The organism is Nocardia otitidiscaviarum NBRC 14405 (genome assembly GCF_000308635.1).
Classification (GTDB): Bacteria; Actinomycetota; Actinomycetes; order Mycobacteriales; family Mycobacteriaceae; genus Nocardia; species Nocardia otitidiscaviarum.
On sequence record NZ_BAGD01000081.1, the window covers coordinates 226,511 to 283,644 of the forward strand.

Sequence of the window (57,134 nt, forward strand, 5' to 3'; positions counted from 1 at the left end):
GGCACCCGGTCGCGGTGCACCGCGTCGAGGCCGTCCAGGTTCAGCACCTCGGCGGCGGGCACGTAGCCGATGGGCGTGGTCACCGCCTCGGCGGTGCCGTCGAGACGTTCCAGCGCCCACTGCAACACCCGCACGTTGTCGCCGAACCCCGGCCAGAGGAAAGCTCCTTCGTCGCTGCGCCGGAACCAGTTGACCTGGAAGATCTTCGGCAGCCGCGCCCCGTCCCGCTGCGCCAGCGACAGCCAGTGCGCGAAGTAGTCACCCACGTGGTAGCCGAGGAACGGCAGCATGGCCATGGGGTCGCGGCGCACCACGCCGATGGCGCCGGTGGCCGCCGCGGTGGTCTCCGACGACAGCACCGAGGCGAGGAAGACCCCGTGCGTCCAGTCGAACGATTCGGTCACCAGCGGCACGGTGCTCGCGCGCCGCCCGCCGAAGAAGATGGCCGAGATGGGCACCCCCGCCGGATCGTCCCACTCGGGTGCCACCGTGGGGCACTGTTCGATCGGCGTGCAGTAGCGCGAATTGGGATGGGCCGCCGGGGTTTCGCTCTCCGGGGTCCAGTCCCGCCCGCGCCAGTCGACGAGATGGGCGGGCGGCTCGTCGGTCATGCCCTCCCACCACACCTCCCCGTCGTCGGTGCGTGCCACATTGGTGAAGATGGTGTTGCCGCGCGCGATGGTGGCCATGGCGTTGGGATTGGTGCGCGCGCCGGTTCCCGGTGCGACGCCGAAGAATCCGGCCTCGGGATTCACCGCGTACAGCCGGCCGTCGGCCCCGAACCGCAGCCACGCGATGTCGTCGCCGACGGTTTCGGCCCGCCAGCCCGGCAGCGCGGGTTCCAGCATGGCGAGGTTGGTCTTGCCGCAGGAGGACGGGAAGGCCGCCGCGATGTAGTGCGTCTTCCCCTGCGGCGAGGTGAGTTTGAGGATGAGCATGTGTTCGGCGAGCCAGCCCTCGTCGCGACCCAGGACCGAGGCGATGCGCAGCGCGAAGCATTTCTTGCCCAGCAGGGCGTTGCCGCCGTAGCCGGAGCCGTAGCTCCAGATGGTGCGCGTCTCCGGGAAGTGCGCGATGTATTTGGTCCGGTCGCACGGCCACGGCACATCCGGCTCCCCGGCGGCCAGCGGAGCACCGACCGAGTGCAGACATCTCACGAAGTCCCGGGTGTCGGTGAGCCGCTCCCAGACCGGCGTGCCGGAGCGGGTCATGATGCGCATGGAGACCGCGACGTAGGCCGAATCGGTGATCTGCACACCGTATTTCGGCTCGGCGGCGTCGAGCGGCCCCATGCAGAAGGCGATCACGTACAGGGTCCGCCCGGCCATCGCGCCCCGGTAGTGCTCGGTCATGACGGTGCGCATATCCACCGGGTCCATCCAGTTGTTGGTGGGACCGGCATCGGATTCGCGCTCGGAGCAGATGAAGGTGCGATCCTCCACGCGGGCGACGTCCTCGGGGTCGGAGGCGCACCAGAAGGAGTTGGGGGTAGCCGACAGCGGTACGAAGGTGCCGCGCCGCACCAGTTCGGCGGTGAGCCGATCCCATTCCGCCGCGGAGCCGTCACACCAGACCACGTGATCGGGCGCGGTGAGCGCGACGACCTCGCCCACCCAGTCGAGGATGCCGCGGTGCGTGGTCGGCGCGGCCGACACGAAGGCGGGTAGGACGGTCAACGGGATCTCCTTCGAATGTGACTAGGTAAGTAGTTGCGAAACTATGCAACCAATGGATACGGGAGTGCGCATCGGGACGACCGGGACAGCGACTAGGCGGGTGGCTCGAGCAGTTCGGCTTGACCCGCCACCACACCGGTCAGGATGGCCCTGGCGGTGGCGAGGAGTTGGGCGACCTCGGGCGAGGTCAGGGAGTAGGTGACCGACAGGCCCTCACGTCGGGCGGTGACCAGACCGGCCCGGCGCAGGATCGACAACTGCTGGGAGAGGTTGGCGGGTTCCACCCCGACCTCGGGCAGCATTTCGGAGACCGCGTGTTCACGCTCGCTGAGCAGTTCGAGCACGCGGATGCGCACGGGGTGTCCGAGCGTTTTGAAGAAGTCCGCCTTCATCTGGTACAGCGGCCTTTTCAGTCCTGGCACTTCCGAACCAATCCTTCCGCTGGTGGCGGTATCGGCGCGGACGACCGACCTACTGCTTGCAGAGTTTAGCAAACAGCTGAAGCAGCGGATCAGGCGGGCGGCGCGGCCGAGTACTTCGCCCCCAGCTCCCGGAAGCGATCCATGGCCGCGACCGCGCGCTCGCCGTCATTGGCGCGGATGGCGAGAATCGGCACGTAGTCGTCGTCGACCAGCTCCAGGCGCGGCCACGCCTTCTTGTCCGGGAACGACACCCCGCGAATGTCCTGCCACCGGAATTCGCTGTCGCCCACGATATTGCGCACCACCACTCCGCGCGCTCCGACGCGCAGCCGGGGCCGGGTCAGCAGCAGCACACCGCCGCCGAGCAGCAGCCCGATGGCCACGACGGCGACCTGGTCCACCACCCGGAAGTTCACGCCGGTGGAGCCGTTGCGCAGGAAGACGCCCGCGACGCCGAATACGACGACCAGGACGGCCGCCACGATCCGCGCGTTGCGGGTCGACCGGCGGGGCCGCACCTCGAGATCCCACTCGAAGTCGGCAGCGGCGGGGGCGGCGATGTCGGAAGTGGTGGGCACGGGTGCCGACTCCTCGGAACTCGTCTCGGATCGCGGTGACGCGGAGCCGGATTCGGATGGGGCTGCACCGGGGTCGAGCGCGGAACCACCGGCCACCGCCTCGGTGTCGCGTCGCGACGCGGCCGCCGGTTCGCCTGTCGCGGAACGATCCTCGCGCTCGGGTCGGCGCGGCGGCTCCTCGCCGCCCCGCCGCCAGATCCGTACGACAGGCATGGGATTAGACGGTCTGACGCAGGGCGCGCAGGGTGAGCGCGGCGTCGAGGGCCGCGGCCGCGGCCTGTTCGCCCTTGTTCTCGCTGGCCCCGGGCAGCCCCGCCCGGTCGAGGGCCTGCTGTTCGGTGTGCACCGTGAGCACGCCATTGGTGACCGGGGTGCTCTCGTCCAGCGACACCCGGGTCAGCCCGGCGGTCACCGCATCGCACACGTATTCGAAATGCGGTGTCTCCCCACGGATCACGACTCCGAGTGCGACTACCGCGTCATGGGAGCGGGCCAGTGCCTGCGCCACCACCGGCAGTTCCATCGCGCCCGCGCAGCGCACCACGGTGATCTCGGCGGTCCCGGCCTCGCGCGCGGTTCGTTCCGCGTTGGCGACCAGGGCGTCGCAGATCTCGGTGTGCCAGCGCGACGCGACGATGGCCAGCTTCAGGTCCTTGGCGTCCGAGAGTTCGAACGTCGGAACCCCGCCTCCACTCAACGGTTCTCCACCTCTTCTCGTCGAAGCTTCTTGTCGAAGCCGCTGTATCGAAAGGTCGCGCCTACTGCGCGGTTTCGCCGAGATCCAGATCGTCCAGGCCGATCAGGTCGTGGCCCATGCGGTCCCGCTTGGTGCGCAGGTACCGCAGATTGTGCTGATTCGCGCGCACCGGCATGGCCACCCGCTCGGTGATGGACAGACCGTACCCCTCCAGCCCGGCGCGCTTGGTCGGATTGTTGGTCAGCAGCCGCATGGAGCTGATGCCGAGGTCGGCGAGGATCTGCGCGCCGGTGCCGTAGTCGCGGGCGTCGGCGGGTAGGCCCTGGTCCAGGTTGGCGTCGACGGTGTCGAGCTGCTTCTCGTCCTGGATCTGGTACGCCTGCAGCTTGTGCATGAGGCCGATGCCGCGGCCCTCGTGCCCGCGCATGTACAGCACCACGCCACGGCCCTCCTCGGCCACGATCCCGAGGGCGGCATGGAGCTGCGGACCGCAGTCGCAGCGCAGCGAGCCGAACACGTCGCCGGTGAGGCATTCGGAGTGCACGCGCACCAGCACGTCCTCGCCCAGCCCGTTCGCGCCCGGGATATCGCCCATGACCAGCGCGACGTGTTCGGTGTTGTCGTATTCGCTCTTGTACCCGATGGCGCGGAAGTCACCGAACTCGGTGGGAATGCGGGCCTCGGCCACGCGCTCCACATGCTTCTCGTGGCGGCGCCGCCAGGCGATCATGTCGGCGATGGAGATGAGCGCGAGGTCGTGCTCGTCGGCGAAGATGCGCAGTTCCTCGGTGCGGGCCATATCGCCCTCGTTCTTCTGCGAGACGATCTCGCAGATGACGCCGGCGGGGCTCAGCCCGGCCATGCGCGCCAGATCCACGGCGGCCTCGGTGTGGCCGGGGCGGCGCAGTACGCCACCGTCCTTGGCGCGCAGGGGGACCACGTGTCCGGGGCGGGTGAGGTCCTCGGCCCTGGCCTGCGGATCGGCCAGCACCCGCATGGTGGTGGCGCGGTCGGCGGCCGAGATGCCGGTGCTGATGCCCTCGCGCGCGTCCACCGACACGGTGTAGGCGGTGCCGTGCTTGTCCTGGTTGACCGCGTACATGGGCGGCAGGCCCAGGCGGTCGCAGTCCTCGCCGGTGAGGGGGACGCAGATGTAACCGGAGGTGTAGCGGATCATGAAGGCCACGAGTTCGGGGGTGGCCTTCTCCGCGGCGAAAATGAGGTCGCCCTCGTTCTCCCGGCCCTCGTCGTCGACGACGACGACCGCCTTACCGGCGGCGATATCGGCGACTGCGCGCTCGATGGTGTCGAACCTGGTCACGTCTGCTGTGCTCCATCTCGAATTAGGTGCCTCATTACAGTAAGGCAGCGGCTGTGTCCGATTTGCGCCGCCTCTCGATCAGCGGCACGCCGCGCTCAGCCGCGCGCGACGAGACGTTCGACGTACTTGGCGATGATGTCGACCTCGAGGTTCACCGTGGTGCCGACGGGGGCGGTGCCGAGGGTGGTGAGTTCGCGGGTGGTCGGGATCAGTGAGACTTCGAACCAGTCGGTATTTCCATCGGCGGCGGGGGCGGCGGCGACGCCGAGGGCCGACACCGTCAGCGAGATACCGTCCACGGTGATGGAACCCTTCTCCACCACGTAGCGAGCCAGGCTGTCGGGCAGCGAGATTCGCACCACCTCCCAGTTCTCCTGGGGATCGCGGGAGACAACGGTGCCGGTGCCGTCCACATGGCCCTGCACGATATGTCCGCCCAGGCGGCTGTCGACCGCGGCGGCCCGCTCCAGGTTCACCCGCGAGCCCACGGTCAGACCGCCGATACTGGACCGGTTCAGCGTCTCCCCCATGACGTCCACGGTGAAGGTGTCACCCTCGACGACCTTGTCGACGACCGTGAGGCAGACACCGTTGACCGCGATCGAATCACCGTGTCCGGCATCGGAGGTCACCACCGGACCGCGCACCGTGATGCGGGAGGCGTCGCCGCGCTCCTCGACGGCCACGATCTCGCCGAGTTCCTCGACGATGCCTGTGAACATGCCCTTCACTCTCCTCTTGGCCCGATGCCCGCGTGCCGGGTCATCCGCTTGCGCCAACAGCCCGGGCCACCGGGGGATTCCCGGCGGTGGGATGTACCCACTCAGGGTAACGACGCGGAGTCGTAGTCGACACGCGGCCTTGTTCACGGGAGCGTTCGATACCGAAGGTCAGCGATATGACGCGAAATCCGACTGGTCGAGATCGAATTGTCCGAATTACCCAGGCTTTTCCAATTGAAATGCCAGGATTTCCCGCCTTCTCGAATTATCCACCACAAGGCAAACGGAAATTTCTACCCAGTTCGCAACTCGCTTACACCAAAATCTTGCGGAGAACAGAAAATGGACGCAAGATTGTTATGTAGCTGATCCCCAGACTAGACCGAAGGAAGGTTGGACCCCGAGCGGGTCGGATCCAGGTGGACAACAACACATTTGGGAGTGCGGCGTGACCACGTTTCTCGATTCGACACTCGAAGCCCGCTGCGTTCGTTACCGCCGCGAGTTTCACCTGCCGTCATCGATCGATCCCACGTCACGACACATCCTGCTCGAAATAGGCAATCGGTACGGGGCCGTCACCATGCCCGCCGAACTCGGCGAGCGCGTCCAGCGGCGACTGGAACAGGCGGAACTCGCCGGCCCCGTCGTACACCACCCCCGCGCCCGACGCTGGACCTTCATCACCGGTCCCGCCCGGCCGGAATCGATCACCCCCGCGGTATCGGCGACACTGTTCCGCATGTACGCCACCGTCGCGTGCACGGGCGCACAGGTCGTCCTCCCGTCCGCCGACGACGAACGGACGGGATATCGCACCTGGGTGCGAGCGCCCGGGACCGCGCGCACGGTCCCGCCGCTGGAATCGGTGCTCGAGGCGCTGCTCGGGGGCTGACCCGGTATCGCTATTCGGCCGACGCCTCGACCGCGACGACTTTCTGCCGCAGTTTCTCGACGGTCTCGGCCGGATCGGCGGTGCCGTACACCGCCGATCCCGCGACGAAGCAATCCACACCCGCCTCGGCGGCCTGTTCGATGGTGTCCATATTGATGCCGCCGTCGATCTCCACCACCAGACGCAGTTCGCCCGCGTCCACCAGATCACGGACGACGCGCGCCTTGTCCAAGACGTGCGGAATGAACGACTGGCCGCCGAAACCCGGTTCGACACTCATGACGAGCAGCGTGTCGAATTCCTTCAGCACCTCGAGGTAGGGCTCGATCGGGGTGTTCGGCTTCACCGACAGTCCCGCCTTGGCCCCCGCCGCGCGGATATCGCGCGCCACCGCGACCGGATTGTCGGTGGTCTCGGCGTGGAAGGTGACGTTGTAGGCGCCGGCCTCCGCGTACCCCGGGGCCCACCGCTCCGGATTCTCGATCATGAGGTGGCAGTCCACCGGAATGTCGGTCACCTGCAGAATGCTCTGCACCACCGGCAGACCCAGGGTCAGATTGGGCACGAAGTGGTTGTCCATCACATCGACATGCACCCAGTCCGAGCCTTCGATGGCCTTCAGCTCGGCGGCGAGATTCGCGAAATCGGCGGACAGGATGGAGGGGGCGATCATCGGCGCGGGCCGATGGAAGGAAGTGGAGGAGGTGCACACAGGGCGCAGTCTATCGGCCCGGCCCCGACCGCCCCGGCACGCCCGAACAGGGCATTGCGCTGATTGCCGCGCGACGGAATGGGTAGCCTAGTGCAGGTGATCAATATTTCGGCGGAACAAGGGCTGCGCGCGACCCCGGTCGAGATCGGCGTCGCCGCATCGGTCTCCCAGTTGCCCATCGTGCGCGGACTCGCCGAAACACTGGTGCTGCTCAGTGATTTCACCCTGGACGAGGTCGCCGACATCCGGCTGGCCGTGGACGAGGCGGCCTCCACCCTCATCGCGCTCGCCAAACCCGACTCCACCCTGCGCTGCCGGTTCACCGTCGGCGACACCGATCTGGTGGTGGCGGTCGACGGCGTGGCGGAGAAGCAGGGTATGCCGGACGAGAGCGGCTTCGGCTGGCATGTGCTGCGCACGCTGTCGGATTCGGTGACCGCGACGCAGAGCGAGTTCGATCCGGCGCTCGCCGGATACCCGACCACCGTGGAGTTCCGGCGGGTCCGGGGGAAGGCGTAGTGGTCGGCGAGGACACCGTGTTCGAATCCCAGGAATCTCCGCAGCCCGATCCCACCGAGGAGCGGGTCGGCGCCGGCAGCGAGAACAGCGACAGCACCGAGAACGAGGAAACCGCCGAGGATCTCGATGCCGGCGAGGCGGAGGAGGTCGCGCGCAGCGTCTCCGGCTACGACGACGTCTCGGCGCTGTTCGAGGCGATGGCGGCGGCACCCGAGAAGTCCACGCGGCGCGCCGACCTGCGGGCCGAACTCATCAACCGCTGCATCCCGCTGGCCGACCACATCGCCCGCAAATTCAGCGGCCGCGGCGAACCGTTCGACGATCTCACCCAGGTGGCTCGGGTCGGCCTGGTGCACGCGGTGGACCGGTTCGACATCACCCGCGGCTCCAACTTCCTGTCCTTCGCGGTGCCGACCATCATGGGCGAGGTGCGTCGCTATTTCCGCGACAACACCTGGGCCATGCGGGTTCCGCGCCGGATCAAGGAAACCCATCTGCGTATCGGCTCCGCCATCGACGCCCTCTCCCAGCAGCTGGGCCGCTCCCCCACGGCCAAGGAGATCGCCGCCGAACTCGGGATCGACGCCGATGAGGTGACCCAGGCCGTGATCGCCGGAAACGCCTACCAGCCCAGCTCCATCGACGCCGTGTCGGTGGGCCGCGATACCGAGGCATCCCTGCTCGACACCCTGGGTGAGGAGGAGTCGCAGTTCGACCGGGTCGAGGAATACGTCGCCATCCGCCCCCTGCTCGCGGGCCTGCCCGAACGCGAACGCCGCATCCTCACCATGCGCTTCTTCGAATCCATGACCCAGACCCAGATCGCGCAGCAGATGGGCATCTCACAGATGCACGTCTCCCGTATCCTCGCCAAAACCCTTGCCCGCCTGCGGGAACAGTCGGCACGGGAGTGACGGTCCGGATCGACGATCAACCGATGACAGCTCGGCCGTGACGAATCCCGGGCTGATGCCGGCGCATTCGGCGACGCGGGTGCCGTCCGGAGCCCAGATCGCGCTGCCGCCGCAGGCATCGTAGGCACCGGCGGGGCCGAGATGATTGGCCAGCACGACGTACAGGCCGTTCCGCTCGGCCAGGGCGGGCATGATCGCGGCGCGCTCCCGCTGGCCCGGGTCGCTGCCGTAGAGGGAGCTGGCGAGCAGGGCGTGGCAGCCCTCGGCGGCGGCGCGCTCGGCCAGTTCCGGGAAGTGGGCGTCATAGCAGATCGCGATGCCGAAAGCGGTGCCGCCCAGCCTGAATCGGCCGTCGACGGTGCCGGGAACGAAACCGGCGGCCCGCTCGGTCGCGGTGACGTGCCGCTTGTCGTAGCGCGTCAGCGGCTCCCCGTCGGGGCCGTAGACGAAGGCGCTGATGGTGGTGCCCTGTGGCGTGCGGCCCGGACCGCCGACGAGTGCCGCCGCCCGCACGTCCCGGCACGTCTCGCGAATCACCGTCAGCCGCTCGTCGTCCGAGGTGAGCGCGAACCGGTCCGGATCGTCGGCGACCCCCAGTTCGTAGCCGCTCAGCGCGAGTTCGGGAAAGACGACCAGCTCCGCACCGGCACGGCCCGCCGCGCGCACCAGCTCCGCCACGGCCGCCGCGTTCGCCGTGATGTCGAGCGGCCGGGAAGTGAACTGCGCTGCGGCGACGATCATTCCGACATCATGGCTCGCGGCCGACGATGACGCATCCGCTGGCCGAACGGTCCGCAGCCAGCGACCACATACCCACTGGTGGCGGCGCGGTCCGCAACCAACGATCGCATATCCGGGGTCGCGCGGCGCGCCCCCGGCTGCCGGGGGTGCGCCGCGCGACCGGTCAGGGTTTGCGCAGGGCCGCGAGGAACATGGCGTCGGTGCCGTGGCGGTGCGGCCACAGTTGGGCACCCGGTCCGTCGCCGGTGTCGGGGACGCCGGGGAGCAGGTCTCGGGTGTCGAGTTGGGTCGCGCCGGTGCGGCGGGCGATATCGGCCACCACCGAGACTGTCTCCGGTAGGTGCGGGGAGCAGGTGGAGTAGACGACCACGCCGCCCGGACGCAGCAGATCCCATGCGGCGGTGAGCAATTCGCGTTGCAGGGTGACCAGGTCGCGGACGTCGGAGGGGCGGCGACGCCAGCGCGCCTCGGGACGTCTGCGCAGCGCGCCCAGGCCGGTGCAGGGGGCGTCCACCAGGATGCGGTCGTAGCCGGGAGTCAGGCCGGTGTCGCGGCCGTCGGCGACGTGGACGGTGACCGGCATCGAGCGGGTGGCCTGGCGGACCAGGTCGGCACGGTGCTCGGCCGGTTCCACGGCGTCGACGTGGAAGCCGTCGATATCGGCGATGGCGCCGAGCAGGGCGGTCTTGCCACCCGGACCCGCGCACAGGTCCAGCCAGCGGCCGCCGTCGGGGCCGTCGAGCGGGGCCCGGGTCAGCGCGAGCGCCACCAGTTGGCTGCCCTCGTCCTGGACGGCCGCCATACCCTCGCGCACCGGTTCCAGCTTGGCCGGATCGCCGCCGTCGAGGTACACCGCGTACGGCGACCAGCGCCCCTCCTCGCCACCGGTCACCAGTGCCAGTTCCTCGGCGCTGATCTCCCCCGGCCGCGCCACCAGGTGAACCGCCGGGCGGGCGTCGTCCGCGGCGAGCACATCGCGCAGCTCCCCGGCCCGCGCGCCGAGCGCGTCCGCGAACGCCTGCGCGATCCAGGTGGGATGGGCGTACTCGAAGGCCAGATGTCCCAGCGGATCCGCGGGAGCCAGCCGGTCCACCCACTCCTCCGACGTCCGCTCGGCCGCCCGTCGCAGCACGGCATTGACGAATCCGGCCTTGCCGCCGCCGAATTCGGATCGCACCAGCGCCACCGAGGTGTCCACCGCCGCATGCGCCCCGATTCGGGTCCGCAACAGCTGATACACCCCCAACCGCAGCACATCCAGCAGCGCCCCGTCGATCTCGGTCACTGGCCGCCCGGCGCAGTCCGCGATCACCGCGTCCAGCAGCCCCTGCGACCGGCACGCGCCATAGGTCAACTCGGTGGCCAGCGCCGCGTCCCGCCCGGACAGCTTCCGCTCCCGCAACAGCCCCGGCAACACGAGATTCGCGTACGCGTCCCGCTCCCGCACGGCCCGCAGCACATCCCGTGCCACCACCCGCACCGGATCGGCCTGCCCGTACTCACCGCCGCGCCCGGATTTCCGCGCGCCACGATCGCCGTCACCCCGCGACCGGTCCCGGCCGCCACCGCCGCCCGAACCGTCATCGCGACGACGAACACCGCCGCCGCGCCCAGCGCCGCCACTCCGACCGCGCCGATCACGACCGGCCTCGCTACCGGCACTGCCAGAACCACCGTCCCGCGAATCGCCACGCCGGACATCGGCGGAACCGTCCCGCGCGGTCGGCGCGCCCCGGCGGTCCGTCCGCTCACCAGCTCGCGAGCCACCCGCTCCGGTAGCCGCACCGCGCCGTCGGACGTGGCGGTCATCACGCGGCCGGTCGTCATGCGGCCGGTCGCGTGGGTCGTCGGCCCTCCGCGTTCGATCGCCCCCGCCGCGAGCGCCCGCGTCTTGGCCGCGACCGTGACCTTCGTTGCGGGGCATGGTCTTTCGCCGATCCGATGGGCGGTCGTCCGCACCCGCGCCGTGCCGCCCTCCCGGCAAGCCGCTGTCCCGCGAGCCACCGCGCTGATTCGAGGCGCCCACGTCCCGCCTGCCGGTGCGGCGGTCGTCGTCGCGGCCGCGCTGTCCCCGCTCGGGCCGGGTCACTCGGCCACCGCGCCCGGTTGCAGGCGGGCGCCGCGGGCCCAGTCGAGGGCGGCCATCATCTTCTTGCCCTGGGGCTGCACCTGGTCGAGGCGGATCGCGGTGGTGGCGGTGCCGATGTAGACACCGGATTTGCGGACCTCGATGGCGCGCTCGGGCAGGGCCTCCTCCACCATGTCGACGGGGCCGAGTTTGAGGCGTTTGCCGTCGACCACGGTCCACGCGCCGGGGGCCGGGGTGACCGCGCGGATGCGGCGGGAGATGGCGAGAGCCGGTTGGTCCCAACGGATGTGCCCGGCCTCGGCTTCCACCTTGGGGGCGTAGGAGATGCCGTCGGTGGATTGCGGGACCGCGTGCACGCTGCCGTCCTCCACCCCGTCGAGGGTGGTTTCGAGCAGGTGCGCACCACTGTCGGCGAGCCGTTCCAACAGCACGCCCGCGGTATCGGTGACCCGGATCTTCTCGGTCACCATGCCGAAGACGGGGCCGGTGTCCAGGCCCGCCTCGATCTGGAAGGTGGAGGCGCCGGTGATCTCGTCCCCGGCCAGAATGGCCGCCTGCACCGGAGCCGCGCCGCGCCAGGCGGGCAGCAGCGAGAAGTGCAGATTGATCCAGCCGTGGCGCGGAATGTCGAGCACCCGCTGCGGCAGCAACGCCCCGTAGGCCACCACCGGACAGCAGTCGGGCGCCAATTCCCGCAATCGCTCGATGAATTCGGGTTCGGAGGGTTTGCGCGGCGTGAGCACCGGAATCCCGTGCTCGTCGGCCAGCCGCCCGATGGGTGAACGGGTGACCTTGCGCCCGCGCCCGGCGACGGCGTCCGGCCGGGTCACCACCGCGACCACCTCGTGCCGCGACGATGCGATGAGCCGCCGCAGCGACGGCACCGCCGGTTCCGGCGTTCCCGCGAAGACCACGCGCATCAGCGACCCCGTCCCGACGCGTCGGCGCGCTTGCGGCCACCGATCTCGGCGGCGGGCACCACCGTGATGCCCGCTGTGAACCAGGAGGATTCGCGGATGGTCCGCATCGCCTCCTTGCGCAGGGCGGGTTCCAGGCGTTGCAGGAACAGCACGCCGTCCAGATGGTCGGTCTCGTGCTGGACGCAGCGGGCCAGCAGGCCCTCGGCCCGGAATTCCACCGGCGCGCCGGTCATGTCGACCCCGCGGGCGCGCACCGCCATGGCCCGGGTGACGTCCTCGCGCACTCCCGGAATGGACAGGCAGCCCTCCGGCCCGGTCTGGGTCTCGTCGCCGTCGACCTCGAACTCCGGATTGATCAGATGCCCGCGGGCGTCCCCGGTGTCGTAGACGAACACGCGCAGCCCGACCCCGATCTGCGGGGCCGCCATGCCGACGCCGCCACTTTCGTACATGGTGTCGGTGAGGTCGGTGACCAGCTGGCGCACCTGCTGGTCGAACGTCTCCACCTCCGCCGCGCGAGCGCGCAGAATCGGATCGCCGAACAGGCGGACGGGCTGGATGGTCACGGGCGGCTCCCGGTAGCGAATGAATACGGTCGTCTCATTTTACGGATACCGGGAGCCACCCTGATCAGGAATGCGCCGCCAGGACTACTTCGGCGATTCCGGTGCCCATGGCGACCGGTTCGCAGACCGGGGTCCGCGCGGTGGCCGGATCGAGCGCGTTCAACAGCAGCCGATGCACGTACGGTTCGTACACCGTGTGGAAATGGCCGGTCAGATTGTCCGCGCAGAGGTCCTGGACGACCAGGTTCGTCGCCCCCGGACCGCGCAGCGCGATGTTCTCGAAGGGCTGGATCATCTCATCCACCCGGCTGCCGATGGTGGTGTAACGCACACCGGGCACGGTGTCCCCGCCCGCGTTGAGCGCCACGATGAACTCCGATCCGGCGGCCTGCTGCACGGCGGCCTTGGAGCTGGCCAGTTCGAAGACCGGGAACAGCACCGGCATGTACTTCGCCACCGGCACGATGCCGTACATGACACCGCCGTAGCTGGGTGAGGCCAGGCCGATCCAGTGCCCGACCTTCGGCGCTCCCCCGAGCTGATTGACCCAGTAGCGGGTCACGTTGGCGCCCTGGGAGAATCCCACCAGATCCACCTGTTGCGCACCGGTCGCGGCCAGCACCCGGTCGACGAAGACGCCGATCTGCGCGGAGCTCACCCAGATGTCCTCGGTGCCGTAGGTCTCCGCGTCGGGCGCGCCGCCGTAGTTCAGCGCGAACACGCAGTAGCCCGCCGCGGCCAGCAGCGGCGCGATGGCCGCCCAGTCGGAGTACGCCGACGAGTCGGTGCCGTGCGCGAGGATCACCGGGCGCGGGTGCGCGGCGCCGGGTTCACAGTCGAAATCGTTGGCGCCCTGCGGCGCGGCGTTCGGATGATCCTTCAGATAGCGGGCCGCGCCGAGATGGTCCGTCTGCGGCGGTCCCGCCTGGACGGGGACCACGATGCCGTCCCCCGCCGGTTGTGCGGTGGCGGTCGCCGCGCCGATCGGCGTCATACCCGCGGCGACCGCCCACATCATTACCCCCGCCGCGGCGATCCAGCGCCAGCGGCTCCTCTTTTGTCCCATGTCCCAATGCAACACGGGGCCCATTTGTGCCATGCCATGATTTTCCCCGGCGGACGGCCGAAAAGCGCATCGGGCAAGGGCGTTTCGCTGCCATTACTTTTCGGGTGTGTCGTCCTCGGCGAGGATGCGGTAGAGCGATTTGCGCGCCTCGGTGAGCACCTCGGCCGCCTTGGCCGCCTGCGCCGGGGTGCCGACGGCGGCCACCTGGGCGACCGCGCCCATGAGCTGGCCGACCAGCCCGCGCAGGTCCAGGGTCTGATCGCCGACGCCGTCCTTGACCTCCTGCCAGGGGTCGCCGAGGTCGGAGCGGTGCTCCTCCACGTAGGCGGTACCGGCTTCGGTCAGTTTGGCGGTCTTGCGACCCGACACCTTCTCGATGATCACCAGCCCCTCGTCCTCGAGCTGCGCGAGCGCGGGATAGATGGATCCGGGGCTGGGCCGCCAGACGTCCTCGCTGCGTTCGCGAATCTGCTGGATCAGCTCGTAGCCGTGCATGGGCCGCTCCTGCAGCAGCAGGAGGATGGCGGCGCGCACATCACCGCGCCGACCGCGGCCACCGCGGCCACGACCGCGACCGAAGTGCGGACCGGGCCCGAAACCGGGGCCGAAACCACCCGGGCCGAAGCCGGGACCGAAGTCACCGAAGCCGCGGCCGTGACCGTGGCGGTGCGGACCGCCGGGGCCACCGTGCGGACCCCGCCCCATCCGGGGATGGTCGGGACCGCGCTGCTGATCGCGTCGCATGCGACGCCAGGGCCCGCGGGCCCCGTGTGTGTTGTCCATGTGTTCCATGGCGCTGCCTCCTTCAAGGCTTGTCGTTACTCCTTCTGTTATCGACGATATATCGGCAATCTATCCACGACAAGAGTGAGAGGCGACACAAACCGTCCGGTCGCGACCTAGCGTGCGAGGGAGTCGATCCACGCCGCCAGGCGACGCCCCTCGGTCGCCATGAGCTCGGGATCACGAAGGGTATTGGTGAGCAACGAGATTCCCTGATAGGCGGCCAGCAGTGCCACCGCCAGTTCACGCGCGTCGGCGCGACCCATGGCGGCGAACTGCGTTTCGACCCAGTCGATGAGCAGCCCCATGACGGCGGCCAGTTCACGGTCGAGGCCGTCGGCGCGCTTGTCGAGTTCGGTGGCGAGCGTGCCGGTCGGGCAGCCGTACCGGGCGGCGGCATCGCGCTGTTCGACCCAGCCGTGAACCAGGGCTTTCAACCGCTCGGCCGGGGTGTCGAGGGCGTTCAGGTCGGCGATCAGGGCGTCGAGCACGCGCGCATGCGAGCCGATGGCCGCCTGCACGAGTTGATCCTTGGTCTTGAAGTAGTAGTAGACGTTGCCCACGGGAACGTCGGCCGCCTGCGCGATATGGGCGATGGTCGTCTTCTCCACGCCCTGCCGATAGAACACGTCGGCGGCGGCCGCGGCCAACCGCTCGCGTTTGCCCTGCGCCATCTGCCGCCTCCCGACTGAGTTAGTCATGCAACTAACTATAGACACGACCGGCCGCACCGGCTACGGTTTGTACTTAGTCAGTCAACTTACTTAGGAGTTTCGATGATCGTGGTGACCGGTGCGACCGGAAATGTGGGACGGCCGCTGGTGCGCATGCTCGCGGCGGCGGGCGAGGAGGTGACGGCGGTATCCCGCACGGCGGCCGCGGACCTGCCCGAGGGTGTGCGCCACGTGCCCGCGGACCTCACCGATACCGACAGCCTGGCCCCCGCCTTCGCGGGCGCCGACGCGCTCTACCTGCTCTTCGCACCAGGCTCGTTCCACGCGGATGTGCGGGGTCTGCTCGCGTCCGCCGCCGCGGCGGGCGTGCGGCGCGTGGTGCTCCAGTCCTCGCAAGGGGTGGCCACCCGGCCGGAATCCCCCTCGCACGGACAGCTGGGCAAGGCGATCGAGGACGCGGTGCGGGCCTCGGGGCTGTCCTGGACCATCCTGCGTCCCGGCGGGTTCCAGTCCAACGCCCTGGCCTGGGTCGCGCGGGTGCGCACCGAACGCGAGGTCAGCGCACCGTTCGGCGAGGTGGCCATCCCGTTCGTCGATCCGGAGGACATCGCCGCGGTCGCGGCGGCCACCCTGCGCGAGGACGGGCACGACGGGCAGACCTACGTGCTCACCGGCCCGGTCGCGGAATCCCCGCGCGAACGGGTCCGAGCCTTGAGCGAGGCACTCGGGGAGCCGGTGCGCTTCCTGGATCAGTCCCCCGCGCAGGCGCGGACCGAGTTGCTCGCGATCATGCCGCCGGACGTGGCCGATACGACCCTCGCCATCCTGGGTGCGCCCACCGACGCCGAACGGCGCATCAGCCCCGATGTCGAGCGCGTGCTCGGGCGTGCGCCCCGGCCGTTCGCCGCCTGGGCTCAGCGCACGGTCGCGGCCTTCCGCTGAACCTCCGCGATGGCTACGCGCAGCGCGTCGAGGAATTCCGCTGTGCCCGAAGTTGACTTGGCGTTGCTCGAAACCGATCTCACGGTGCCGGATGCCGGTTCCGCGGTGCCCGACGACGGCGTCTTCTCTGTGCCCAACGCCAACTCCACTGCGCCCGAGTGCGGTTCCGCGGCGCTCGAGGCCGCGGTGCCCGGAGGCGACTGCGCTGTACCGGAAGCCAGCTCCGTCGTGCCCGCAGCCGATTCCCGCCGGAGCACGGCCACCGTGGGCCGCACGGCCTCCTCGTGATCGATGCGCAGGGCCGTCACCGCCGCCGGGAGGGCGGTGACGGCCAGGCCGGGAACGACCGTGACACCGAGCCCGGCGGCGACCAGGCCCAGCTTGGCCGACCAGTCCTTGACCACGTACCGGTGCGCGGGCGCGGTCCCCTCCAGCCACGCGCCCAGCAGCGGAGTTCCGGGTTCGAGGCTGCCCACGATCCACCGCTCGTCGCGCAGCATCGCGGCCGATACCGTGGTGCGCCCCGCGAGCCGGTGCGCCGTGGGAACGGCGACGAACAGCGGGTCGTCCAGCAGCGGCACCATCCGCAGCTCCGCGGGAACGGTGGCCGGTGCGGCGACGACCGCCACATCCGTACGACGGCGCGCGACGGAGTTGAGCAGCGCGGGACTGGTCCCCTCGCGCGGCACCAGGGTGATGTGCGGATGCCGCCGGGCGAATTCGGCCATGGCCCGAGGCACCACCGCCGCCATGGCGCTGGCGAAGCCGCCGACGCGCAGCCGACCGCGCGGCCGGGCCTCGAGTTCGAGCAGTTCCTGCCGGGCGGTGTCCAGATCGCCGAGCACGATCTCGGCATGCCGGGCGACGAGGCGGCCCGCCTCGGTGGGACGCACCCCGCGCGCCCGCCGCTCGAACAGCGCCTGCCCCGCCGCGCGCTCCATCAGCTGGATCTGGCGCGACACCGCGGACTGGGTGTAGCCCAGGCGATCCGCGGCGGCCGAGAACGAACCGCCGCGCACCACCTCCCGCAGCACGCGCAGCCCGACGACGGTGAACTCACCCATGCGGAAAGGTGATACCAGATATGCGAAAGCCCCGCTGGTCGCATGGCCGGGTCCGACCTAGCGTGGCCGGTATGACAGCGCAGCAGACCAACCGCGAACTCGTGCAGCGCGTCTTCGCGCGCATGGCGGCGGGCGACACCCGGGCGTTGACCGAGGCCATGGCCGATGATGTCGCCTGGACCTTCCCGGGCGACTGGTTGTGGTCGGGCACCTGGTCACCGAAGACCGTGGTGCTGCGAGAGCTGTTGCGGCCGTTGCTGGCTCAGTTCACCGACTATCGGATGACGGCCGATCTCGTACTCGCCGACGGCGATCGCGTGGTGGTGCAGGCGCGCGGGCACGGCACCACCGTGCGCGGCGACGCCTACGAGCAGACGTACTGCCTCATCCTGCGCCTGGCCGACGGGCTGATCACCGAGATCGTGGAGCACTGCGACACCGCACTGGTGGAGCGGACCCTGGTGCGGCCCTGAGCCCGCTCACTCCTTGCGGATCGTGTACTCCTGCCCGCCCGGCTTCCACACCGCGATCTCCAGCTGTCCGTCGATCAGTTCGACCGCGGACGCGCCGGTGATCTCGACACCGAAGAACGGATCGAACTTCTCGCCGCGCAGATCCATGCCGCTGTCCTGGTAGAGGTGCTCGGCGAAGCGCGCGTGCAGGGCCTCGTCCTGGATGTTCTCCACCGTCCCCCAGAGCTTGGCATCCCCGTCGCCCACCATGGTGTCGACGGTGGCGGTGTGCAGGCAGAACCGCGGATCACGTTGCAGGTCATGGAATTTGGTGGTGTTCGGCATGCCGATCAGCCAGAGCCGGTCCTCGAAGAACAGTGGTTCCATCGGGCTGATGCGCGGTGCGCCGTCCGAGCGCAGCGTCGCGAGCATGCAGAGATTGCCGGTCGCGGTGTGACGCCGCCGGAAGATGGTCGCGATGCGGGGCGCGGCGGCGGCGAATTCGGTCCAGGGTGTCATGGATCAACGGTAAGTCCGCAGGTACGGACCGCGCTTGACCGTTCTTGCCCGATGCGCGGGCGGCAGCTCAGCCGATGTCGACGGGATCGATCTGCACGCGCAGCGGCCCGTCCGAGCGGTGGCTGCTGCGCACCGCCTGGGCGGCGAGCAGCGCCCGCGACAGCGCCGCGCCCTGCGACCGGTCGACCCGCAGGATCATCCGCTCCACCTCGGCGGGAGTATCGCCGCTGAACGGTTTGCGGGCACCGAAGGGCAGCGGCACCGGCCCCAGCACCTCCACCTCGGCGGGCAGCCGCGCATCGCCCAGCAGTTCGGCGATGGTGTCGGTGGTGCCGTCGACGGCGACGAAGCGCACCGCGGGCGGAAACCGCACCTCGGTGCGCCCGGACAGCTCCACATGCGCGTGCCCCACCGGGTCCCAGCGCACCAGCGCCTGCACGGTGGGAATGGACGGTTCGGCCATGACCAGCACCTGACCGTTCGACCGCACCAGCGCGGCGGCGGACATCCAGCGGCGCAACGCGTCCTCGGCGGCCCGCAGATCGGCGCGGCCCAACAGCGCCCAGCCGTCCAGCAGCAGCGCCACCCCGTATCCACCCGGCACGGTCGGCTCGGCCCCGATGGTGGAGACCACCACCTGCGGACCCTCCGGCACCGAGGTCAGCACCGAGGAGCCGCCCGACCCCCGGATCGGCACGCCGGGAAAGGCCCGGCCCAGTTCCTCGGCGGTGCGCATGGCGCCGATGACCACCGCGCGCAGCGCCCGGGAACCGCACGAGCCACACCGGAACGCCGCCTCGGTGATACCGCACCACCGGCAGCTCGGACTGTGCGCGGTCTCGCCGGAAGCGGTGCGCACCGCCGCGATACCGAGTTCCCGCGAACCCGTGCGCGGTCCCTGACCACCGGATGCGCTGTCGGGCAGGGCGAGTGGTCCATTGCAGTGCCGACAGCGCGCGGGCGTGCGGCATTTCGCACAGGCCAGCGCCGGAATGTAGCCCCGGCGCGGCACCTGGACCAGCACCGGATCGCCCGCGGCCAGCGCGCGGCGAGCGGCGGCGAAGGCGGTCGCGGGAATGCGGACGGCGCGGGCGATGGGGTCGCGTTCCATGGCCGTGTCGGTATCGCCGGGCGCGCTGATACGCGGCATGGCCTGGCGCACCGTGGACCGCTCCGCCAGCAGATCGTGTGCCCACCCGGATTCGACCACGGCCTGGATCTCGGCCGTGCGGGCGAAGCCACCGGCCAGGAAGGCCGCGCCGGTCTCGTGCGCACGCAGCATGGCCACCTCGCGGGCATGCGGATACGGCGCGCGCGGTTCGGCGTAGGTGTCGTCGCCGTCGTCCCAGATGGCAATGAGCCCCAACTCCCGGGCGGGCGCGAAGACGGTACTGCGGGTGCCGACCACCACCCGCGCGCTGCCCCGCAGCGCGGCCAGCCACCGCCGGTAGCGGGCGGTGGGACCGAGCCCGGCGGCCAGCCCGACCGCGGCATCGCCGACCAGATCGGTGCATGCGGTGAGCACCCGGTCGAGATCGCGCTGATCGGGGACGAGCAGCACGGCACTGCGGCCCCCGGCCACCACCACGGCGGCGAGTTCGGCCAGCCGGCGCGCCCAATCCTCCCCCGGCAGCGCCTGCCAGGCGGCGCGCGGACCGCGTCCCGCGCGCAGGGCGGCGAGGAAGCTTCCGGCGTGCGCGTAGCGCTCCCAATCCGGAAACGACTCCGGAATCTCGGGCAGTTCAACGGGTTTGGGTTCCTCGGCCTCGGTCCGCGCGTGCCGGGGCGGGATGGCGAGCCGCAGCACGTCGGCGCGGGTGCCCGCGTAGCGCGCGGCCACGGCCTCGACCAGGCGCAGTATCTCGGGCGTCAGCACCCGCTCCCCCGACACCACCCGGTCCAGGGAGACGATCTTGCCGGTGTGCTCGCTGCGTGCCAGCCGTTCCAACACGAACCCGTCGATCAGGCGGCCGGAGAAGCGCACCCGCACCCGCACGCCGGGCTGGGCGAGCGCATCCATCTCGGGCGGGACCCGATAGTCGAAGTCCCGGTCGAGATGCACCGGTTCCAGCAGTGGAAGCACCCGCGCGATGGGGCGTTCCACCGAACCGGCGACGGCGGGAGCGGAGCCCTGCGAGGTACGCGTCGCGTCCTCCGGGCCCGGCGCTCCCGCCGTCGCGTCGGTGTCGGCCAATTACAGTCCGGCGGCCGCGCGCAGTTTCTCCGCGCGATCGGTGCGCTCCCACGGCAGATCGACATCGGTACGGCCGAAGTGGCCGTAGGCGGCGGTCGGCGCGTAGATCGGGCGCAGCAGGTCCAGATCGCGGATGATCGCGCCGGGACGCAGGTCGAAGACCTCGGCGATGGCAGCGGAGATCTTGGCCGGATCGATCTGCTCGGTGCCGAAGGTCTCCACGAACAGGCCCACCGGGGCGGCCTTGCCGATGGCGTAGGCGACCTGCACCTCGACGCGCTCGGACAGGCCGGCCGCGACGACGTTCTTGGCGACCCAACGCATGGCGTAGGCGGCGGAGCGGTCGACCTTCGACGGATCCTTGCCGGAGAAGGCACCGCCGCCGTGGCGGGCCATACCGCCGTAGGTGTCGACGATGATCTTGCGACCGGTCAGGCCCGCGTCGCCCATGGGGCCGCCGAGCACGAACTTACCGGTCGGGTTGACCAGCAGTCGCACCTCGGAGGTGTCCAGGGGGTTCGGCAGCCGCAGTTCGCCCAGCACCGCGTCCACGACCTTCTCGCGGATATCGGGGGCGAGCAGGTTGTCCAGGTCGATATCGGCGGCGTGCTGGGTGGAGATGACCACGGTGTCCAGCCGGACCGGGGTCGCGCCGTCGTATTCGATGGTGACCTGTGTCTTGCCGTCGGGGCGCAGGTACGGCAGCACGCCGGACTTGCGGACCTCGGTGAGACGCCGGGACAGCTTGTGCGCCAAGGAGATCGGCAGCGGCATCAGCTCCGGGGTCTCCCGGGTGGCGTAGCCGAACATCAGGCCCTGGTCGCCCGCACCCTGGCGCGCGATGGCGTCGTCCTCGCCGCCGACGCGGGCCTCGTGCGAAGTGTCCACGCCCTGGGCGATATCGGGCGACTGCGCGCCGATGGCGACGTTCACGCCGCAGGAGGCGCCGTCGAATCCCTTTGCCGACGAGTCGTATCCGATCTCCAGGACCTTCTCGCGGACGATGGTCGGGATGTCGGCGTAGGCCGACGTGGTGACCTCACCGGCCACGTGCACCTGACCGGTGGTCACCATGGTCTCCACCGCGACCCGGCTGCGCGGATCGGCCGCGAGCAATGCGTCGAGGATGGAATCGCTGATGGCGTCACAGATCTTGTCCGGATGACCCTCGGTCACGGACTCACTGGTGAATAGGCGGCTGCCAGACGTGCGCACAGTTCTTCCCTCTCCCTCAACGGGTTTCTCGTTCGGCTTGCGACAGTAGCGGGCTCCCCCGTCTGCACAACCCTGTGTCTGTAGGTTATTCCAAAGCTGCGGGCGCGTGGGCCACGACCGGGTGGCCGGGATGCCGCGCCCAGGTGACGAAACAATACCGACCCAGACAGTTTGCCGCCCGCTTGGTACGTTGCGTCGGCGTGGCGATCGCGATCAGCGCAGCAGCGGGCCGAGCGCGTCCAACACGCGGCTGGCGAGCAGCGCCTTGGACCCGTGGTCCAAGGCGATCTCGGTGCCGTCGGCGCCGAGCAGCCAGCCGTCGTTGTGGTCCACCTCGAACGCCTTGCCCTCGCCGACGGCGTTCACCACCAGCAGGTCGCAGCCCTTGCGGGCCAGTTTGGCGCGGGCGTGGGTGAGCACGTCACCGTGCTCGTCCCCGGTCTCGGCGGCGAAACCGACGATCGCGGTCCCCGGCAGCTGCCCGTCCCGACGGGCTTGCACCAGCCCCGCCAGGATATCGGGAGTCTTGGCGAGTTCGATCGAATTCGGTTCTCCCGCACCCTTTTTGATTTTCGCCGCGGCCACGTTCACCGGCCGGAAGTCGGCCACCGCGGCCGCCATGATCACCGCGTCCGCACCGAGGGCGTGCTTGTCGACCGCGGTCTTCAGCTGTTCGGCGGTGGTGATGTCGACGACCTCGACCGCGGCCGGAGCCGCCATGCCGATGGTGTTGCCCGCGATGAGCGTCACCTGCGCTCCGCGCTGCGCGGCCACCCGGGCCAGCGCGTACCCCTGTTTGCCGGAGCTGCGGTTGCCCAGGAAGCGCACCGGATCCAGGGGTTCCCGGGTGCCACCGGCGGTCACCACGATCCGGCGACCCTCGAGATCACGCGGAATGGCGTCGGCGCGCTCCCGCAGCAGCGAGGCGAGCGCGAAGATCTCCTCGGGTTCGGGCAGGCGGCCCGCACCGGTGTCGGCGCCGGTGAGGCGGCCGTGCGCGGGTTCCATCACGATGGCCCCGTGGCGGCGCAGCGTGGCGACGTTCTCCTGGGTGGCCGGATGCTCCCACATCTCGGTGTGCATGGCCGGGGCGAACAGCACGGGACATCGGGCGGTCAGCAGCGTGGCGGTGAGCAGGTCGTCGGCGCGCCCCTGCGCGGCCCGCGCCATGAGGTCGGCGGTGGCGGGCGCGATGACGACGAGGTCGGCCTCCTGGCCGAGCCGCACGTGCGGCACCTCGGGCACGTCGGCGAACACACCGGTATTGACCGGGTTGCCGGACAGCGCCTCGAAGGTGGCCTTGCCGACGAATTCGAGCGCCGACTGCGTGGGAATGACGCGAACCTCGTGGCCGGTCTCGGTGAACCGGCGCACGAGGGCGCAACTCTTGTAGGCGGCGATGCCGCCGCCGACGCCGACGACGATCCGGGTCACCGCACGCCCCGGACGGTTGGCACGCTCGCGGGCGTGATGGGAGTGGTCACCGTGTGCCTCCAGCGCCGTCGTTGGTTGTCACGCCGGGCGTTCCGCATGCTCGGCGTGTATCCGAATGGCTCGGCCTACTCGCCTTCGGAGTGCTCGAGCAGATCGGCGTGGATCTCACGCATGGCCACCGAGAGCGGCTTCTCCTGCAGACCCGGCTCGACCAGCGGGCCGACGTACTCCAGGATGCCGTCGCCGAGCTGGTTGTAGTAGTCGTTGATCTGCCGCGCCCGCTTGGCCGCGTAGATGACCAGCGCGTACTTGGACGAGGTGCGCTCCAGCAGCTCGTCGATCGGCGGGTTGGTCAGGCCGACCGGAGTGTCGTAGGCGGGGGCGGCCTTCATGTCCGTACTCACTAGGGAGGCTCCTGCGGGGTTGATGGTCAACGGGGTGGGCGTCCGGCTCGGTCGGCCGCGAGGTCCGCGGGCGGACTTCAGGGGGCCGACGAGCCGTGCTTCGAGGCAGACCTCGAATTTGTGCTAACGAACAACGATACCAACCGCTCGCAGGCGGCGGTCACCTCGTCGTTCACTATGACGATGTCGAACTCGTCACAGGCCGCCAATTCGGTTTTCGCGGTCTGCAGGCGCCGCTCGATCACCTCGGGCGATTCGGTGCCCCGGGAGGTGAGCCGGGATACCAGCTCGTCCCAGCTGGGCGGTGCCAGGAAGACCAGCAGGGCCTCCGGCATCGCCCGGCGGACCGAGCGCGCCCCTTCGAGATCGACTTCGAGCAGTACCGAGCGACCGGCCGCCAGGGCCTCCCGCACCGGCGCGGCCGGGGTGCCCGACCGCTGCAACCCGCCGTGGATATCGGCCCATTCCAGGAGTTCGTCCGCCGCGATCATGGCGTCGAACTGTTCCCTGGTGACGAAGCGATAGTCACGACCGTCGACCTCACCGGGCCGGGGAGCCCGGGTGGTGGCCGACACACTGAACACCAGTTCCGGCAACCGTTCGCGCAGACAGCGCACGACGGTTGACTTTCCTACGGCCGAGGGGCCGACCAGGACTACCAGCCGACCCTTCCGAGTGTGTTCGACCACCCTCGGATTATTCGGCGCTGAAGTCGAACCGGGCCAGCAGCGCCTTGCGCTGCCGGTCGCCCAGACCACGCAGGCGGCGGGTCGGAGCGATCTCCAGTTCGCTCATGATCTCAGCAGCCTTGACCTTGCCCACCTTCGGCAGGGCTTCCAGCAGAGCCGAAACCTTCATCTTGCCGAGCACTTCGTCCTTCTCGGCGTCCTGAAGGACCGTCTTCAGGTCGGTGCCGCCACGCTTCAAGCGCTCCTTGAGCTCCGCCCGAGCGCGGCGAGCGGCAGCCGCCTTCTCCAAAGCAGCGGCGCGCTGCTCGTCAGTCAGCTGGGGAAGGGCCACGGTTCCTCCGTCTCATCGTTCATTGCATCTACTCCCGCCGGGGAGAACCCCGGCGGTCTCAGCGACCGTACCCACGTCGCCTGGCGATTGCGAACCCGCCCCCCAGGTCAGCGCGTGATTCCGGGCACGGCCGCGCCGAGCGGGCATCCGCGAGGGGTGACTCCGCCCGGCTGCGACGATACTAACCACAGAATCGCGAACCCCGTTGCAGCCAGGGCGTTTTCACGCTTTCACCAGGTGAGCCGGGGACAGGCCCTACCGCCGGGTCACCTCGTAACCGAGCTGTGATCACGCGACCTGGAATTTTCTCGGATTTCTCGGCGTGTCGCGCAAAAACCGCACCGCGTGTCGCGCATCACACGCTACCACCGCGAGGCGTCCGCCGCCCGGCCCGAGCCCGCCCGAACCCCGCTGAACACGGCCTGAAGGGGTCGTAGACGAGCGAAAACACATCCGTGTAGTTCTCGGGTGCGGCACGGGCGCGACCGCGCGTCAGAACGGCACTGAGAGCCACCCGGCCGGGCACCGTTTCGCTCACAGCGAAACCGGACATATCGGACCGATTCGGCTGGTCACACACATGCGCGCACCCGATCGGACGCGCGATCCAGCGGTCAACTGCTCTCGCGCCCCGATCGGACACGCGGCGACAGCGGTCAGCTGCTCTGCACGGCGATCCGGAGGCCGAGTGCCACCATGAGCGTGCCCATGGCCGCATCGATGGCCCGCCGCACCCGCTGGCGGGTGAAGACGTGACGCAACGCGCCGATCGCCACGGCCAGGGTCACGAACCAGGTCAGGTTCACCACCGTGCAGACCAGGCTCAGCTCCAGGGTGCTCAGCGCCGACGGATCGGCGGGCAGGAACTGCGGCACCAGGGCGATGAAGAACACCGCGGCCTTGGGGTTGAGCAGGTTGTTGAGCAAACCCTGCCGGAAGGCCACGCGCAGGCCGTACCGCCGCGGCCCCACGTCGGCGTCGAGTGCGTAGTCCCCGCGCCGCGCCGCCAGCAGGGCGCGCACCCCGAGGTAGCCGAGGTAGGCCGCGCCGACCAGCTTCACCACGGTGTAGGCCACGGCCGAGGCGGCCAGCAGGCCGGCGATGCCGACGGCGGTGATCAACGACCAGACGAACACGCCCACGGCGACGCCCGCCGCGCTGGCGATTCCGGCGCGGCGACCCGAGACGGCGCTGTTGCGCACGACGATGACGAAATCGGGGCCGGGTGTCATGGATCCGAGCAGAATCACCCCGGCGAGTGCGAGAACCTGTGCCGTCGACATCACCGGCTCAGCGTACGCGGCGGCCACGGTGTCGAACAGCGGTGTCGAACAGCACAGGTTCACCCGGTCGAATCAGTCTCGCAGGAACTCGAATTCGTCGGTGAGCCGATGCACGCGCACCTGCAGCGCGCCCACCGACGGACCGGCCTTCAGCACCTCACGCGAGACATTCGGCACCACCGCGCCGAGATCGCTGTCGCGCACCAGTTTCCGGATGGAGTCCGCTCCCCCGCCCTGCGCGCCCACGCCCGGCATGAGAATCGGGCCGTTGAGCGTGCTCAGGTCGGGCGCCTCGGTGAGGGTCGCGCCGACCACCACACCCACGGAACCGAATTCGGCCCCGGCATTGTGGGCGGCGGCGTCGTCGACCATGCGCTGGGCGATGCTGCGACCGTCCGGGCCGGTGATGCGTTGCAGCTCGGCCGCTTCCGGATTGGAGGTCGCCGCCAGCACGAACACGCCCCGGTCGTTGGCGCGCGCCAACTCCAGAGCCGGTGCGAGCGAACCGAATCCGAGATACGGCGAGACGGTCACCGCGTCACTGCCGAGCGGACCGTCGCCCAGCCAGGCGTGGGCGTAGGCGTCCATGGTGGAACCGATATCGCCGCGCTTGGCGTCGGCGAGCACCAGCGTGCCCGCCTCCCGCAGCTCGCCGATGGCCTCCTCCAGCACCATGATGCCGCCGGAGCCGTACGCCTCGAAGAAGGCCACCTGGGGTTTGACCAGGGCGACGCGACCGGCGAAGGCTTCCACGCAGGCGTCGGTGAATGCCTTGAGCCCGGTCACGTCCTCGCTCAGCCCCCAGGCCCGCAGCAGCGGTGGATGCGGGTCGATGCCCACGCACAGCGGACCGTGCGCACGCATCGCCTCCCGCAACCGCACCCCGAATGTGGTCATCGGGTCAGCCCCGCAGGGTGGTGTGGAGTTCCTGCAGGGACCGCACGCCGATGCCGCCGTTGATGGTGGCCTCGATGCCCTGCACCGCAGCCGCCGCACCCTGCACCGTGGTGATGCACGGGATGTTCGCGCCCACCGCGGCGGTGCGGATCTCGTAGCCGTCCACGCGCGGACCGTTGTTGCCGTACGGGGTGTTGAAGACGATGTCGACGTCCCCGTCCTTGATCATGTCCACGATGCTGGGCGCGAGCGTCGCGGCGTCCGCCGTGCCCGAACGCCCCGGAGCGGGCTCCGGGTCCGAGTGCTTGCGCACCCGCTCGCACGGAATGCCGTTGCGGCGCAGCATCTCCGCGGTGCCGTCGGTGGCCAGGATGCGGAATCCCAGGTCGTGCAGGCGCTTCACCGGGAACACCATGGCCCGCTTGTCGCGGTTGGCGATGGAGACGAACGCGGTGCCCTCGGTCGGCAGCGAACCGTAGGCCGCCGCCTGCGATTTGGCGAAGGCGGTGCCGAAATCGGCGTCGATGCCCATCACCTCACCGGTGGACTTCATCTCCGGCGAGAGCAGCGAGTCGATACCGCTGCCGTCCGGGCGGCGGAAGCGGTGGAACGGCAGCACCGCCTCCTTGACCGCCACCGGGGCGTCGAACGGCGCGTGGCCGCCGTCGCCCTCGGGCGGCAGGATGCCTTCCTTGCGCAGGTCGGCGATGCTGGCCCCGAGCGCGATCCGCGCCGCGGCCTTGGCCAGCGACACCGCGGTGGCCTTGGACACGAACGGCACCGTGCGGCTGGCGCGCGGATTGGCCTCGAGCACGTAGAGCACATCGTCCTTGAGCGCGTACTGCACGTTCAGCAGACCCTTGACGCCGATGCCCTTGGCCAGCGCGGCGGTGGAGCGGCGCACGGCCTCGATATCGCTGCGCCCCAGGGTGATCGGCGGCAGAGCGCACGCGGAGTCGCCGGAGTGGATACCGGCCTCCTCGATGTGCTCCATGACGCCGCCCAGGTACACCTCGTCGCCGTCGCACAGGGCGTCGACGTCGATCTCGATGGCGTCCTCCAGGAACCGGTCGATGAGCACCGGGCGATCCGGGCTGATATCGGTGGCGCGGGAGATGTAGCCCTCGAGCGTCTGCTCGTCGTAGACGATCTCCATACCGCGACCGCCCAGCACGTAGGACGGCCGCACCAGCACCGGGTAGCCGATCTCGGCGGCGATCTTCTTGGCCTGCTCGAAGGTGGTGGCGGTGCCGTACTTCGGAGCCGGGAGCCCGGCCGCGACCAGCACGTCACCGAATTCGGCGCGGTCCTCGGCCAGGTCGATGGCGGCGGCGGAGGTGCCGACCACCGGCACCCCGGCATCGGTCAGCCGCTGTGCCAGGCCCAGCGGCGTCTGACCGCCCAGCTGGCAGATGACGCCCGCGACCGTGCCCGACTCGGTTTCCGCGTGGTACACCTCGAGCACGTCCTCGAAGGTGAGCGGCTCGAAGTACAGCCGGTCGGCGGTGTCGTAGTCGGTGGACACCGTCTCCGGGTTGCAGTTGACCATGACGGTCTCGAACCCGGCCTCCGACAGCGTCTGCGCGGCATGCACGCAGCTGTAGTCGAATTCGATGCCCTGGCCGATGCGGTTGGGGCCCGAACCCAGGATGATCACCTTGTCGCGCTCACGCTGCGGCGCGACCTCCGACTCGGCGGCCGGATCGAGTTCGTAGGCCGAGTAGTGGTACGGCGTCTTGGCCTCGAACTCCGCCGCGCAGGTGTCGACGGTCTTGAACACCGGGCGGATGCCGAGCCGGTGCCGCAGCTCGCGCACCCCGTTCTCACCGGCGAGTTCCGGTCGCAGCGAGGCGATCTGGCGGTCGGACAGACCGTAGTGCTTGGCGCGGCGCAGCAACGGCTCGTCCAGCACGGGCGCGTCGATGATCTCCCGGCGCAGCTCCACCAGGCCGGCGACCTCGGCCACGAACCACGGGTCGACACCCGAGGCGGCCGCCACGTCCTCGACGCTCGCGCCGAGTCGCAGCGCCCGCTCCACCTGGTAGATGCGGCCCTCGGTGGGCACCTTCAGATCGTCGAGAATCGCCTGCACATCGGTCCACTCGCCATCCGGCTGGGTCCAGAAGCCGGTGGCCTTGGTCTCCAGCGAGCGCAGCACCTTGCCCAGCGCCTCGGAGAAGTTGCGGCCCAGCGACATGGCCTCACCGACCGACTTCATGGTGGTGGTCAGGGTGGGGTCGGCGCCCGGGAACTTCTCGAAGGCGAAGCGCGGCGCCTTGACCACCACATAGTCGAGCGTGGGCTCGAAACAGGCCGGGGTCTCCTTGGTGATGTCGTTGACGATCTCGTCCAGGGTGTAGCCGATGGCCAGCTTGGCGGCGATCTTGGCGATCGGGAATCCGGTCGCCTTGGAGGCCAGCGCCGACGAGCGCGAGACGCGCGGGTTCATCTCGATGACGATGAGGCGGCCGTCGCGGGGATTCACCGCGAACTGGATATTGCAGCCGCCGGTGTCCACGCCGACCTCGCGCAGAATCGCGATGCCCAGATCGCGCATCTTCTGGTACTCGCGGTCGGTCAGGGTCATGGCCGGGGCGACGGTCATCGAGTCACCGGTGTGCACGCCCATCGGGTCCACGTTCTCGATGGAGCAGACGATGACGACATTGTCCTTGCCGTCGCGCATGAGCTCGAGCTCGAATTCCTTCCAGCCCAGGATGGATTCCTCGATGAGCACGTTCGCGGTCGGCGAGGCGGCCAGGCCGCCGCCGGCGATGCGGTCCAGATCCTCGTCGTTGTAGGCCATGCCCGACCCCAGGCCGCCCATGGTGAACGACGGGCGCACGACCACCGGGAAACCCAGTTCCGCAACGGTTTCGCGCACCTCGGCCATGGTGTAGCAGACCTTGGAGCGAGCCGATTCGCCGCCCACCTTGGCGACGATGTCCTTGAACTTCTGCCGGTCCTCACCACGCTGGATGGCGTCGAAGTCCGCGCCGATGAGCTCGACGTTGTACTTCTCCAGCACGCCGTTCTCGTGCAGGGCGACCGCGGTGTTCAGCGCGGTCTGACCGCCCAGGGTCGCGAGAATCGCGTCGGGGCGCTCCTTGGCGATGACCTTCTCGACGAACTCCGGGGTGATCGGCTCCACGTAGGTGGAGTCGGCGAACTCCGGGTCGGTCATGATGGTCGCCGGGTTGGAGTTCACCAGCGACACCCGCAGCCCCTCGGACCGCAGTACCCGGCACGCCTGGGTGCCGGAGTAGTCGAACTCGCAAGCCTGGCCGATGACGATCGGGCCCGAGCCGATCACCAGGATGTGGTTGAGATCGGTGCGGCGAGGCATCAGGCTCCTTCCATCAGCGTTGCGAAGCGGTCGAACAGGTAGGCGGCGTCATGGGGACCGGCGGCCGCTTCCGGGTGGTACTGGACGGAGAACGCCTTGCCGTCCACGAGGCGCAGGCCCTCGACGGTGCCGTCGTTGGCGCACACGTGGTCGATCTCGGCCTTGCCGAACGGGGTGTCGAAGACCTCGCCGCGCTCACCCTCCAGGGCGAAGCCGTGGTTCTGCGCGGTGATCGAGATCCGGCCCGAGTGGTGTTCGACGACCGGGATGTTGATGCCGCGGTGGCCGAACTTCATCTTGTAGGTCGTGCGGCCCAGCGCCCGGCCCAGGATCTGGTTGCCGAAGCAGATGCCGAACAGCGGCAGGCCCTCGCCCAGCACCCCCTGGGTGAGCGCGACGGCGTCGTCCTGGGTGGCCGGGTCGCCCGGACCGTTGGACAGGAACACCCCGTTCGGGTTCAGCTCCTTGATCTGGTCCAGGGTGACGTTCGACGGCACCACGTGCACCCGCATCCCGCGCTGGGCGAACATGCGCGGGGTGTTGGACTTGATGCCCAGATCCACCGCGACCACCGTGAAGCGGTGCTCGCCGACCGGCTCGATGGTGTACATCTCGTCGGTGGAGACCTCGCCCGCCAGGTCCGCGCCCAGCATGGACGGCTGGCCGGTGACGCGATCCACCAGCTCCTCGTAGTCGGCGAGGGCGTCGCCGGAGAAGATGCCCGCCTTCATGGAGCCGCGGGTGCGCAGGTGGCGCACCAGTGCCCGGGTGTCGATCCCCGCGATGCCGACGATGTTCTGGTTCTCCAGTTCGTCGGCCAGGGTGCGGTTGGCGCGCCAGTTGGAGGCGCGGCGCGCGGGGTCGCGCACCGCGTAGCCCGCCACCCAGATCTTCGCGGACTCGTCGTCCTCGTCGTTCCAGCCGGTATTGCCGATCTGGGGCGCGGTGGCCACCACGATCTGGCGGTCGTAGCTGGGGTCGGTGAGTGTCTCCTGGTACCCCGTCATCGCGGTGCAGAACACCGCCTCACCCAACGTCTGTCCCACGGCACCGAAGGTCGAGCCCCGGAACACCCGGCCGTCCTCCAGCACCATTACGGCAGTGTCTGCCCCGAACCCAACCCTTACGCCGCTCATGCCTCGTCTCCGTTCATCGCACCCGCCGTCGTCCACGCCGGGTACACCGTCTTGTCGTCACCCCGGAATCCGGTATCCACCTCGGTTCCGGTCGGCAGCGTCCAGCGAATGACCAGCACACCATCTTCGGTCATCACCTTGCCCGCATGGCCCCGCTCGGCGCGCACCGCGGTGATGGACTCCGCCGGAATCCAGATCGGCGCGTTGCCATCGCGCTCCAGCAGGATGCCGCGCTCGAAGCGGGTCATCTCCGCGGTGGCGCGGAAACCCAGATCACCCACCGTGATCCGCTGAATCCAGCTGGGGGCCAGGGTGCTGCCCAGGTACAGGCCCGTGGTCGGCTCCAGCAGTTGCGCGCCGCAATCGGCGGGCACCATCGGGAGATCGCCGATCGCACCGGCCTGGCGTCGGGCCCGGCCCGTCCACGCCCGGTACATCAGCCACAGGCCGAGCAGGAACACCGCCAGGCATCCGACCACCCACAGCGTTCGCTCCATTACGGTCCTCCTCGGTTCCCCGCCCGCCGGGCTCCCCCGGCGATCCGTGCCGCGTCGCGCGCGGTATTGCGGCCGCGCAGGAAGGTGGCGGTCACCAGTCCCGGCAGCGTCATCGCCTCGAACGGCGTGTTGTCGGAGATGCTGGCGAGATCCTTCGCCCGCACCGTCCACGACGTCTCCGGATCGACCAGCGCCAGATTGGCCGGTTCACCCACCTCGATCGGCCGACCCTGATCCGCCAGGCCCGCGATGCGGGCCGGGTTCTCGCTCATCACCGCGGCCACGCCGCGCCAGTCCAGCAGACCGGTGCGCACCATGGTCGCCACGATGATGGACAGCGCCGTCTCCAGGCCGAGCATGCCGGGGCGGGCGGCCGCGAACTCGCAGCACTTGTCCTGTTCGGCGTGCGGGGCGTGATCGGTGGCGACACAGTCGATGACCCCGTCGGCCAGCGCCCGGCGCAGCGCCTCCACATCGGAGACCTCGCGCAGCGGCGGGTTCACCCGGTTCACCGCGTCGTAGGTCTCCAACCGCGAGTCATCCAGCAGCAGGTGGTGTGGGGTCACCTCGGCCGTGATCGAGATCCCCTGCGCCTTGGCCCATTTCAGCAGTTCCACGGTTCCGGCGGTGGAGGCGTGGCAGATGTGCACGCGCGCACCGGCATCCCGGGCCAGCAACGCGTCGCGGGCCACGATGGACTCCTCGGCGGCGCGCGGCCAGCCGGCCAGGCCCAGCCGGGCCGCGTTCGGGCCCTCGTGCGCCACCGCGCCCTGGGTGAGCCGCGGCTCCTCCGCGTGCTGGGCGATGAGCACGCCCAGGGAGTTCGCGTACTCCAGGGCGCGGCGCATGATCAGCGGGTCGTACACGCAGTGGCCGTCGTCGGAGAACATGCGCACCTTGGCCTCACCGGCGGCCATCGTGCCCATCTCGGCGAGCTGCTCACCCTTCAGGCCGACCGTGACCGCACCCACCGGATGCACGTCCACCAGGCCGACCTCCTGACCGCGCCGCCACACGTGGTCGGTGATGACCTGGGTGTCGGCCACCGGATTGGTGTTCGCCATGGCGAACACCGCGGTGTAGCCGCCCAGTGCCGCGGCGGCGGAACCCGTTTCGATGGTCTCGGTGTCCTCGCGGCCCGGCTCGCGCAGATGCGTGTGCAGGTCCACGAAGCCCGGCAGCAGGTACTGCCCGGTGCCGTCGACGATCTCGGCGTCGGTGATCCCCAGATCGGTGCCGATCTGCCGGATCTCACCGTCGGCGAGCAACACGTCCACCGGTTCGCCCTCGCCGTACAGCCGAACGCTCTTGATCAGCACGTTGCCGCCGTTCATGCCACCACCTCGTCCGTTCCGACCAGCAGGCGGAACAGCACCGCCATCCGCATATGCACTCCGTTGTTGACCTGTTGCAGCACAGCGGCTTTCGGAGAATCCGCGACCGACGCGGCGATCTCCATACCGCGCAGCATCGGCCCGGGGTGCAGCACCACCGCGTGCTCGTCGAGCATGTCCAACCGCCGCTGGTTGAGCCCGTAGTTGATCGAATACTCGCGGGCCGACGGGAAGAAGCCGCCGTTCATCCGCTCGGCCTGCACCCGCAGCATCATGACCGCGTCCGCGCCCGGCAGTTCGGCGTCGAGCGAATGCGAGATCCGCACCGGCCACGCCTCCACGCCCACCGGCAGCAGGGTGCGCGGCGCGACCAGCACCACCTCCGCGCCGAGCGTGTCGAGCAGGAAGGCGTTCGAGCGCGCCACCCGGCTGTGCAGGATGTCGCCCACGATGACGACCCGCTTACCCGCCAGGTCACCGAGCCGCTGCCGCAGTGTCAGCGCATCCAGCAGGGCCTGGGTGGGGTGCTCGTGCATACCGTCACCGGCATTGATGATCGCCGGGCCGGGACCGCTGTAACCGCTCGCGGCGTCCTGCATCTCGGTGAACCAGCGGGCGATCTGATGCGCCGCGCCCGAGGCCGGATGCCGGACGATGAGCGCGTCCGCGCCCGCCGCGTGCAGGGTCAGCGCGGTATCGCGCAGCGACTCGCCCTTGGAGACCGAGGAACTCGACGCGCTCACATTGATCACGTCGGCGCTCATCCACTTCCCCGCCACCTCGAAGGAGACCCGGGTGCGGGTGGAGTTCTCGAAGAACACCGTCATGACCGTGCGCCCGCGCAGCGTCGGCAACTTCTTGACCTCGCGGCCCAGCAGCGCCTGCTCGAACCGCTCGGCCTCGTCCAGCAAACCGGTGGCGGTCTCGCGGTCCAGGTCGGTGACCGACAGCAGATGCCTCACTTGTCACCCTCCTGGGCCAGGTACACACCGTCGCGGCCGTCGTGTTCGCGCAGCAGCACCGAGATGTCCTCGGTGCGCGCGGTGGGCACGTTCTTGCCGACGTAGTCGGCGCGAATGGGCAGTTCCCGATGGCCGCGATCGATGAGCACCGCGAGCTGCACGGCCCGCGGACGGCCCAGGTCGCGCAGCCCGTCCAGGGCCGAGCGCACGGTCCGGCCCGAGAACAGCACATCGTCGACCAGCACGACCAGCGCGTCCTCGATACCGCCCTCGGGCACCGAGGTGCGTTCCAGCGGACGGTGCGGGCGACTGCGCAGATCGTCGCGGTAGAGGGTGATGTCGAGGGAGCCGAGCGCGGGCCGCACGCCGGCGAACTCCTCGATCTTGAGTGCCAGCCGGTTGGCGAGAGTCGTTCCGCGCGTGGGAATTCCGATCAACACGACGCGCGCGGCGGCGGGGTCGGCGGAATCGAGCGCGGTCTTCTCGATGATCTGATGCGCCATGCGCGCGATGGTGCGGCCGACATCCGAATCCGACAGCAGTTCACGCCCGGTCTGAATCCGCTCGGGATCGTGCCGCTGGGAATGCTCGGCAGCGCTCGACTTGGCGGCCCGGTCTTCGGGCACGGCCATGCCGACCTCCTTCCCCGCCTCACTGGACGGTCCGTTAAAGGATGTCTTTCGGAGCAAGAGCCTAACAGCGCCGCGCGCCACCGAATCCGCCGCACCCCCTCGGCAACCCCGGGTCGCCAGGTACCGCGACACGGCTACGACCAGCGCGAATCGGAAAAGCGCCGGTCTGGACAGCAAGTGCCCAGTTACGGGCGCTTCGGTGGCTGTGGCCAGGTTCACGTGCCGGTGCGGTACGAATTGTCCACACTACATGCTCTAATGCGCATATTTCCATCGCGATATCCCTGAGGCGCGGCGATCGTGATCCGACTCCGCGGCGGATACGGATCCACGGAGGCCACACCGGACTATGATCAGACCGTTTGGTCTTTGCAGAGGTCCGCCGTCATCACCGGATGCTGGAAGGAATCTCGTATGAGCAAACCCGTGGCCTGGATCTTGGGTCTGACCCTCATCATCGCCGGACCGCTGATCGGTATCGCACTGCGCCGGGTCGTCGATCGCATCGCCGCAAAGACCCTCGTCGCCTCCACCACGCCGGGCAGTCAGACCGCGCGTCGACTCGTACTCGGACTGGCACATGACCTGGCCGTGCCGGTGTGCGCGCTGGTGGCCCTCGCCGTCGCACTCGACCTGCCGGGCGGCATCCCCTTCCCGATGGAGATCATCCACCAGGTCCTGAAGGGCGCCCTGATGGTCGCGATCACCTTCGCGATCGCGCGGCTGGCCGCCGACGTGGTCACCTCGGTGATTCGACGGATCAGCGGCATCTCCGGATCGGTGAGCCTGTTCGCCACCATCACGCGCGTCCTGATCTATGCCGTCGGCGCACTGATCACCCTGGACAGCGCGGGCATTCGCGTGACACCACTGCTGGGCGCGCTCGGCGTCGGCGCGCTGGCCATCGCTCTCGCTCTGGAGGGCACGCTCGCCAACCTGTTCGCGGGTGTGCACATCCTCGCCTCACGAACGGTGCAGCCGGGCGATTTCGTCCGCCTCGACACCGGTGAGGTCGGGTGGATCACCGACGTCAACTGGCGCACGACCAGCATTCGCGAGATTCCGGGCAATGTCGTCATCGTGCCGAACCGCAAGTTCGCCGACGCCATCCTCACCAACTTCAACCACCCCGCCCAGGACATGGCGATCGCCGTCGAGGTCAGCACCAGCTACGACAGCGATCTGGACCAGGTCGAGCGGGTGACACTGGAGGTGGCGCGGCAGGTGATGTGCGAACTCGATGTGGGCGTGCCCGACGCCGAACCGCGGGTGCGATTCCACACCTTCGGCGACTCGGGCATCGGCTTCCGGGTGGTGTTGCGCACCCGACAGTACGAAGACCAATACCTGCTCGTCAGTGAGTTCATCAAAGCGCTGCACCGACGCTTCCGGATGGAGGGCATCGTCATCCCCTACCCCATTCGCGTACTCCACACCGCCCCGATCACCGAGCCGCGCACGGTACCGCTCGTCGATCCCTCATCGCTCGAGACCGCTCTTCGTACACCGTAAACCGGAGTGTGCGATGCTCGTGGGGTGAGCAACGAAGCTGACCACACCGAACCGACCCGCATGACCTTCCGCGGCTACGGCGGCATCGATATCGCCGGTGACAGCTGGGGCCCGACCGACGCGCCCCTCGTCGTCTTCCTGCACGGCGGCGGCCAGACGCGGCATTCCTGGAAGGACTCCGGACTCGCGCTGGCCAAGGCCGGACTGCACGCGGTACTGCTCGACGCCCGCGGGCACGGCGACAGCGACTGGGCGGCCGACGGCGACTATCGACGCGACGCCATGGTCGGCGACCTGATGGCGGTGCTGGCGCAACTCGACAAGCCCGCGTTCGTGGTGGGCGCGAGCATGGGCGGGCTCACCGGACTGCTCGCCACCGCGCACCCGGAACGGGAGCGCATCACCGGCCTGGTGCTCGTCGACGTGGTGCCGCGCCCCGAACGCGCGGGCGTGGAGCGCGTACTCGAGTTCCTGGGCGGTCACCGCGAAGGTTTCGCGACCGTGGAGGAGGCCGCCGACGCGGTGGCCGAGTATCTCCCCCATCGCCGCCGACCGCGCAATCCCGAAGGGCTGCTGCGCAATCTGCGCCAGCGCGCGGACGGGCGCTGGTACTGGCACTGGGATCCGGCCATGATGTCCCGCCGCGGTGCGGGTGAGGACATCGAATTGCACAGCGAGATACTGGAATCCGCCGCCCGCGACCTGACGATCCCGGTCCTGCTGGTGCGCGGCGCGCTCTCCGACGTGGTGAGCGAGCAGGGCGTGGCCGCCTTCCGCGCATTGGTCCCGCACGCCGACTACACCGAGATCGGCACCGCCGCCCACACCGCGGCCTCCGACGCCAACGACGAATTCACCGACGCGGTAGTCGATTTCGTGCGCGCACACGTCGACGTCGACTGAGTCGCGAGCCCGGCGTATCGGCATCTCGCGATTCACCCGACACAGAACTCGTGACTGGGATAGCATTCTGGTCACGAGTTCGATCGATGTCCGGAGGTGATCGTGGCCCGAACGCAGCGAGCGGACCTCCACGAGCGCGCCGACGCGATTCTGGACGCCGCCACCGAACTGATGCTGACGACCGCTGCGCGTGACCTCCGCATCGAGGAGGTCGCGAGGCGGGCCGGCGTCGGCAAGGGGACGGTCTACCTGCATTGGGCCAGCCGTGAGGAGTTGATGCTCGCCGTCGGCGCCCGCGAAGCGGTCGCCATGCTCGCCACCGTCATCGCCGCGATGCGCGCGGATCCGATCGAGGTGGCCCTGCACCGCTACCTGCGTCGCCACTTTCTCGAGGCCATGCGACGACCCATCCTGCACAGCCTGTTCGTCACCGACCGCACCGGGCTCGGCGCACTCACCGACCACCCCGCCCGCGTCAGGCTGGCGGAGGCCAAACTTCGTGCCGCACACGACCATCTGGCCGCACTGCGTGAGCATCGGCTGCTGCGCCCCGGCCTGCATCCGGTCGACGTCGACTTCAGCGCGCAAGCCATCGCCTACGGGTTCTTCGCCGCCACGCCACTGCTGTCCGACGATGCGCGCTTCACCCTCGACCATCGGGCGGATCAGCTCGCCGACGTCATCCGCCGATCCTTCGAACCGGCCCGCCCGCCCGCACCCGAACGCTACGCCGCCGCCGCACCGCGGGTCGTCGACGCCTTCGAACGCCTTCGAAACGAGTTCCGCCGCACCGCCTACGGCGCCGCCGCCGACTGAATCACCTGCCCGAGAGAGAGTTCCGCCCCATGACCACCAGTGAGATCACCGGACTGCACCACGTCGGCCTCGTCGTGCACGATCTGAGCGACGCGATCGACACGTTCCGCCGCTTCGGCTTCCATATCGCCGCACCGACCTATCCGGCCTTGCCGCCGACCCCCGGCGCGGCGCCGGAGCCCGTCGGAGCGGGCAATACCCACGCCGACTTCCCCCGCGGCTTCCTCGAACTGCTCGCGGTCACGACCGCGGACGGGGCTCGCATTCCCGCCGACGCCACACTCGTGCCCTTGCGCATCCCGGCGGATCGGCTGGATGCGACCAGAACGGCGATCCGGCATACCGTCGCGGGCCTCACCGAACGGCTGGAGCGTTTCGAGGGAGCCCACATTCTGATCTTCGCCACCGCCGACGCGGAGAAGACCGCCGCCAGAATCGCGGCCGAAGGGGTGGCACACGGAGGCGTCGTCGTGGCGCAGCGGCCGATCACCACCGCGGAGGGCACCAGCCCCCAGCCGATCTCCTACCTAGAGATCCACGACCCCGCAACGAAAGCGGCCATCCTGCCCGAGGGCCGGGTAGGTGTCGCCGAGGACGTCCCGGCCGCCGTCCTCGACGCCCAGACCGGGCTCGACCATCCCAATGGCGCGGTCGGCCTCGTCGAATGCGTCCTCTGCGTCGACGACGAGGAGCTCGACGCCACCGCCGCGCGTTACGAACGCTATCTCGGTGTCGCCGCGCACCACGAAAGCTCCTCCTACGGTTTCTCGCTCGGCCCGCATCGACTCACCCTCACCACACCGCACGCGGTCGCGGCGCGACTGCCGGGTGAACGGCCGAGGACCCCGGCGCTGTCCGCCTACACCATCGAGGTGACCGACCTCGCCGCCGCGGAACGGCTGCTGCGCGACCGGGACGTCCCGCTGCGCACCGCCGCCACCGGTGAGCTCTTCATCCCGGCCGCGGCCGCGTGCGGTGCGGCCGTCCTGATCCGCGCAGCCACCGTGACCGTCTGATCGACCGCGGCCGCGCGGAGAGCGCAAGGGTCCGAGGTCTCCACATCGATGACCGACGCCGCTGTGGCGGCGACTTTCCGTGACACACACTGGAACACGGCAATGGCGGTGCGAGGTCGTCGCGCACCACGACCGGGCTCCAGTGGAATCGAGTGGAATCGATGCATCCTTCCGTGCAGGCGCGGCTCTCCGTCGGGCGGACGGTCCGGGCCATGGCCCGCTGTCTGATCCGGACCCTCGAACTGCTGGCACGCCGTCGCATCCACCTTCCGGTGGTCAATCGCGGGGCGCGCATCGACTTCGCGGACGGGACCGCGGCGCACGTCTTCCGGGAGACGGTGATCGACCGCGCCGCCGCGCGGAATCCATGTGTGCTGGCCGTCGAGTTCCAGCTGCGCGCGGTGCACGGTGCGGGCCACGCGCTGTTCCGCCGGGAGAGCCTGCTCAACACCCTGCTCTTCGCCGGATTCCCGGGGCTGATCACCAAGCTGTGGCTCGCGCACGACCAGCGGGGGCGGTATCGCGGACTGTACGAGTGGGACGATTCGGCGGCGGCCGAATCGTACGCCCGCACGCTGTGGGGCGTTCTCGCGCTCGTCTGTGTGCCGGGCTCGATCGCCTACCGCGTACTCCCCGGCCTGCGGCGCGCCGATCTGCTGGAACCTGCGGACTCGTCCGGGGCGGGCGACACCATAGAGGACGACCGCTGGTGGCTGCCGGTGCGGTCGAGCCGACCGATCGTCGCCACGGCACCCGTCGGCATCGCGTCCTGACGCGCCCGACGCACCCACTTGAACATACGTTCGATCGAACGTAGATTCGATGACATGTCCACTCCATTGCAGGGCTCGCTGCTCGACGGCTTCGACGGCGAGCCGGCCCTGGGCTCGCTGTCCGGCCTGCGGCGCACCGTGCTGACCGAGGGGGCCTGGGTCGATGTGCTGCCCGGCTGGCTCACCGGTGCGGACACGCTGTTCGAGCGGCTCGCCGCCGAGGTGCCGTGGCGCGCGGACCGGCGACCCATGTACGAGCGGGTGGTGGACGTGCCCCGGCTGCAATGCTTCTACGCGGAAGGCCGCGCCCTACCGGATCCGATACTGGACGGGGCCCGCGACGCCTTGACCGCGCACTATCGGCGGGAGCTCGGGGAGCCGTTCCGCACCGCGGGCCTGTGCTACTACCGGCACGGTGACGACAGCGTCGCCTGGCACGGCGACACCATCGGCCGCGGGGCCGCCCACGACACCATGGTCGCCATCGTGTCGGTCGGCGCGGCACGCCCCCTGCTGTTGCGTCCGCGCGGCGGTGGCGCGAGCCTGCGCTATTCGCTCGGACACGGCGATCTGATCGTCATGGGCGGCTCCTGCCAGCGCACCTGGGAGCATGCCGTGCCGAAGACCCGCCGCCCGGTCGGCCCCCGCATCAGCATCCAGTTCCGTCCGCGCGGGGTGCGCTGAGCAGGCAATCTTGCGTTGGAGCGCGCTCCAGCTCCTAGGTTCGTCGCATGAACAGCGTCCCATCCACCCTTGCCGCCGCCAATCGCTTCGAGCGAGGTGCGGCGGTGCTGCGCGCCGTCTCCGGCACCGAGCATCCGGAGGCCCTCGACAGCCTCGCCGATATCGCGCCCGATCTCGCCCGTCTCACCGTCGAGTTCGCCTACGGCGATATCAACGCCCGTCCCGGTCCGACGCTGCCGCAACGACAGCTGGCGACCGTGGCGGCGCTGGCCGCGCTCGGAAACGCGATGCCGCAGTTGCGATTCCACATCGACGGCGCGCTGAACGTGGGCTGCGCGCCCGGCGAGATCGTCGAGGTGCTCATCCACGTCTCGCTGTACGCGGGATTCCCGGCGGCGCTCAACGCGCTCACGGTGGCGCGGGAAGCGTTCCGGGCCCGGCCCGATATCGACTTCACGCCGACGACCGTGTCCGCCGCCACCGATCGCTTCGACCGCGGGCGCACCACCCTGTCGGCGGTCGACGGCCACGCCGGCGAACAGGTCATCGCGGCGCTGGCCGATATCGCACCGGATCTGGGTCGCTACATCATCGAATTCGGCTTCGGCGACATCTACTCTCGCCCCGGGCTGGATCTGCGGTCACGCGAACTGGCCACGGTGGCGATGTGCACCGCGCTGGGAACCGCCGCACCGCAGCTGAAGGTGCATCTGCACGGGCTGCTCAATGTCGGCGGCACCCGCGCCGAAGCCATCGAAGTGATCATGCAGATGGCGGTGTACGCCGGATTCCCCGCGGCGCTCAACGGGATCACCGCCGCGCGTGCGGTGTTCGCCGAACGCGATGAGAGGGGCGGGGGCGGGCGGGAATGAGCCGCCGCCGGGCGGGGTTCCACCCCGGCGTAACCGTACGACACACTGGGGAGTGATGAGGATGTCGACGTTCGCACTGGGTGGCGATCTCCGGGTCAACCGGATCGGGTTCGGGACCATGCGGCTGGCCGCGCCGCCGGAGCCGGGCACCGATCCCGGGATGGGGCACATCTGGCGGGCACCCGCGGATCGCGACGCGGCGGTCGCCGTGCTGCGACGGGCGGTGGAGTTGGGCGCGAATCTCATCGATACCGCGGACTCGTACGCCCTCGGCGAGAACGAGGAGCTGGTCGCGGCGGCGCTGCGGCCCTATCGCGAGGATGTGGTGGTCGCGACCAAGGTCGGCGTGGTGCGGCCCGGACCGCTGGAGTGGGTGCCGCTGGGGCATCCGGCCTATCTGCGCCAGCAGGCCGAATTGAGTTTGCGCCGTTTGGGACTCGACCGTATCGATCTGCTCCAGCTGCACCGCATCGACCCGAACGTCCCGCTCGCCGATCAGATCGGCGCGCTGAAGCAACTGGTCGACGAGGGCAAGGTACGCCATATCGGGCTGTCGGAGGCGAGTGTCGCGCAGCTGCGCGAGGCGGCCGCCATCACCCCGATCGCGAGTGTGCAGAATCTGTACAACCTCGGCGACCGGCACCATGAGGATGTGGTGGATTACGCTGCCGCACAGGGGATCGCATTCATTCCGTTCTTCCCGGTGGCCATGGGGGCGCATGCCGCACCGGATGGTCCGGTGGCGGCCGTGGCCGCGGAGGTCGGGGCGACTCCGGCGCAGACGGCGCTGGCCTGGCTGCTGCGCCGCTCCCCCACCGTCCTGCCGATTCCGGGCACCACCTCATTGGCACATCTCGAGGAGAACCTCGCGGCGGCGCGGGTGACGCTCAACGACGAGCAGTTCGAGCGGCTCTCGGCGGTCGCGCCGCCGGTGGTCGCGGCGTAATCCGCTGGGCAGCGCAGACTTTCAGGCCCGTCTCGCGAATTCCGGGGCGTGTTCGGGTAGTACACCCCGGCCCACCAAAAACGGCGGGATACTGCGGACGATCGGAATGCGGCGGAAGACGCGCAGGGCCAGCGGCGGTCGTTCGGCATTCGACAGGTTCACCCGGCCACGCACAGCCGGTCCGATGACGTTGGCGTGGGCGAAGCGCTGCATGGCCTGGGTGACCGCGGTCGGCAGGATGCGTCTGCGCTGCACCCGGCGCAGGTCCGCGGTCGTCACGCCGCCCGCGCGCAATGACGGCGCGAGGATGCGCGCCGCCGCCACCGCATCCTGGACGGCGAGGTTGATCCCGACACCGCCGACCGGGGACATGGCGTGCGCGGCGTCGCCGATGCAGAGCAGGCCGTCGGTGTACCACCGGTCCAGGCGGTCCAGCTGCACGTCGAGCAGCTTCACCTCGTCCCAGCCGGTGAGGGCGTCGCGGCGGTCGGCCAGCCAGGGCACCACCTCGACCATGCTGTCCATGATCTCGCCGACCGGTCCCGCGCGCAGGGCCGCATCGGCGCCCTTGCCGATCAATGTCGCCGCCTGCCAGTAGTCGCCGCGATCGAGCAGGACGGCCACCCGGTCGGCGGCGAGCACCGGCACCGCACCCGCCGGATCGGTATCGTTGCGCGGCAACCGGAACCACCACACGTCGAACGGTGTGGCCCAGCGCCGCGACCCGAGACCGACCGCCCGCCGCAGCGTCGAGTCACGGCCGTCGCAGGCGACCGTGAGATCGGCCCGAATCTCACCTTCCGCACCGTCTTTCGTGCGGTAGCGAACACCCGCCACCCGGCCGTCCGCCCGCAGCAGATCGGTGGCCTCGGTGTTCATCCGCAGCCGGAAGGTGGGTTCGGCATCCCCGGCGCGCGCCAGCAGATCCAGCAGATCCCACTGCGGCACCATGGCGATGTACGTGTATCGCCCCGGAATGCGGTCGAACGTGGCGACGGTCCGCATCGCGCCGCCGATCGGCAGCTGCACCGAACGCAGCCGCCGCTGCGGCAGTTTCGCGAACTCGTCCATGAGCCCGAGTTCGTCGAGCAGCTCCAGGGTGGTGGGATGCACGGTGTCGCCGCGGAAGTCGCGCAGGAAGTCACCGTGCTTCTCCAGTACCGTGACCTCGACGCCGCCGCGAGCCAGCAACAGCCCCAACACCATTCCCGCCGGACCACCTCCGGCGACCAGACAGGTCGTGCGTTCCATCGCCGCACCTCCACAGTCGGAATTCCGCCGTCTCCGCCGATGGTAGTGGCGCTAGCGGTCGGCCGAGTCCCGGAAGAGCACGAAGAAGTACGGCTGTTCCAGTCCGCGCATATCCATGACGCCGAGCAGAGTGTGGTCGTCGACGCGCCGGAAGACATCGATGATCGGCAGGTGATCGTAGATCATCGCGGCGCTGGACCTGCCACGGAACTCCAGGTCACGCAGCCGAGCACGCGGCGTGCCGGCGCGCAGCAGCGGACGCAGCACACCGAGCGACCGACGCACCGGCCGCAGCGTCGCGGCGGGCACCTTGCCCGCCAGAAACAGCGGGACCCGCCGCGGATCCACCGGGAACAACTGCCCGTCAGGGGTGCTGAACACCAGCGGCTGCACCGCCTCCGCGCTGTCGAACCGCTTGCCATACCAACCGGATTCGACCAGTACCCCCCGCCACGGATGCCCGGTATCCAGCTCATCCCCGCGCCACAGCCCGTCGGTGATCTCCTCCACCCGCACGGTGGGCAAGGTGTCGAACAGGTGCCACGCCTGCTCCGGCGTACACCCGCCCCGCAGTTCCCGCAGCCGCTCCGCTCCGTCGATACCCAATCGCCCTGTCACCATCAGCCTCCACACCGAATGAATGAAAGAATTCGCCTCACAATATCTCGTTGTGATCATCGCCTCGGCGGGCGGGATTGACCTCGAGTGCGGTTGAGGACGTTGACTCGAGCCATGAGCGACACAACGAGTCAGGCGGCACCGGTCATAGCCGACACCAGCGTGGATCATACGGCGGATCGCGCGGCCATCACCGCGATCATCAAGCGGGTCGAGACCGCGTACAACACCAATGACGCCGACTTGATGGTGGCCGATCTCGCGCAGAATGCCGTGGTGGGCAATGCTGTCGGCATCCTGCAACACGGGCGGGACGCGGTACTGGAGGCGAGCCGGGCGGGGCTGGCCGGATTCCTGCGGGACCAGTACGTGCAATACGACGTGCTCGATATCGCCTTCCCCCGCCCGGATGTCGCGATCGCGCACAAGGGGGCGCGCGCGACGGATGCCTCCGGGACGCCGATCGATGCCGATCACGCCATGGTCGCCATGTATGTGCTGGTCAAGGAGAGCGGCCGCTGGTGGGCGGTGGCGCGGCAGAACACCCTGGTCCCCCGGGCCGAGTAGTTCGGCTCCGGTGAGCCCCCGGCCGGTCCTCGTACACCCCCGGCCGGGGGCTCAATTTTGTCTATCTGACAAAAACAGGGCGCAACCTCTGGTGCGCACCCTTTTAGTCATCTAGTCTAAAACATGTGCCTCGCTCGAAAGGACAGTGATCACCATGGGTTACGGCCACTGGGACGACAGCGCGTACGCCGCCGCCCGCACCTTCCGCGCCGCGCGCGGACTCGACGATTTCGGCTACACCGCCGCCATGCGCACCCAACCGTGGGACCGGTGGACCGCACATCCGGATCTGGACCCCTTCGGCGTCACGGTGCGGGAGTCGCGCGATTCCGCGGACCACGCGCGGTCACTGCCCATCGCGGTGCTGTTCGATGTCACCGGATCGATGCGGGTGGTGCCGCGCATCATGCAGGAGAAGCTCGGCAGGTTGCACGGCCTGTTGCGGCGCAAGGGATACGCTGAGGATCCGCAGATCCTGTTCGGGGCCATCGGTGACGCCGATTGCGATCGGGTGCCGCTACAGGTCGGGCAGTTCGAATCCGACAATCGGATGGACGAGCAGTTGCGCCTCATCCTGCTGGAGGGCGGCGGTGGCGGGCAGAAGTCCGAAAGCTATGAATTGGCCGCGTATTTCATGGCCAAGCACACCGCGACCGACGCGTGGGACAAGCGCGGCGAGAAGGGGTATCTCTTCATCGTCGGCGACGAGCTGAACAAGCCCCGGCTGGCGGCCCGCCACATTCGCGGTGTCATCGGTGACGCCGTGCGCCAGGACATCTCGGTGCGATCGGTCTATCGGGAGCTGGCCGAGCGCTGGCACGTGCACTACATCCTGCCGAATCAGTCCAGCTACTACCGTGATCCGCAGATCGCCGAGCACTGGCGGGACCTGCTGGGCGAACGGTTCCTGCGCCTCGACGATCCGGCGGCCGTGTGCGAACTCATCGCACTCACCATCGGCATCGGCGAGGACCGCGTGGATCTGGACGCGGGCCTGGCGGATCTGCGCGATATCGGCTCCGACACCGAGGCCGCCGCGGTCCACGCGGCGCTCGCGCCGACGGCCGCCCTCCCGCGCGGCCGCGGCGCCGGCCCCTCGCCGAGCGACGAAACACTCGGAAGCTGAAGGGAGACAGCGGTGTTCGGGGACAAGCACCTCATCGTGGTCGATCTCGGCTTCGGCGATGCCGGGAAGGGCGCCACCGTGGACTGGCTGTGCGCACCCGAGACGGGTTTGGACGTGGCGGCCGTGGTGCGTTTCAACGGTGGCGCGCAGGCCGCGCACACCGTGGTCGCGGGCGGACGGCGGCACACCTTCCGGCAGTTCGGGTCCGGGACGTTCTCCGGCGTCCCGACCCTGCTGTCGCGGCACATGCTGGTGGAGCCGATCGCCCTCGCCACCGAGGCCCGCGCACTCGCGGCGCTCGGCGTCGCCGACCCGCTGTCGCTGCTGTCGGTGGACGGGCGGGCACTGCTGACCACGCCCGTGCACGGGGCCGCCAACCGCTGCCGGGAGGATGCGAGGGGTGCCTCCCGGCACGGTTCCTGCGGTATCGGCATCGGAGAGACGGCACATTACGCGCTCACTCACGACGCGCCGCGTGTGGTCGACTGCCTGCGCCCGGATGTGTTGCGCCGCAAGCTCATCGCACTGGAGGAGCACTACCGGCCGCTGCTCGCGGGTGGGACGCACCACCACGAACCGGTGGACGCGCTGATGGAGGTCTACACCGAGTTCGCCCGCACTGTCGCCATCGTGCCAGGTGATCGACTCGCCGGATTCGCGGCCGCGGGCCGTCTGGTATTCGAGGGCGCGCAGGGTGTGCTGCTCGACGAATGGCGCGGCCTGCACCCGTACACCACCTGGTCGACGGTGGAGCCGCGAAATGCCCGCGCCATGCTCGCCCACCTCGGCGCGCCCGGCTACGTACTCGGCGTGACCCGCGCCTATCAGACGCGCCACGGCGCGGGACCGTTCCCCACCGAGGATCCGGCGCTGACATTTCCCGAACCGCACAACGGATTCGGGCGGTATCAGGGCGCGTTCCGGCGCGGGCATCTCGATCCGATCCTGCTGCGCTATGCCGTGGACGCCTGCGGCGGGGTCGACGGCCTCGCCGTGAACCATCTCGACGCCGCGGGCGATATTCGCACGGCCACCGGCTATCTCACCGTCGACGGCGTCGTCGACCGCATCGAGTGCGGCCCCTGGCGGGATCTCGGCTATCAGCGGCGGCTCACCGACACGCTCACCGCCGCCGTGCCGGTGCTGGCGGAGCCGCCCGGCTCGATCCCCGACCACCTCGAGCATCGCCTCGGCGTGCCCGTGGTGCTCACCGCCGACGGGCCCGACCGCACCGCTCGTACGCTCCGCACGCGGGCTGCGGCATGATGGATCGCCGTGGAGCAGCAATCGGCCGTATCACTCGACGTCGTCGCGCTGCGCTACGGGCGTGACGACAGCACCGTCACGCTCGGCATCGCGGCCCGGCAATGGGATCCGTTCGCCGGTGCGCTCGCCCTGCCCGGGGTGCTGCTGCATCGCGGTGAACGGCTGGCCACCGCCGCCCGCCGGGCCGTCCACACCAAACTCGGTGTCCCCGAGGACGCCATCGCCGCGGTCGGCCAACTCGTCACCTTCGACGAACCCAACCGCGACCCGCGCGGACCGACCCTGTCCATCGCCATGTGGGCGGTGGTCACCGACCGGGGCGACCCCGATACCGAGTGGGTGCCGTTCGACCGGGTGCCACCGCTGGCCTTCGACCACAATCGCATCGTCGACACCGCCCGCACCCTGCTCGCCGCCATGCTCTGGAAGGACCTCGCCTTCACCAGAGCGCTGGTGGGAGAGCAGTTCCCGGCCACCCGCGCCGTCGAACTCACCACCGCCCTCGACGGCACCCGCCCGGACCCGGGCAACCTCAACCGCACCCTGGCGGCCCTACCCGGCCTGACCCGTACCGGGGAACGGGTACGGGTCAAGACGACCGGCCGCCCAGCCGCCGTCTGGGCCTTCGACCGATCCGCCTGAGTCGGGACACCCGCACCGCGACCCGCGCGACTACGGCTGCCGCAGCATCGATTCGACCGGGTCGCGAATGGCAGCACGCAGGCGATCGGTCGCGCCGCCCCGGGCCATGGTGCGGGCCACCTCACTGCCCACCGCGCTGAAGGCCACGCGCGAACGGTAGCCAGCGCACACCGCATCCGTGCCAGGGCGCGTTCGGTGGCGAATTCGGCGAGCGCGAACACGGTTGTCGCAGATCGCGACGCAGCACCCACGGCAGGTACGGTACGGGACGCAACAGTCACGGTTGGCAGTCACGGTTGGCGCAGTACGGCGGTCACCATATCGCGTACGGCCGCCCGCAGCCGGTCGGTCTCGCCGTTGCGAACCATCGCGCGGGCCACATCGCTGCCCACGGCGCTGAACAACAGGCGGGCCACAGAGTCCGCGTCGATGTCGGGGCGCACCTCGCGCAGCAGTGCGGTGATATGGCGGTCCCAGGTGCCATGGAACTCCGCCACGCGCGGATGCGGCGGCATATGCGCGGACGCCGCGGTCAGTTCGACGTTCTCGGCCATGACGACGGTCATGGCGTCGAAGAACGCGAGCAGTCGCTCCCCGGCGGGCGCGCCGGGGCCCAGCGGCGGCGGGCCGTCGGCGATGGCGGCCATGAGTGTCTCGGCGGGTTCGGCGAGCAGTTCGTAGAGCAGGCCGGCGCGGCTGCCGAAGCGGTGGAAGATGGTCCCCTTCCCCACCCCGGCCGCGGCCGCGACCCGGTCCATGGTGACCGCATCGGCCCCGTGCTCGGCCAGCAGCGCCCGGGTGGCGTCCAGGATGGCGCGGCGGTTCCGTGCCGCGTCCGCCCGCTCTTTCCGCTGTTCAACCGCCATGGCCTCCGCTTTCATTGACAAGTTGACCGCCGGTCCATATCGTTGCGACAACAATCTGGACCGATAGTCAAGTTATGGAGTTCGCAATGCAGGCAATCGTAATGACCGCGACGGGTGGGCCCGAGGTCCTGGTGGCGCGGGAGTTGCCCGCACCCCGCCCCCGCCGGAGCGAGGTACTGATTCGCACCGAGGCGATTCCGGTGCTGTTCCCCGAGACCCTGCTGCGCGCCGGCGTCTTCCCGATGCCCGCCGCACCACCGTTGATCTTCGGTACGCAGGCCGCGGGAGTGGTCGTCGAAGCCGGTGCGGACCTCGACACCGCACTGGTCGGACGGCGAGTGCTGGCGGCCTGCGAAGGCTTCGGCACATACGCCGAACTAGTATGCGCCCCAGCCGATTCCATCGTCGAGCTACCCGAGAACCTGTCCGCCACCGACGCCGCCGCGGTGGGCATGAGCGGTTCGGTCGCCCTTCCGCTCCTCGAGACGGCGCGCTTGACCGGGACCGAAACCGTGCTGATCGAGGCCGCCGCGACCGGCGTCGGCGGCTACCTCACCCAGCTCGCGAAGGAGTTCGGTGCGGCCCGCGTCATCGCCACCGCCGGCGGTCCCGTCAAGCTGGCGCGCGCCCGGGAGCTCGGCGCGGACGAGGTCGTAGACCACAGCGATCCCGAGTGGACACGCCACCTGCGCGAGGTGGTGGGCGAGACCACGGTGGATGTCGTATTCGACGCGATCGGCGGCGAATCCGCGACCGCCCTGCTGGATCTCATGACCCCGCTGCGCGGGCGCATGCTCAGCTACGGTTGGCTCTCCGGCGCGCCGGCGCAGGTGCACGCCGCCGACCTGCTCCGGCGCGGCCTCACCCTCATCGGCTGCGCCGGACCCGAGTGGCTGGCCCGGGTCAGCGCGGCCCGCCCGGCCGTCCTCCACCGAGCAGCCTCGGGGTCGTTGTCGGCACTGACCGATCGGGTCCTGCCACTCGACCGCGCCGCGGACGCACATCGGCTCATCGCCGAACGCCGTCCACTGGGCACGATCGTGCTCAGACCCGACGCCCGCGAAGAATAGCGGCGCAGACCGGGATTCGGGCCGCGGTCAGCCGGTGATCTCCCACTCGTAGACGGTCAATTCCGAGGACCCGGTGGTGTGGATGGGATCGGTGTGGACGAGTTCGCTTGCGGCGTCCAGGTTTTCGGCGGTGATCACGTAGGCGCCGCCGGAGCCGTCGGTGAACGCGCCGGTCTCCACGAGCTGTCCACGCGAACGAACCGCATCGAGCCAGGCTCGATGCGGTTCGACGACGGACCGGTCGAAGCGCGGGGTGCGCATGGCCAGTACGAGATATTTGCGCACTTACGCCTCGTCGGACGGGTCGGCGGGGGCGCTGGCGCGGGTGGCCGCGGCGGCGGCGCGCACCTGCGGCGCCACCTCCACCACGCGGCCGAGCACACCGTTGATGAAGGACGGGGAGTCGTCGGTGGACAGCTCCTTGGCCAGTTCCACCGCCTCGTCCACCGCCACCACCGGAGGAACGTCGTTGGCGTGGAACAGCTCCCACACCGCCACCCGCAGAATGGCGCGGTCCACGGCGGGCAGCCGCGACAGCGTCCAATCCTGCAGGTAGGACTCGATGGTGGCGTCCACCCGGTCCAGATCGTCGGCCACGCCTTCGACCAGCACCCGGGTGTAGGGGTTCACGGGCGCGACCGCGTCATCGCGCAGGGCCAGCGTCACCCGCTCGGCGGTGAGCTCCGCCGGGTCGATGTCGCGCGCCTCGGCCTCGAACAGCAGGTCCACCGCGCGGCGGCGCGCCTTGTGCCGCGCACCCAGCTTCTTGTAGTTCGACTTCTTGTCCACGGGCTGATCGGCCACGGTCACCATTATCCGCGCGTCAGGAGTTGACGCGGCTGATGTAGCTGCCGTCGCGGGTGTCGACCTTCAGCTTGTCGCCGACATTGATGAACAGCGGCACCTGCACCTCGGCCCCGGTCTCGATGGTGGCGGGCTTGGTGCCCGCGCTGGAGCGGTCGCCCTGCAGGCCCGGCTCGGTGTGGGTGACCTCGACCTCGATGGAGACGGGGAGCTCGATGAACAGCGCCTCACCCTCGTACATGGCGATCTGCACGCCCATGTTCTCCAGCAGGAAGCCGCCCGCCTTGCCGACGATGTTCTCGCCCAGGTGGATCTGGTCGAAGGTCTCGCCGTCCATGAAGATGTAGTCCGAGCCGTCGTGGTAGAGGTAGGTCATATCGCGACGGTCGACGGTCGCGGTCTCGACCTTCACACCGGCGTTGAAGGTCTTGTCGACAACCTTGCCGGAGACGACGTTCTTCAGCTTGGTGCGCACGAAGGCGGGACCCTTACCCGGCTTGACGTGCTGGAATTCGACGATCTGCTGGAGCTGATTGTCGATCTTCAGCACGAGGCCGTTCTTGAAGTCGCTGGTGTCCGCCACTGTCTTCGGATCTCCTCATAGTCGGGCAACCGCGTCAGTCGACGACGGTCAGGTCCTTGCTGGTGTGGGTGAGCAGTTCGGGGCCCCCCTTGCGAACCACGAGCGTATCCTCGATCCGGACGCCGCCGCGGCCGGGGAAATACACACCTGGCTCGACGGTCACCGCCACGCCATCCAGCAGTGTACCTGTGCCCGTTTTGGCGATTCCGGGTGCTTCGTGGATCCGCAGGCCGACGCCGTGTCCGAGGCCGTGCACGAACAGCTCACCGTAGCCGGCTTCCTCGATGACCGCGCGGGAGGCGGCATCCACCGCTTTCGTCGCCACTCCCGGCGCCAGCGCCTCGCGGCCGGCCCGCTGGGCGCGCAGCACCAGGTCGTAGATCTCGCGCTGCCAGTCCGAGGCGTGGCCGAGCACGAAGGTGCGGGTCATATCGGAGTGGTAGCCGCCCACCACCGCCCCGAAGTCGATCTTCACGAAATCGCCGGTGGCCAGTTCCGCTCCGGTCGGGCGGTGATGCGGGACAGCCGAATTCACGCCGGTGGCCACGATGGTCTCGAAGGCCACTGCCTCCGCGCCATGTTCGAACATGAGCCATTCCAGTTCGCGGGCCACCTGGCGTTCGGTGCGACCGGGACGCAGGCCGCCGCGTTCCAGCAGCGCGGCCAGCGCAGTGTCGGCGGCGGTGCAGGCGGCCGCGAGCTGGTGCACCTCGAAGGCGTCCTTGACCATCCGCAGCTGTTCGACCAGGCCCGAGACCGGAACCAAATCCAGGCCGGTGGCCTGGGCCAGGAAGGCGCGATGCTGCTCGACGGTGACGATATGGCTCTCGAAACCGACGCGGCCGGTCTGCCACTCCCCCGCGATCTCGACGACGCGACGTGCGCTGGCCCGGTTGATCTCCGCCCGCAGATCCGGCGACTGCTCGGCCACCTGGGTGCGGTAGCGGCCGTCGGTGCAGATGACGGTGCGGTCCTCGGTGGTGTCCCAGGCGTACACCAGCAGCGCGGCATTGGACCCGGTGAATCCGGTCAGGTAGCGGATATTGATCAGGTCGGTCACCAGGAGCGCGTCGACCCGGTTCTCCACCAGCAGGTCCCGCAGCGCGGCCCGCCGCAGTGCGTAGGTGGGGCGCGGGCCGGGATCGTGATCAGCCATGCGTCCAAGCTACAGCCGACACGCCGCGACACCGACCCGCAACACGTGGACCCACCCGGTCACGACGGGGGTCGCCGAGGGGAACAGAGGTTGTCCACATCCGAGGTGGTCGTCCACAATTCGCGTTCGGGGCGCCCGCGCGGGAGTGCGGCGCGGCAGTCTCGTAGACATGGACCCGATCCCGCTGCTCGGACTTCTCACCTGGTGTGCGGCACTCAGCGCCGCGGATCTACGCCACCGGCGGCTGCCGAACCTGCTGACGCTGCCGGGCGCCGCGGTGGTGTTCGGATACGCCTGGCTCGGCGGCCGGTGGGCGGTCGCACTGGTCGGCGCTTTGCTGCTGGCGGTCCCCTACCTACTGATTCATCTGACGATGCCGTCCGCACTCGGTGCCGGGGATGTGAAACTCGCCCTCGGCCTGGGCGGCGCCTGCGCGCTCGCGGGCGCACAGGCGTGGGTGTGGGCGGCCATCACCGCACCGCTGCTCACCGCCCTCGCGGGCGCGGGCACCCTGCTGGCCGCCCGGGCACGCCCCGGCGGCCGGTGCGGACACGCGGGTGCACCGGCATGGACGTGGACGGCGGCCGATCCCGTGGCACATCCGCGCCGCACGGGCGGGCCTCCGGTCGGCGGTCCGCGCCGGGAAGCACCCGGGGACAGCCTGATCGGCTCGCGTGCGGAGCTAGCGGAGCGCGGCCTTCCGCGGCCGGTGTCGCCCGTCGTCGCCGTACCGCCCGCAACCCTCGCGCACGGTGCCGCCATGTGCGCGGCGAGTGTGGCGGCCATCATGCTGACACGCTGACGTCGCCGTATGCCGGACCGCGTGTCGGTGCGACGGTATTCCCATGGAAAGATGGTGCCCGTGTTGCGCTGGATAACTGCCGGAGAATCCCATGGCCCTGCTCTCGTCACGATCCTCGAGGGGATGGTGGCCGGTGTCGAGGTGACCTCCGCCGATGTGGCCGCGCAGCTGGCCCGACGCCGCCTCGGCTACGGCCGCGGCGCGCGCATGAAGTTCGAGGCCGATGTGGTCACCATGGTCGGCGGGGTGCGCCACGGCAAGACCATGGGCGGCCCGGTCGCCATCGAGGTGGCCAACTCCGAGTGGCCCAAGTGGACCCAGGTCATGTCCGCCGACCCGGTGGACGAGGCCGAACTGGCCGAACTGGCGCGCAATGCCCCGCTCACCCGGCCGCGGCCCGGGCACGCCGACTACTCGGGCATGCTCAAGTACGGCTTCGACGACGCTCGCAACGTGCTCGAGCGCGCCAGCGCCCGCGAGACCGCCGCCCGCGTCGCCGCGGGCACCGTGGCCAAGAACTTCCTGCGCCAGGCCCTCGGGGTCGAGGTGATCTCGCATGTGGTGTCCATCGGCACCGCGGCCAACACCACCGGCGTGGCGCCCGCCGCCGCCGATCTCGACGCCATCGACGCCAGCCCGGTGCGCGCGTTCGACGCCGACGCCGAGGCCGCCATGATCGCCGAGATCGAGGCCGCCAAGAAGGACGGCGACACCCTCGGCGGTGTGGTGGAGGTCGTGATCGAGGGCCTGCCCATCGGTCTGGGATCGTTCATCAGCGGCCAGGACCGTCTCGACGCGCGACTCGCGGCCGCCCTCATGGGGATTCAGGCCATCAAGGGTGTCGAGGTGGGTGACGGTTTCGAGACCGCGCGCCGCCGCGGCAGCCAGGCGCACGACGAGATGAAGCCCGGCCCCGACGGCGTGCTGCGCTCGACCAACCGCGCGGGCGGACTCGAGGGCGGGATGACCAATGGCGAGGCGCTGCGGGTGCGGGCGGCCATGAAGCCCATCTCCACGGTGCCGCGGGCGCTGTCCACCGTCGACATGTCCACCGGCGGCGAGGCCGTGGCCATTCACCAGCGCTCCGATGTGTGCGCCGTGCCCGCCGCGGGTGTGGTGGCCGAGGCCATGGTCGCCCTGGTGGTCGCGCAGGCCGCGCTGGAGAAGTTCGGTGGCGACTCGCTGGCCGAGACCGTCGACAACCTGAACAGCTACCTGAAGCGCATCAACGCCCGGCCGCACATTCCGGGCAATACACCGCAGTGACCGATGCGACCGATCCGTCGGAGGCCGCCGCCGCGGCCCCGACGGAGACGGAATCGACGACCGGGACGGCAGCGCACGCACTCTCGGTGGTGCTCGTGGGTCCGCCCGGTGCGGGCAAATCGACCATCGGCCGCAAGCTGGCCCGCGAACTCGGGCTGGAACTCTACGACACCGACGCCGGTATCGAGGAGCGCACCGGACGCACCATCCCGGAGATCTTCGCCGCCGACGGTGAACCCGAGTTCCGCCGGATCGAGGAAGAGGTGGTCCGCGAGGCCGTCCTCGCCGGGCACGGCGTCATCTCCCTCGGCGGCGGGTCGGTGCTGTCCGCCGCCACCCGCGCGGTGCTGCGCGGCCGCACCGTCATCTACCTGGAAATCAGTGTGGGCGAAGGGCTCCGGCGCACCGGTGCCAGCACCAACCGCCCCCTGCTCACCGGCGACGATCCGGCCGGGAAGTACCGCGAGCTGATGAAGATCCGCCGCCCGCTCTACCGCGAGGTGGCGACCATCCGCGTCCGCACCGACGGCCGCAGCCCCGGCCGCGTCGTCCGCATGATCCTGGCCAAACTCGGCATCGAACCCACCGAGAAGCCGGATCCCACCGAACCCACCGACCCCACCCCCACCCCGAGCGGCCGCTCCCGCGCCCGCCGCCGACGCCGCCGCGGACGCGGCCGAAGCGAAGCACAGACCACCGCACCGACCACCGACGCCGCCTCGGCCCACAGCACCGCGGATCCAGTCACCGCGGCCCCGGGCGGTTCCGACCCAGCCACCTCGGGTGCGACCCACGCCACGCCTGCCCGCACAGACTCAGCCGCCGCTGCTTCACCCGGCACGACTCCACCTGCCGCCGTAACGGATTCGGGTTCCTCCCCCGCAACCCCCGGGACCGCCCAGCACCGCGACCAACCGTCCGGCCAGAGCACCGACGCCGCCGCGCCGAAGCGCAAACGCCGCAACCGCCGCTCGCGCCGCCGCCGCAACCCCGAGGTGACCCCGGGAACCGGTGCCGCGACCACCAGCGAAGCGCCGACCGCAACCACACCCACCTCCACGACCGGCACACCCGCTTCCTCGACCAACGCGCCCACTGTGGGCACGAGCGACACAGCGAACCAACCGGGCGACAGCACCGCGATGTCGTCGCGCCGCACCGGTCACCGCCGTCGATCGCGCCGGGCGACCCGCCCCACCGGCCCGGCCGCCACCACCACACCCGCCGAGAACCTCGCGGCGGAGACAGTAATATCCACCCCCACAACGACACCCGATCCAGCCCCGGGCGCCCAGGCCGCACAATCCGATCACGCCTCCGACAGCCCGAACGCACCCGCCCGTTCCACTGCCGACACGCCCGGTCGTGCCACGGTGAATGCGCCTGGTGGTGACCAGGATTCGGCCCACAGTCGCCACCGACTCCGCAGCCCCGGGGAATCCTCCGGCACCGACTCCGTAGGCGGTGATCCGATCACAGCGCACGAGGGCTCGACGCCCGGTCCCGCTGTGGCGGAAACGCGTATCCGGCTACGGTCGGACAGTGCGGGCGGGCCGACAGCAGGGCGCACCTCGGCAGGCGTCCCGGAGCACGACGACGGCGGCGCTGCCGACGCCGGCGCGGCCGACTCCACTCCCCCGGGGCGGTCCCGGCGGGCGCGGGCGCGCAGGGCGCGGGCGCGGCGGGCCCGGGAGGCTCGGGCCGAGCAGCGGGAAACGGGTGAGAGCCCAGCACAATTCGCACGAGAAGAATCGGAGCACTGATGAGCGAGCCGACCCGTATCGACGTCCGCACGGCCGACCCGTATCCGGTGATCATCGGGCGGGGGTTGCTGGGGGACCTGGTCGAGCAGGTGACCGGGAAGTCCGGGGTGCGGACGGTGGCCATCTTCTATCAGCCGCCGCTGGCCGAGACCGCCGAGGTGGTGCGACAGGCCCTCGCCGACAAGGGGATCGACGCGCACCGGGTGGAGATTCCGGATGCGGAGGCCGGTAAGGATCTGGCGGTGGCCGGGTTCTGCTGGGAGGTGCTGGGCCGGATCGGCCTGACCCGCAAGGATGTCGTGATCAGCCTGGGCGGCGGCGCGGCCACCGATCTGGCCGGTTTCGTGGCGGCCACCTGGATGCGCGGGGTGAGCATCATCCACGTGCCGACCACGCTGCTGGCCATGGTGGACGCGGCGGTCGGCGGCAAGACCGGCATCAATACCGAGGCGGGCAAGAATCTGGTCGGCTCCTTCCACGAGCCGTCCGCCGTCATGGTCGATCTGGCCACGCTGGAAACCGTGCCGCGCAATGAGATCGTCGCGGGCATGGCCGAGATCATCAAGGCCGGATTCATCGCCGATCCGGTCATTCTCGATCTGGTGGAGCGTGATCCGCAGGCCGCGCTGGACCCGACCGGCGAGGTGCTGCCCGAACTGATCCGGCGCGCCATCCAGGTCAAGGCCGATGTGGTGGCCGCCGACCTGAAGGAATCCGACCTGCGCGAGATCCTCAACTACGGACATACGCTGGGCCACGCCATCGAACGCCGGGAGCGCTACCGGTGGCGTCACGGTGCGGCCGTCTCGGTCGGCCTGGTCTTCGCCGCCGAACTGGGCCGCCTGGCGGGCCGGCTCGACGACGCCACCGCCGACCGCCACGCGGCCATCCTGTCCAGCATCGGCCTGCCGATCAGCTACGACGCCGACGCGCTGCCCGAACTGCTGAAGTCCATGCAGACCGATAAGAAGACCCGCTCCGGTGTCATCCGCTTCGTGGTCCTGGACGGCCTCGCCAAGCCGGGCCGCCTGGAGGGTCCGGACCCCTCGCTCATGGCCGCCGCCTACTCCGCGGTCGCCCGCAACGAGAATCCGGGCGGCAGCGCGATTCTGCTCTGAGCGGGATGGGTTCCGCGGCCGATTCCACGCCGCGGAACCCACCGGCAGCGGCACCGCCCGCCGGAAACGAATCGGCCGCCCGCACGCG

Annotated in this window: 58 protein-coding genes and 1 pseudogene (1 of these 59 cut by a window edge); 22 read left to right on the plus strand and 37 right to left on the minus strand. The window is 69.8% G+C overall.

Translation table 11 applies throughout. From position 1 onward, the window contains the following. From ON31_RS17650 to ON31_RS17675, 6 genes are all read right to left on the minus strand, one after another. Nucleotides 1-1,676: the 5' portion of a phosphoenolpyruvate carboxykinase (GTP) gene (locus ON31_RS17650; protein WP_039814962.1), read on the minus strand. 169 nt of this gene lie to the left of the window's left edge; only the first 1,676 of its 1,845 coding nucleotides appear in the window; it begins with the start codon at nt 1,674-1,676; its stop codon lies beyond the left edge, outside the window. 92 nt (nt 1,677-1,768) lie between these two features. Continuing rightward, on the minus strand, nt 1,769-2,068 hold the full coding sequence (locus ON31_RS17655) for an ArsR/SmtB family transcription factor (protein WP_029924481.1): 300 nt from the start codon (nt 2,066-2,068) through the stop codon (nt 1,769-1,771). A 119-nt stretch (nt 2,069-2,187) separates the two neighbouring features. Then, on the minus strand, nt 2,188-2,676 hold the full coding sequence (locus ON31_RS17660) for a PH domain-containing protein (RefSeq protein ID WP_255222149.1): 489 nt from the start codon (nt 2,674-2,676) through the stop codon (nt 2,188-2,190). 217 nt (nt 2,677-2,893) lie between these two features. After that, a complete protein-coding gene (gene ribH, locus ON31_RS17665) occupies nt 2,894-3,373 on the minus strand; it encodes a 6,7-dimethyl-8-ribityllumazine synthase (protein WP_039814963.1) in 480 nt (159 codons plus the stop codon). Between the two features lie 61 nt (nt 3,374-3,434). Then, nucleotides 3,435-4,694, minus strand: a complete 1,260-nt coding sequence (locus ON31_RS17670; RefSeq protein WP_039814964.1) for a bifunctional 3,4-dihydroxy-2-butanone-4-phosphate synthase/GTP cyclohydrolase II — start codon at nt 4,692-4,694, stop codon at nt 3,435-3,437. A gap of 95 nt (nt 4,695-4,789) precedes the next feature. After that, a complete protein-coding gene (locus ON31_RS17675; protein ID WP_039815148.1) occupies nt 4,790-5,416 on the minus strand; it encodes a riboflavin synthase in 627 nt (208 codons plus the stop codon). A gap of 448 nt (nt 5,417-5,864) precedes the next feature. Here ON31_RS17675 and ON31_RS17680 point away from each other — a divergent pair, with 448 nt between their 5' ends. Beyond that, nucleotides 5,865-6,311, plus strand: coding sequence for a hypothetical protein (locus tag ON31_RS17680; protein WP_039814966.1), 447 nt, complete (start codon nt 5,865-5,867; stop codon nt 6,309-6,311). A 10-nt stretch (nt 6,312-6,321) separates the two neighbouring features. Here the strand turns inward: ON31_RS17680 and rpe are convergent, their stop codons facing one another. Then, a complete protein-coding gene (gene rpe, locus ON31_RS17685; protein WP_039814967.1) occupies nt 6,322-6,984 on the minus strand; it encodes a ribulose-phosphate 3-epimerase in 663 nt (220 codons plus the stop codon). A gap of 135 nt (nt 6,985-7,119) precedes the next feature. Between rpe and ON31_RS17690 the strand changes: the two genes are divergently transcribed. Continuing rightward, nucleotides 7,120-7,542, plus strand: coding sequence for an ATP-binding protein (locus ON31_RS17690; RefSeq protein WP_039815150.1), 423 nt, complete (start codon nt 7,120-7,122; stop codon nt 7,540-7,542). Then, nucleotides 7,542-8,456, plus strand: a complete 915-nt coding sequence (locus ON31_RS17695) for a SigB/SigF/SigG family RNA polymerase sigma factor (RefSeq protein ID WP_039814969.1) — start codon at nt 7,542-7,544, stop codon at nt 8,454-8,456. The genes ON31_RS17690 and ON31_RS17695 overlap by 1 nt, the downstream gene beginning before the upstream one ends. Here ON31_RS17695 and ON31_RS17700 read toward each other — a convergent pair. From ON31_RS17700 to ON31_RS17730, 7 genes are all read right to left on the minus strand, one after another. Continuing rightward, nucleotides 8,385-9,197 carry a carbon-nitrogen hydrolase family protein gene (locus tag ON31_RS17700; protein WP_063821516.1) on the minus strand — a complete coding sequence of 271 codons (813 nt, stop codon included), beginning with the start codon at nt 9,195-9,197 and terminating at the stop codon, nt 8,385-8,387. The genes ON31_RS17695 and ON31_RS17700 overlap by 72 nt on opposite strands. A gap of 163 nt (nt 9,198-9,360) precedes the next feature. After that, nucleotides 9,361-10,668, minus strand: coding sequence for an RsmB/NOP family class I SAM-dependent RNA methyltransferase (locus tag ON31_RS17705; RefSeq protein WP_172544806.1), 1,308 nt, complete (start codon nt 10,666-10,668; stop codon nt 9,361-9,363). A gap of 614 nt (nt 10,669-11,282) precedes the next feature. Further along, complete coding sequence (gene fmt, locus ON31_RS17710; protein ID WP_039814971.1) at nt 11,283-12,206, minus strand: methionyl-tRNA formyltransferase; 924 nt, start codon at nt 12,204-12,206, stop codon at nt 11,283-11,285. Beyond that, entirely contained in the window at nt 12,206-12,772 is a 567-nt protein-coding gene (def, locus tag ON31_RS17715; protein WP_039814972.1) for a peptide deformylase, read from the minus strand. Before def ends, fmt begins: the two co-directional genes overlap by 1 nt. A 64-nt stretch (nt 12,773-12,836) precedes the next feature. Further along, a complete protein-coding gene (locus ON31_RS17720) occupies nt 12,837-13,838 on the minus strand; it encodes an esterase/lipase family protein (protein WP_370450430.1) in 1,002 nt (333 codons plus the stop codon). A 93-nt stretch (nt 13,839-13,931) separates the two neighbouring features. Further along, nucleotides 13,932-14,621: a PadR family transcriptional regulator gene (locus ON31_RS17725; RefSeq protein ID WP_370450461.1), complete on the minus strand. Its 690-nt coding sequence runs from the start codon at nt 14,619-14,621 to the stop codon at nt 13,932-13,934. Nucleotides 14,622-14,737: 116 nt separating this feature from the next. Beyond that, complete coding sequence (locus ON31_RS17730) at nt 14,738-15,322, minus strand: TetR/AcrR family transcriptional regulator (RefSeq protein ID WP_081592531.1); 585 nt, start codon at nt 15,320-15,322, stop codon at nt 14,738-14,740. Nucleotides 15,323-15,397: 75 nt separating this feature from the next. Between ON31_RS17730 and ON31_RS17735 the strand changes: the two genes are divergently transcribed. Beyond that, nucleotides 15,398-16,237, plus strand: a complete 840-nt coding sequence (locus ON31_RS17735; RefSeq protein WP_039814975.1) for an NAD(P)H-binding protein — start codon at nt 15,398-15,400, stop codon at nt 16,235-16,237. Here the strand turns inward: ON31_RS17735 and ON31_RS17740 are convergent. Beyond that, nucleotides 16,210-17,301, minus strand: coding sequence for a LysR family transcriptional regulator (locus tag ON31_RS17740; RefSeq protein WP_051037408.1), 1,092 nt, complete (start codon nt 17,299-17,301; stop codon nt 16,210-16,212). The two genes, ON31_RS17735 and ON31_RS17740, sit on opposite strands and share 28 nt — an antisense overlap. Nucleotides 17,302-17,372: 71 nt before the next feature. On the opposite strand from ON31_RS17740, the gene ON31_RS17745 reads away from it, so the two are divergent. Beyond that, complete coding sequence (locus ON31_RS17745) at nt 17,373-17,774, plus strand: nuclear transport factor 2 family protein (RefSeq protein WP_039814977.1); 402 nt, start codon at nt 17,373-17,375, stop codon at nt 17,772-17,774. A gap of 6 nt (nt 17,775-17,780) precedes the next feature. Here ON31_RS17745 and ON31_RS17750 read toward each other — a convergent pair whose 3' ends face one another. The 15 genes from ON31_RS17750 to pyrR form a co-directional block, all read right to left on the minus strand. Continuing rightward, nucleotides 17,781-18,272, minus strand: coding sequence for a pyridoxamine 5'-phosphate oxidase family protein (locus ON31_RS17750; RefSeq protein WP_039814979.1), 492 nt, complete (start codon nt 18,270-18,272; stop codon nt 17,781-17,783). 67 nt (nt 18,273-18,339) lie between these two features. After that, nucleotides 18,340-20,376 carry a primosomal protein N' gene (locus tag ON31_RS17755; RefSeq protein ID WP_502243764.1) on the minus strand — a complete coding sequence of 679 codons (2,037 nt, stop codon included), beginning with the start codon at nt 20,374-20,376 and terminating at the stop codon, nt 18,340-18,342. 90 nt (nt 20,377-20,466) lie between these two features. After that, nucleotides 20,467-21,681, minus strand: coding sequence for a methionine adenosyltransferase (metK, locus tag ON31_RS17760; RefSeq protein ID WP_039814981.1), 1,215 nt, complete (start codon nt 21,679-21,681; stop codon nt 20,467-20,469). A gap of 213 nt (nt 21,682-21,894) precedes the next feature. Beyond that, a complete protein-coding gene (gene coaBC / locus ON31_RS17765; RefSeq protein ID WP_039814982.1) occupies nt 21,895-23,115 on the minus strand; it encodes a bifunctional phosphopantothenoylcysteine decarboxylase/phosphopantothenate--cysteine ligase CoaBC in 1,221 nt (406 codons plus the stop codon). A gap of 125 nt (nt 23,116-23,240) precedes the next feature. Then, the gene (rpoZ, locus tag ON31_RS17770; protein ID WP_029924434.1) at nt 23,241-23,507 is read right to left on the minus strand and encodes a DNA-directed RNA polymerase subunit omega; all 267 of its coding nucleotides are present in this window, start codon (nt 23,505-23,507) and stop codon (nt 23,241-23,243) included. An 89-nt stretch (nt 23,508-23,596) separates the two neighbouring features. Next, complete coding sequence (gmk, locus tag ON31_RS17775) at nt 23,597-24,208, minus strand: guanylate kinase (protein ID WP_039814986.1); 612 nt, start codon at nt 24,206-24,208, stop codon at nt 23,597-23,599. 7 nt (nt 24,209-24,215) lie between these two features. Beyond that, on the minus strand, nt 24,216-24,539 hold the full coding sequence (gene mihF / locus ON31_RS17780) for an integration host factor, actinobacterial type (RefSeq protein ID WP_029924430.1): 324 nt from the start codon (nt 24,537-24,539) through the stop codon (nt 24,216-24,218). A gap of 656 nt (nt 24,540-25,195) precedes the next feature. After that, nucleotides 25,196-25,822: a LysE family translocator gene (locus ON31_RS17785; protein WP_172544838.1), complete on the minus strand. Its 627-nt coding sequence runs from the start codon at nt 25,820-25,822 to the stop codon at nt 25,196-25,198. 72 nt (nt 25,823-25,894) lie between these two features. Further along, nucleotides 25,895-26,719: an orotidine-5'-phosphate decarboxylase gene (gene pyrF / locus ON31_RS17790; protein ID WP_039814988.1), complete on the minus strand. Its 825-nt coding sequence runs from the start codon at nt 26,717-26,719 to the stop codon at nt 25,895-25,897. Nucleotides 26,720-26,723: 4 nt separating this feature from the next. Continuing rightward, the gene (gene carB, locus ON31_RS17795) at nt 26,724-30,065 is read right to left on the minus strand and encodes a carbamoyl-phosphate synthase large subunit (RefSeq protein WP_039814990.1); all 3,342 of its coding nucleotides are present in this window, start codon (nt 30,063-30,065) and stop codon (nt 26,724-26,726) included. Next, nucleotides 30,065-31,201 (minus strand): glutamine-hydrolyzing carbamoyl-phosphate synthase small subunit, encoded by a 1,137-nt coding sequence (gene carA / locus ON31_RS17800; RefSeq protein WP_029924421.1) that lies wholly within the window; start codon nt 31,199-31,201, stop codon nt 30,065-30,067. The genes carB and carA overlap by 1 nt, the downstream gene beginning before the upstream one ends. After that, nucleotides 31,198-31,698: a PH-like domain-containing protein gene (locus ON31_RS17805; protein WP_039814992.1), complete on the minus strand. Its 501-nt coding sequence runs from the start codon at nt 31,696-31,698 to the stop codon at nt 31,198-31,200. The genes carA and ON31_RS17805 overlap by 4 nt, the downstream gene beginning before the upstream one ends. Beyond that, nucleotides 31,698-33,032: a dihydroorotase gene (locus ON31_RS17810; RefSeq protein ID WP_051037410.1), complete on the minus strand. Its 1,335-nt coding sequence runs from the start codon at nt 33,030-33,032 to the stop codon at nt 31,698-31,700. Before ON31_RS17810 ends, ON31_RS17805 begins: the two co-directional genes overlap by 1 nt. Further along, nucleotides 33,029-33,994, minus strand: coding sequence for an aspartate carbamoyltransferase catalytic subunit (locus ON31_RS17815; protein WP_039814993.1), 966 nt, complete (start codon nt 33,992-33,994; stop codon nt 33,029-33,031). The genes ON31_RS17810 and ON31_RS17815 overlap by 4 nt, the downstream gene beginning before the upstream one ends. After that, nucleotides 33,991-34,626: a bifunctional pyr operon transcriptional regulator/uracil phosphoribosyltransferase PyrR gene (pyrR, locus tag ON31_RS17820; RefSeq protein WP_029924413.1), complete on the minus strand. Its 636-nt coding sequence runs from the start codon at nt 34,624-34,626 to the stop codon at nt 33,991-33,993. The genes ON31_RS17815 and pyrR overlap by 4 nt, the downstream gene beginning before the upstream one ends. A gap of 414 nt (nt 34,627-35,040) precedes the next feature. Between pyrR and ON31_RS17825 the strand changes: the two genes are divergently transcribed. The 8 genes from ON31_RS17825 (at nt 35,041) to ON31_RS17860 (ending at nt 42,148) form a co-directional block, all read left to right on the plus strand. Further along, nucleotides 35,041-36,138, plus strand: coding sequence for a mechanosensitive ion channel family protein (locus tag ON31_RS17825; protein WP_039814995.1), 1,098 nt, complete (start codon nt 35,041-35,043; stop codon nt 36,136-36,138). Between the two features lie 24 nt (nt 36,139-36,162). Continuing rightward, a complete protein-coding gene (locus ON31_RS17830; RefSeq protein WP_039814997.1) occupies nt 36,163-37,041 on the plus strand; it encodes an alpha/beta fold hydrolase in 879 nt (292 codons plus the stop codon). A 102-nt stretch (nt 37,042-37,143) separates the two neighbouring features. Continuing rightward, on the plus strand, nt 37,144-37,857 hold the full coding sequence (locus tag ON31_RS17835; protein WP_039815167.1) for a TetR/AcrR family transcriptional regulator: 714 nt from the start codon (nt 37,144-37,146) through the stop codon (nt 37,855-37,857). A gap of 29 nt (nt 37,858-37,886) precedes the next feature. Beyond that, the gene (locus tag ON31_RS17840) at nt 37,887-38,873 is read left to right on the plus strand and encodes a VOC family protein (protein ID WP_039814998.1); all 987 of its coding nucleotides are present in this window, start codon (nt 37,887-37,889) and stop codon (nt 38,871-38,873) included. Nucleotides 38,874-39,034: 161 nt separating this feature from the next. Then, on the plus strand, nt 39,035-39,646 hold the full coding sequence (locus ON31_RS17845; protein ID WP_051037430.1) for a hypothetical protein: 612 nt from the start codon (nt 39,035-39,037) through the stop codon (nt 39,644-39,646). A gap of 54 nt (nt 39,647-39,700) precedes the next feature. Beyond that, nucleotides 39,701-40,330, plus strand: coding sequence for an alpha-ketoglutarate-dependent dioxygenase AlkB (locus ON31_RS17850; RefSeq protein WP_039814999.1), 630 nt, complete (start codon nt 39,701-39,703; stop codon nt 40,328-40,330). Between the two features lie 47 nt (nt 40,331-40,377). Continuing rightward, nucleotides 40,378-41,202, plus strand: a complete 825-nt coding sequence (locus tag ON31_RS17855; protein WP_039815000.1) for a carboxymuconolactone decarboxylase family protein — start codon at nt 40,378-40,380, stop codon at nt 41,200-41,202. Nucleotides 41,203-41,263: 61 nt separating this feature from the next. Continuing rightward, on the plus strand, nt 41,264-42,148 hold the full coding sequence (locus ON31_RS17860; protein ID WP_051037411.1) for an aldo/keto reductase: 885 nt from the start codon (nt 41,264-41,266) through the stop codon (nt 42,146-42,148). Nucleotides 42,149-42,169: 21 nt separating this feature from the next. Here ON31_RS17860 and ON31_RS17865 read toward each other — a convergent pair whose 3' ends face one another. Continuing rightward, nucleotides 42,170-43,399, minus strand: coding sequence for an FAD-dependent oxidoreductase (locus ON31_RS17865; RefSeq protein WP_039815004.1), 1,230 nt, complete (start codon nt 43,397-43,399; stop codon nt 42,170-42,172). A gap of 51 nt (nt 43,400-43,450) precedes the next feature. Then, entirely contained in the window at nt 43,451-43,999 is a 549-nt protein-coding gene (locus tag ON31_RS17870) for a DUF4334 domain-containing protein (RefSeq protein ID WP_370450460.1), read from the minus strand. A gap of 132 nt (nt 44,000-44,131) precedes the next feature. Here ON31_RS17870 and ON31_RS17875 point away from each other — a divergent pair, with 132 nt between their 5' ends. The 4 genes from ON31_RS17875 to ON31_RS17890 all read left to right on the plus strand — a co-directional run bounded on the left by ON31_RS17875 (nt 44,132) and on the right by ON31_RS17890 (nt 47,618). Next, a complete protein-coding gene (locus ON31_RS17875) occupies nt 44,132-44,584 on the plus strand; it encodes an SgcJ/EcaC family oxidoreductase (RefSeq protein ID WP_039815006.1) in 453 nt (150 codons plus the stop codon). A 154-nt stretch (nt 44,585-44,738) separates the two neighbouring features. Beyond that, nucleotides 44,739-45,710, plus strand: coding sequence for a hypothetical protein (locus tag ON31_RS17880; RefSeq protein ID WP_051037431.1), 972 nt, complete (start codon nt 44,739-44,741; stop codon nt 45,708-45,710). A gap of 12 nt (nt 45,711-45,722) precedes the next feature. Further along, nucleotides 45,723-46,976 (plus strand): adenylosuccinate synthetase, encoded by a 1,254-nt coding sequence (locus tag ON31_RS17885; RefSeq protein ID WP_039815008.1) that lies wholly within the window; start codon nt 45,723-45,725, stop codon nt 46,974-46,976. A 9-nt stretch (nt 46,977-46,985) separates the two neighbouring features. After that, on the plus strand, nt 46,986-47,618 hold the full coding sequence (locus tag ON31_RS17890) for an NUDIX hydrolase (RefSeq protein ID WP_039815010.1): 633 nt from the start codon (nt 46,986-46,988) through the stop codon (nt 47,616-47,618). Nucleotides 47,619-47,908: 290 nt separating this feature from the next. Here ON31_RS17890 and ON31_RS17895 read toward each other — a convergent pair whose 3' ends face one another. Further along, complete coding sequence (locus tag ON31_RS17895; protein ID WP_039815173.1) at nt 47,909-48,484, minus strand: TetR/AcrR family transcriptional regulator; 576 nt, start codon at nt 48,482-48,484, stop codon at nt 47,909-47,911. Between the two features lie 86 nt (nt 48,485-48,570). Between ON31_RS17895 and ON31_RS17900 the strand changes: the two genes are divergently transcribed. Next, complete coding sequence (locus ON31_RS17900; RefSeq protein WP_039815175.1) at nt 48,571-49,554, plus strand: quinone oxidoreductase family protein; 984 nt, start codon at nt 48,571-48,573, stop codon at nt 49,552-49,554. 27 nt (nt 49,555-49,581) lie between these two features. On the opposite strand, the gene ON31_RS17905 is transcribed toward ON31_RS17900, so the two are convergent. The 4 genes from ON31_RS17905 to ON31_RS17920 are packed head-to-tail and all read right to left on the minus strand — an operon-like array spanning nt 49,582 to nt 52,097. Continuing rightward, complete coding sequence (locus ON31_RS17905; protein ID WP_218007344.1) at nt 49,582-49,839, minus strand: YciI family protein; 258 nt, start codon at nt 49,837-49,839, stop codon at nt 49,582-49,584. Continuing rightward, the gene (gene nusB / locus ON31_RS17910; protein WP_039815178.1) at nt 49,840-50,358 is read right to left on the minus strand and encodes a transcription antitermination factor NusB; all 519 of its coding nucleotides are present in this window, start codon (nt 50,356-50,358) and stop codon (nt 49,840-49,842) included. Between the two features lie 19 nt (nt 50,359-50,377). Beyond that, on the minus strand, nt 50,378-50,941 hold the full coding sequence (gene efp, locus ON31_RS17915; RefSeq protein WP_029924386.1) for an elongation factor P: 564 nt from the start codon (nt 50,939-50,941) through the stop codon (nt 50,378-50,380). 34 nt (nt 50,942-50,975) lie between these two features. Beyond that, complete coding sequence (locus ON31_RS17920) at nt 50,976-52,097, minus strand: M24 family metallopeptidase (protein WP_039815011.1); 1,122 nt, start codon at nt 52,095-52,097, stop codon at nt 50,976-50,978. Between the two features lie 169 nt (nt 52,098-52,266). Between ON31_RS17920 and ON31_RS36760 the strand changes: the two genes are divergently transcribed. From ON31_RS36760 to aroB, 4 genes and pseudogenes are all read left to right on the plus strand, one after another. Continuing rightward, a complete protein-coding gene (locus tag ON31_RS36760; RefSeq protein ID WP_051037414.1) occupies nt 52,267-52,899 on the plus strand; it encodes a prepilin peptidase in 633 nt (210 codons plus the stop codon). 60 nt (nt 52,900-52,959) lie between these two features. After that, nucleotides 52,960-54,165 (plus strand): chorismate synthase, encoded by a 1,206-nt coding sequence (gene aroC / locus ON31_RS17930; RefSeq protein ID WP_039815181.1) that lies wholly within the window; start codon nt 52,960-52,962, stop codon nt 54,163-54,165. An 86-nt stretch (nt 54,166-54,251) separates the two neighbouring features. Continuing rightward, nucleotides 54,252-54,737 (plus strand): annotated as a pseudogene (locus ON31_RS38025) (shikimate kinase); the annotation flags it as partial. Nucleotides 54,738-55,927: 1,190 nt separating this feature from the next. Further along, entirely contained in the window at nt 55,928-57,046 is a 1,119-nt protein-coding gene (aroB, locus tag ON31_RS17940) for a 3-dehydroquinate synthase (protein WP_039815013.1), read from the plus strand. Nucleotides 57,047-57,134 lie beyond the last annotated feature (88 nt).

Coding starts and splice junctions, on each gene's coding strand:
- ON31_RS36760 (WP_051037414.1), top strand. CDS start 52,267: ATGGACCCGATCCCGCTGCTCGGACTTCTCACCTGGTGTGCGGCACTC.
- ON31_RS17720 (WP_370450430.1), bottom strand. CDS start 13,838: ATGGGACAAAAGAGGAGCCGCTGGCGCTGGATCGCCGCGGCGGGGGTA.
- ON31_RS17785 (WP_172544838.1), bottom strand. CDS start 25,822: ATGTCGACGGCACAGGTTCTCGCACTCGCCGGGGTGATTCTGCTCGGA.
- ON31_RS17840 (WP_039814998.1), top strand. CDS start 37,887: ATGACCACCAGTGAGATCACCGGACTGCACCACGTCGGCCTCGTCGTG.
- ON31_RS17675 (WP_039815148.1), bottom strand. CDS start 5,416: ATGTTCACAGGCATCGTCGAGGAACTCGGCGAGATCGTGGCCGTCGAG.
- ON31_RS17655 (WP_029924481.1), bottom strand. CDS start 2,068: ATGAAGGCGGACTTCTTCAAAACGCTCGGACACCCCGTGCGCATCCGC.
- ON31_RS17750 (WP_039814979.1), bottom strand. CDS start 18,272: ATGACACCCTGGACCGAATTCGCCGCCGCCGCGCCCCGCATCGCGACC.
- ON31_RS17730 (WP_081592531.1), bottom strand. CDS start 15,322: ATGACTAACTCAGTCGGGAGGCGGCAGATGGCGCAGGGCAAACGCGAG.
- carA (WP_029924421.1), bottom strand. CDS start 31,201: ATGAGCGGCGTAAGGGTTGGGTTCGGGGCAGACACTGCCGTAATGGTG.
- ON31_RS17735 (WP_039814975.1), top strand. CDS start 15,398: ATGATCGTGGTGACCGGTGCGACCGGAAATGTGGGACGGCCGCTGGTG.
- ON31_RS17725 (WP_370450461.1), bottom strand. CDS start 14,621: ATGGACAACACACACGGGGCCCGCGGGCCCTGGCGTCGCATGCGACGC.
- ON31_RS17805 (WP_039814992.1), bottom strand. CDS start 31,698: ATGGAGCGAACGCTGTGGGTGGTCGGATGCCTGGCGGTGTTCCTGCTC.
- ON31_RS17825 (WP_039814995.1), top strand. CDS start 35,041: ATGAGCAAACCCGTGGCCTGGATCTTGGGTCTGACCCTCATCATCGCC.
- ON31_RS17900 (WP_039815175.1), top strand. CDS start 48,571: ATGCAGGCAATCGTAATGACCGCGACGGGTGGGCCCGAGGTCCTGGTG.
- ON31_RS17855 (WP_039815000.1), top strand. CDS start 40,378: ATGAACAGCGTCCCATCCACCCTTGCCGCCGCCAATCGCTTCGAGCGA.
- pyrF (WP_039814988.1), bottom strand. CDS start 26,719: ATGACCACATTCGGGGTGCGGTTGCGGGAGGCGATGCGTGCGCACGGT.
- ON31_RS17875 (WP_039815006.1), top strand. CDS start 44,132: ATGAGCGACACAACGAGTCAGGCGGCACCGGTCATAGCCGACACCAGC.
- ON31_RS17880 (WP_051037431.1), top strand. CDS start 44,739: ATGGGTTACGGCCACTGGGACGACAGCGCGTACGCCGCCGCCCGCACC.
- ON31_RS17920 (WP_039815011.1), bottom strand. CDS start 52,097: ATGGCTGATCACGATCCCGGCCCGCGCCCCACCTACGCACTGCGGCGG.
- ON31_RS17895 (WP_039815173.1), bottom strand. CDS start 48,484: ATGGCGGTTGAACAGCGGAAAGAGCGGGCGGACGCGGCACGGAACCGC.
- rpe (WP_039814967.1), bottom strand. CDS start 6,984: ATGATCGCCCCCTCCATCCTGTCCGCCGATTTCGCGAATCTCGCCGCC.
- ON31_RS17860 (WP_051037411.1), top strand. CDS start 41,264: ATGTCGACGTTCGCACTGGGTGGCGATCTCCGGGTCAACCGGATCGGG.
- ON31_RS17850 (WP_039814999.1), top strand. CDS start 39,701: ATGTCCACTCCATTGCAGGGCTCGCTGCTCGACGGCTTCGACGGCGAG.
- ON31_RS17700 (WP_063821516.1), bottom strand. CDS start 9,197: ATGATCGTCGCCGCAGCGCAGTTCACTTCCCGGCCGCTCGACATCACG.
- ON31_RS17845 (WP_051037430.1), top strand. CDS start 39,035: ATGCATCCTTCCGTGCAGGCGCGGCTCTCCGTCGGGCGGACGGTCCGG.
- pyrR (WP_029924413.1), bottom strand. CDS start 34,626: ATGGCCGTGCCCGAAGACCGGGCCGCCAAGTCGAGCGCTGCCGAGCAT.
- ON31_RS17865 (WP_039815004.1), bottom strand. CDS start 43,399: ATGGAACGCACGACCTGTCTGGTCGCCGGAGGTGGTCCGGCGGGAATG.
- ON31_RS17745 (WP_039814977.1), top strand. CDS start 17,373: ATGACAGCGCAGCAGACCAACCGCGAACTCGTGCAGCGCGTCTTCGCG.
- rpoZ (WP_029924434.1), bottom strand. CDS start 23,507: ATGAAGGCCGCCCCCGCCTACGACACTCCGGTCGGCCTGACCAACCCG.
- ON31_RS17740 (WP_051037408.1), bottom strand. CDS start 17,301: ATGGGTGAGTTCACCGTCGTCGGGCTGCGCGTGCTGCGGGAGGTGGTG.
- carB (WP_039814990.1), bottom strand. CDS start 30,065: ATGCCTCGCCGCACCGATCTCAACCACATCCTGGTGATCGGCTCGGGC.
- aroB (WP_039815013.1), top strand. CDS start 55,928: ATGAGCGAGCCGACCCGTATCGACGTCCGCACGGCCGACCCGTATCCG.
- ON31_RS17810 (WP_051037410.1), bottom strand. CDS start 33,032: ATGAACGGCGGCAACGTGCTGATCAAGAGCGTTCGGCTGTACGGCGAG.
- fmt (WP_039814971.1), bottom strand. CDS start 12,206: ATGCGCGTGGTCTTCGCGGGAACGCCGGAACCGGCGGTGCCGTCGCTG.